Raw genomic sequence first — 57,671 nt, 5'->3', positions numbered from 1 at the left:
TGAAATTCGGGCGACTTTCGCTCTTTGTTTGAAATTCCCAGGAGTCTTGCCGCAAAGCGCCCACGAAACACAGTCATGTCGATCAATACAAACGGCGTGAATCCACTAATCCGATATTCCTACACGAACATGAAAACTTACACATTTTGCTACCGGTCTATGGCTTTTATTGCCTTATTCATTGCATCAGCCTGCGCCCGTAATCCGGTCACGGGTAAGCGTGAATTGAGCCTGATGTCAACCGAACAGGAACTGGCAATCGGAAAGGAATCGCACCCTTCGGTCGTCGCTACGATGGGTTTATATGAAGATAAAAAAATTCAGGCTTTCATGAACGAGAAAGGCAAGGCAATGGCCAACGTTTCGCACCGACCCGAGCTACCCTATCAGTTCTTTATTGTCGACTCGCCGGTCGTTAATGCCTTTGCGGTGCCGGGTGGTTACGTGTATTTCACGCGTGGCATTCTGGCGCACTTCAACAATGAAGCCGAATTTGCGGGTGTGTTAGGGCATGAAATTGGTCATATTACTGCCAAGCACGCAGCCCGTTCTCAGAAAAGTCAGTTACTGAGCACGATAGCCCTAATTGGCGGAGCCGTTTTAGCCCCTCAGGTGGTTGGGCAGAATATTGAAGCGTTGCAGCAGGGATTGGGTCTTTTATCGCTGAAATACAGCCGCGACCACGAATCAGAATCCGACAAACTTGGCGTGGAGTATTCCAGTAAAATTGGCTATGATGCCCATCAAATGGCTGATTTTTTTGGCACACTCAAACGCATCTCGGAGAACTCCGGGCAAGCAGTGCCGCAGTTTATGTCTACTCACCCTGACCCAGGCAATCGGTTCAGCCGGGTTCACGAACTGGCCAAAGACTATCAGGCGCAGCACCCCGCTTCTTATCGGGTAGAAGGCGACACCTATCTGCGGCTAATCGATGGTATTACGTACGGGGAAGATCCCAAACAGGGATTTGTGGAAAATGGCAAGTTCTACCACCCAGAGCTACGATTTCAGTTTCCGGTTCCCAGTGGCTGGCAGTCTCAGAACTCTCCCAGCCAATTTCAGATGGCCGACAAGGATGGCAAATCAGCAATGATTTTAATGCTGGCGAAAGGCAATTCGCTGGATGAAGCTTCTCAAAATCTGGTAAAAGAACTGAGTCTGAACGTATTGGAATCGACCAAAACCACCATTAACGGCAACCCGGCCTATGTGCTTATTTCACGGCAACAGACCCAACAGCAACAGGGTCAGCCGCAACAGACACAGGACCCTAAAACGGCGCTCCAGATTGGCACCTGGTTGATTCAGTATAACAATGCGGTATATGCCCTGCATGGACTGTCGAGTGCTGCCGATTTCACAAACGCCTTCGGTACATTCAAGCAGGTTGCCGGGAATTTTCAATCCCTGACCGACCCCGACAAACTCAATCGCAAACCAGAGCGCATACAAATCAAGACGGCCCCTCGGGATGGTTCCTTCCGCGAGGTGATGATCGGGTTAGGAATGCCCGCCAATCGTGTAGAAGAACTGGGCGTGTTGAATGGCCAAAAAGCCGACGACCGTATTGCACGGGGCAAACCGGTGAAAGTTATCGCTCGATAAAGTCCTATGTGATCTCCCGGCAAACGAAAAGCCAGATTTATTAGAAGCTACGTCTCAATTGCGTCGGAATACTTCAGAACAATCTATCTTTGGCAATCATCATAAAGTTTGTATTTTTATACTGGCAGGGCCTTCGCTCAGTAGCGTTGGCGTGCCACGGTTGTTAAGAACGTCATTAAACCGTGGCACGCCAACGCTACTGAGCGAAAGTCTTAACTAGTAGCTTATAGCGCTGATTTTACGTGCAAACAATAATCTCGGTCGATCCGCAACGCGCTAAACCAAACGATAAATGGTTTCGGATCATCGGCATTCCGGTGGCGGTTTTACCGTTTGTGTACTTCTACACACGTGAGTACGGCTTTGCCTGGCCACTGGTCGGGCTGACCTTTGGCTGGGGGCTGATAACGACGGGCGCATTGTGGGAGTTATTACGCTGGTGGGTATTCCAGGCACGAGCCAACTATTTTCAAATTGATAATACCGGCCGGCGTGTTCTGCTTACGTTTGCCGGTTATGCGGTGCTGACAGCCCTGTTGCAGCCCCTCGAAACCTGGGGCCTTAGCCAAATTGACCCGACAGGACTGGTTCATACCCCAACGCTCCGCGTATACGTGACGCACATCGTCATGGCCATTTTGTTTGCCTTCATTGTAGGGGGAGTCTATGAAGTAATTTATTATCTGAAACTATATCGATTAGCGTTAACGGATGCCGAAGCTCACAAGAAGGCGAAGATGCAAACCGAATTAGATGCTCTCCGCCAGCAGGTCAATCCACATTTTCTATTCAACAGCCTCAATTCACTAACTGCACTAATCAGCGAAGATCCGAAGAAGGCCGAAACCTTCAGCGAGGAATTGAGCTCGGTGTACCGGTACTTACTCCGCTGTAACGACTCTCCGCTGGTGCCGCTCGCGGCTGAACTGGACTTCCTCAACTCCTATTACCACCTACTCAAAACCCGCCACGGCGATTCGCTTATCTTAACGACGCATGTTCTGCCCGGCAACGAAGATCGCCAACTCCCACCCCTGACGCTCCAACTGCTGATTGAGAACGCCGTCAAGCATAACGTTGTGCTACCCGAGCAACCACTGACCATCTACCTGTACACCAATCAGGATAACCAATTGATTGTCAAGAACAATATACAGCGTAAGTCTACGCGGGGGCTGAGCAACGGCATAGGACTGAGCAACATAATTACCAAGTACCAGATGCTGGGCCGACCCACTCCCATCATTGAGGACGACGGAAGCGAGTTTCGCGTTACCTTACCGCTGGTGTAAGTGCCTATTTAGTGTAAACCTATTTGGCAAGTTTGTCCTGATAAGATGGACATTATCAAGTCAAGCATCACCAAGCCTGGCCTGGTTTTTCGAGCAACGCCAGGAGTTAACGACTCAGGCTACTGGTGGAACCTGTTTGGTTTGGTTTAGCAAACGAGAATTAGTCAATTGTTACTTTTCTGACGCCCCAGACAGGATCATTGAGTTCAGCAAGAATTAATTTCAATCCGTCATAACCAGAGGAACCCGTATCAATCGTGAAAATAGCAACATCCTGCTCTATACTCTCTAGTAACAGATTATGGATAAAACCTTTTTGTTTGGTCTCATCTTCTGCCGCCAGCCGATTCCACTCGTTTATAATAGTGCCAAGGTGTGTCGATAAGGTTTCTATTATCAATGGATCTTCTAGTTGAACATGAAAACTAATGTCTAATGAAGCAATGAATGTTTTGTCAATTAAGACATAGCTAAGTTGTAACCCAAGTTTCTTCGCCAAATCCTCTTTGGCTGGTTTATCCGTTGGGAGGTTGGGCAGTGCTAATTTTGACCACTTAAAACTAACCTCATATGGCTGAATATCATCAGCAGGCAGTATCAGATTAGATTCATATTTATGCTTCCAAGTAATTATTGCCTCTCCAGCATAATTCACTACAAAACGAGGACTTGCTTCTAAAGCGGCTTCATTAGTCTGTTTATCATACTTCAAATTGTCCTGAAACTCGATGAAAAGATAAAGTATATCAAATTCTTTATTCGTCAATTTGGTATATTCTTTTCTTAATTCATGGTCCATAGAAGCTAAAAAAGACGGACTAGCTTTATAACGATCCTTAAAATCGGAGAGCCATTTGTATGCGTTTTTTGCCATGTTTTTAAAAGGACTAGGCGCAAAAACTTTGTAGCGCCTAGTCCGTTAAATTTTATTGTAAAGCTACACTAATCAAGATAGCCCCCGAAGCGGCCAAGGCAGTTGCTGGAACAGTAGCCAGGATAATCAATTGATTATCAATAACATATAAAGCGCCTGCGCGGGCGCTGAGCAATGGCTATTATGTTCACTCCTAGTAGAGTAAAAGAGTATCTAAAATTTGTCACTGCTATGTGTGTTTATTCTCTCTCAATAGTATTGAAAGCCAGCCGATCAAAATCAGCTGGCTTTCTTTAGTGTAGATGATGGTTTTCTCACCTACAAATCAGTATGATCGAATGGCAGTGGTCTAACCTCCAGGACGGCAAACTAACTGACAATGGTTAAACTATTGAGCCATTTAAACCAATTTCTTCGTTAGCATTGCTTTTTTTAAATCGCCAAATGTCAACGGGATTAACTTGGGGATTTTTTCCCCTTTCAATCGCTTAAAAAGCCCTATGAAGTCTAACATTAGTCCTTCTCCCGCAAAGTAATTCGCCGGTTCAAATTCTGAAATATCGATGTCAAATCGCTTCGAAAACGCAAGAATAAAATCCAGGGTATCATCACCTCCTATCCTTAAACGTTTTTCGACTTCTGCATCGTTTTCCAAAGAGGTAAACTTAGTCCCTAGCTCCTGATTAATAAATGCTAGTAACTCTCGTTCAATGTCAGAGTTCATAAAATCTTGGATTTTTAGCTTGCAAATAATTACGAACAGGGTTGGGAATTTATCACATTTTGGTATTCTTCAGAAGTTTTCTCTAAAATTCGGTATAAATCATAAGCAAGAATTCCCCAACCTAATAAGGGTATGGTGCGACCAATAAATCTCCCTACGTTTCTGGTCATTTGTAATCTGAGACCTGCGCCTACACCAGGCCATCCCGTAAGCGTTGGTAAGCGCATGGGAGATGTGCCGGGAATAAGGTTTGATAAATATTTAGAAGCTATTGATGTTCCAGGTGTAGCACCCTGGAATTTTGCTCTTGTCGAAATAATCCTGGCACCAGTTAATAGAGAGATCGCCCCTACTGCTTCTGTAATGCCTAATTGATCCATTGTTTTGTCTGTCAATATTTCCATGAATAATTCAGACTTCGTTAAATCTTGCATGCCATTATAATTGAATCGACACGGTAGGGAATCCCAGTCGAACCAATCTTCTTCACTCATTTCAACTCTCTCGGAAATATCGACAAACGCGTAAGGGGAAATTGTCAATGGAATTATAGGGGGATCGGTTGGCCCTCCTGGATTTGTGGGAGTCGGGTTACTACAGTCCCCTGATGTCGTCCGAGTACCCATCGCATTGGGATTATTGACCGGCATGACCGCGATGGTCAGCGGGTGACCTGTTCGATACTGAGTCGGAATCTCCCACATAAAACCACAATCCAGGGGAACATTATTCCCATGCGCCCCCTGTACATCAGGACGTGACACCTGGTTGGCTTTAATGGTGGCTGCTTTGGTATATTGGCCAAAAATGTTGGCGACATAAATATCTATATAGGTATACCCGTCCCCATTGGGAGCGACGCATGAATAAAGTTCCAAACTGGATTTGTATTTACCCAATTGTCAACAAGTCCTAGGAGGATATACTTTATAGAGACGTAATTAAATGTGATTTTTAGGCTATTTGCTTAGTTGTATTTTAATAAGCTACAGGTCTCAAGTGGCGGATTCCACGATCCACTATTTCGGTACGAAATAGCGCAACTACCCAACTTGTAAGCCTAGCAGTAAAAGACCCCAAAGCTTAATAAGATCCATTTACTTAGTTACTTGATCAAGCGTAATTATTTTATACTCTGAGTCCATTTCAAACAGGGAAGCTGGTAATTGCTTTAGGTCAATATGAGTGGCGGTATAGCGAATGAAGCAATCACTTTCCTTGTCATAAAAGCGTAGAGGAGTACCCGCTATTTTTCGATATTCTTCAAAAAATAGACCAAAGCCAATCGCTATCTTATCCGCTATTAATACATCCAAATCCATCGTATCAATTACATTCGCTAGACCGGCACGCTTTACGGGGATAGCCAGTAGGCTTTCCTCTTTTTTAATTGAACGTAGTTTATAGGTTTTAAGGTGACCTTCTATCGAACGTTCTGCTTGTCGTTGTTTCTCATCCTCAAGCGTTATAAATAGAGCCATCTTATCCATGAAGGGGTGAACGGCTTTGAATAGATATTTGCCTTCTCGATTGATGAGTTGGACTTCCATTTCGGATAAACGAGTATCTTTTTCATCCTTTTTGATGAATTCGGCTCGATACAAATTCCCCTTCTTATAGATTCTAATTTCTCGTAGGAGCGGAGTACAACTTGAATTTGCCGGATTAATTATTGAATCAGACTTATAGTAAATGATGCCCTCTTCTAGTAAGGATTGTGCACTCACCCCTACTGTGAAAAAATACATGAGTGAAATGAATAGGCACTTGATCTTCATTGGATTAGCCAAAAAGTTAGGAAAACACTTCAATTCAATTGGTACTGTATTTTTAATTGACCCCTTCTCGAGTTTTTGTGTAAGAAGCCTATTTCTGCCCGGTTGCTATACCAATCGCCAATAAATGTCGTATCAATTTTCCCTTTAGGGAGAATAAACCGGGTTCTGGCTTCTGGATGACCCATATACCCAACATAAAGCTGCGTCGTGTCGGCGCAAGTACCTACTACCCTAATTTTAAACGGTAACGCTATATCGGACGAGTTTTCATAGAGCCATCTACTGATCGGTACGCTATAGCGCCTAAACTGAAAACAGGTGTCCTTGTCTGCTTTTTCTATCACGTAATTCGCTTGTAGATTTCCTTTCCTAATCTGTAATGAATAGAAAAAAATGAGCAATACAGCAGCGATTCCTAGGGCAGGGTATACGAACGTTCTCACAAGAAATAGAAAAACTTCTATTCTGCAAAGTTCATCCGAAGCGATTGCAGAATAGAAAATCGTTTAATTTTTTAGTTATAGCTCCCTAATTCTGAGGGGTTCGAGGCCCTCCGGGTATTATGTAGGGGAATTTGCCTAATACACCATTCTGGATTGTCCAGAGTTGTCCATTCTGCGCCAGTCCTAATAGAAAATTGAAACTAACATAATTCGTGCCGGCTAAATTATTTCTATAAATGTAGAGGGCGTATTCATTATTATTGGTATCCATCTGGGTGGATAACCCGTTTCCTTGAGTGCTTTCATGAGCCGCGACAAATCGTGCTGCGATATTGGCATCCGTTGCCCTAGCTATTCCAAAGGCAAAATAGAAATGTCTAAATGCATTGCTATAGCCATTATCGATGGCTTCGCCTTTAAACTGATTGTTTAAGGCAACGTTGGCTAAGTTATTGGCCGACACAATGGACGTGTATATATTAAATACTTGTCTTACCGAGAGTGTCCTCAGAATAGCCATTTCTGCATCATTGAAAGATTCTAAGCCCTGGTTTCGTAATTCTAGATTCAGTCGAGTGAGTAAAGCCTCTAAAATGGCAGGTAAATCGCTGGCATTTAGCCCCGAATATTCTTCACTGTACCCAAAGGCAGGGTTACTCGTGGCCCGGTAATCATTTCCTACATAGAGTGTATAAATTTGAGCAAATGCATCCCCATTGTAATCCCGGAAAGCGGTTACAGTTACTTCATCTAGGTCATATTGTGGGCGTGCTCCACCATTCCGAGGATCCTCTTCGGCGAAGCAATTGCTTTGATTGGCATCGAAGCCAGCGGCCACCAGCCAGTGACGAGGCTTAAAGTTGGAACCATCCTGATAAGCAGCATACCAATACCCATTGGCTTGATGGGCATAGATGGCCTCCCCATAGAAGTTTAATAAAAATTGGCCTGCACTGTAGTTACAGCCACTAGTAGGTGGGGTTGGATTCGTCGGTGGATTGGGGTTGGAAGGCGTACCGTTTCTGGGATCCTCTTCGGCAAAGCAGCTGGCTTGCCCGTAACTGATGGCTTCCAGCCAATGCCGGGGTTTGAAATTTGAGCCATCCTGATAGGCGGCAAACCAGTAGCCATTGGCTTGATGGGCATAGATGGCTTCCCCCCAACTGGTGGTGACCAGGTGCTGCCCCTGGCTAAAATTACACCCACTGGTGGGCGGGTTGGGATTGGTGGGTGGATTGGGCGTACCACCTCCAAAACAGTTCGCCGAAACGACCGAGGAGTTGATTTCATTGCCATCGTTATTGACCTCTCGCACTTTGGCATAATACGAACCGCTGCCACTCATCGAGACGGTTTGATTGATTGATGGGCCCACCAAATCATTGAGATTATTGACAATGGCATTATCCTTGAAAATGAGGATACTGACCCGGTTATTAGTACTGGTGGTGAGCTGGGCACTCACAGTCAGGGTATTTCCCCCGCAATCGACAGATAAGTTGGCATAATCCCCTGCCTGGCGAGCGGCTTGGCTCCCATCGACCTCCAGCACTAACCGCGTTTTCTCGACAAACAGGGTGGATTCATTCGCTTGAGCTGACCCGCGCAAGAGCCGAAATTCAACTCGACTACTAGCCCTGGCAAAATAGCCTTTGAGTTTGTAGGTGATTGTGGGATTGGCCGACGACAATTCGGTGCCTATGTAGTCGGTATAATCCCCTCCAGTTTGCACAAAACCATCGGGCAGGAGCAGTTTTAAACGGAAGGCATTCGCTCCCGGCAAAACAAATAACTGGGAGGATAGAATAGCCAGGTAATGGGCTGTGATTTCCACATCGACGACTTCCCCCGGTTTGACGTGTCGTTTGTTGACTGTGAGACTAAATCGGATCGGGTCAGAGTCGAAGGTCTTTTTACCGGGCCGATCGGTATTTACGGGATGTGGATTGGGTTTGTGGAGGAAGCGAACTCGGTCTGTGGAGAGTCGGTCTCGGTAAGGAGGGCGCTCTGCCCATCCGGTGTTGGGCCAGGCCACTAGGGCCATAGTCAGGAGGAATACCTGTAAAACAGGAACATAATACTTTTTGATAAAAGTATTCATAACTTGTAGGTGGTTTAATGGTGAACTATTAAACTGAAGTAAAGCCCCGCGTCTGGTCGCCAAACTGTCGTGGGGTTTTTTGTGGGCTCAAACATAGGGGTATGAGCCGTAGACTTGCAATGATTTTTATGGAATTTCGTCTGAAATCACCACCCAAGCGGATGAAATCACCCAAAAAATGTTATTAATCACATAAACCATTGTTGTTTAGATATAAATCCATTTAAAAATCTATAAAATTTACACAAAAATATTCATTATTTTATTAGTAGTATATTAATTAATCATAAAGAAGCCAATGTCTAATGTTAGAAGCGGGCAGATGGTTAGCCGGTATCGGGAAAAGTGATATCCTAGCAAGTAATTAGGAGGTCTCCAGGCAGGCCATTTCGGGGATTGTTTTACATGAATCTTATGTCATCAGGACTTTCGCTTCGAGCCGTGCCACGGTTCAGTAAACGTAATTAGTAACCGTGGCACGGCTCGAAGCGAAAGTCCTGGTCATGAGAAATAATCAAGTAAACGCCACACACCGACGAACAGATCTATTTGTAGAAAAACAAAACAAGAACAGGTCGCTAAAAAAAACAGGCCAGTAAGACTAGTTAGTCCTGAAAATTTGAAACAAGCGTAATGACAAAAAAGCCAGCTAGCAGGGCCAACTGGCTTTCGTTAGATCAATCGAAGTGTTCAAATGGAATTGAGACCGGCTATTTTCAAAAAGTAACTAAGGGAATATTTCTTCCAGACCGGCGGATTTATACGTTGGCGAACTGGCAAATTAGTTAATGCCTATTTTTCAAGGACTTAGTCAGATGTTATCTCCTTTTTCGAGTTTGCGCTGAGCGCATTTTTCCGCTTCGTCGATGGAACGATCCCTCCCCTGGAAAGAGCCGTATTCAATGTCAAGGTCAGCATGATCGCGCTGTATGATGTAAATATAGGCTTCGGCGCCAATCCATTTATAGGTTGTGTATTTAGTGCCTGCAAGCGTCATTCTTTCTTCCGATGGCTGACCAAATTGCGCCCGGTAGGTCTCATGGAGTTCCCTGTCAACCTGGTAACTGTATCGTTTATGCAAAATGACCCGGTATAAACTATCACGGACAAACTCAACCTCCACCTTGTCTAAACGAATCGTACTGAGGGTCGTGTAAGGCTCCGTAGTGATCTCAAATTTTTTTGTCGCTGTACACGGATCATCAAGTGTCTGATTGAGTGTAACTAGTTTTTTTAGCGAGTCGTAGGGTGCATCTAGTTTTAGATTTTTATAGCCTCCCTTTTTGTCCACTTTGGTATTTGGCCCTTTATCAACCGGTGTACAGGCCTGAGCAAGAGCGAGAAGGGTAATTAAACAGATACAGACCAGTTGTACGAAGGGTTTCATCGATTGAATCTAGTGTTCGGCCAATTAAACCTATAAGGTTTTTGAAACCTTATAGGTTTGTAATCATCTCGTTTTTCTTTTATTCTCCGTCAAGCGATAACCCTTGCCAGAAAGAGCAATACTAGCTAATTCAGGTTTCTGAATTCTTTCGGTGACTTACCCAATCTGGTTTTGAATACCTTCGTAAAGTGAGACGGATGGTCAAAACCAAGTTCGTAAGCAATTTCGCTGATGGATTTATTAGAACTCCATAACAAGGACTTTGCCTTGTCAATCAACGCCAGATGAATGTGTTCCTGGGTTGTTTTGCCAGTATATCTTTTGAGCAGATCCGACAAATAATTGGGTGATAAACTCAACCGGGAGGCAAAATATTTTACATCGGGTAAGCCCTGTTCGATCAGTGAGTTCTGCGAAAAATAGTCGATCAGTGCGGTTTCAAATTGCTGAACAATATCATGGCTTACTTTGGCGCGGGTGATAAATTGCCGGTCGTAAAACCGATCACAATAATTGAGCAGTAACTCGATGTTACTTAGCATGAGGCCCTGCGAATGTTTGTCGAGATTCTGCGAATATTCGCGCTTTATGTTTTGGGCACAGACGTGCAGGATGGTTTTCTCCTCGTCAGATACGTGCAGGGCTTCGTTGGCGTCGTACTGAAAAAATGAATACTGGTGTATTTTTCTCCCGAGCTCGGTTCGATACAGCAGATCGGCATGAAAGAATAAACCCCAGCCTTCGTTGTAGGGAACCCGGCGCGTGGTCGATATAGCCTGCCCCGGTGCGGTAAACATCAGGGTGCCTTCATCAAAGTCATAATACGATTTGCCATAGCGCATCACGCCTTTCAGTTGCTTCAAATACACGGCATAGAACCCCAGCCGGTAAAAGGTTTCTTCTTCACGAATGTTATCGCGGCTTATTTCTCTCAGATCAATAACTGAAACAAGCGGATGCTTCGGGTTTGGGCAACTATAGAGTTTGTGCAGATCCGAGATAGACGCGATATCAATAAATGTAGTCTGCATGATGCCAAAATAAAAGTAGATCAACTGTCAATTCAACAACCGCACAGCTACTGAACTGTACGGTTGTTTTGTTAAAGAATTGCTGGTTTGGGGGGGCATCTAACCCATTACACGGTGATGATTCGCCCATTAATAATCCCAAACAACGCCCGCTCATAGGCTTTGGCCACCTTCCACACTTCCACCGGAATGAAGCCCGGAAAATAAGGATGAATTGCCACCGATTCGGCCAATACCGTTGGGCTAACGCAATTGATTCGTATACCGCGTGGCATCTCGTGGGAGGCCGCTTTGACAAAACCTTCTATTCCACCATTTACTAGCGTGCCAATGGTACCTCCCAAAATGGGTTCCTGCGTTAATACACCGGAGATTAAGACGAATGATCCTTTATCCGCTACATGGGGCAAAGCAGTCCGAACGATATTGATCTGTCCCATTAACTTATTCCCCAGGGCAAAGGCGTAATTTTCGTCGGTCAATTGTTCCAAAGGTCCAGCAGCCACATCGCCTGCGGCATTAGCCACCGCATCAAATGTTCCGACTGCCTTGAACAGAGAGTCCAGACTTTGCTTATCCTGGATGTCGGCCTGATAGTCGCCTGACGAGCGGGAAACACGAATGACTTCATGACCACCGGCTTCCAGTGTTTTTACCAATTCCTTTCCAATGGTGCCACTTGCCCCAATAACAATCACTTTGTGCTTCATAGCCGATTGATAGGTATTTACGAATATAACTTAGAGATACATGCCACCGGATACTTCGATGCGCTGGGCATTGACCCACTTAGCCTCCTCCGAACACAAAAAGGCAACAACGCCCCCAATATCATCGGCCTGACCAATTCGGGGAAGCGCCGTAATGGATTTTATATGCTCCTGAACCTGTGGCGTTTCCCGCAATCGCCCACCATTAAAATCGGTAGCAATAGCGCCGGGGGCTACCACATTAGCCCGGATAAAGCGCGATCCTAATTCTTTAGCCATGTATTTTGTCAGGGTTTCAATGGCCGATTTCATGCTGGCATAGGCACCACTGCCCGGATAGGAAAATCGGGTCAAACCTGTGGAAATGTTCACAATCGCTCCTCCATCGTTGAGATAAGGCCGTACTTTTTGCGTCAGAAAGAATACACCTTTGAGGTGAACATTCATGAGTTCGTCAAATTGCTCTTCCGTTGTCATCGCAAATGACGGTACCGTTATTCCATGCCCGGCATTGTTTACCAAAAAATCAAAGTGGTCAGCTTGAAATTTGTTTTTCAGAATATCCTGCAATGCGGTCAGAAAAGCATCAAAGCTTTTTACTGCTCCTGTATTCAGTGGCAATGCAGCAGCCCGCTGACCCATCAGTTCGATCTCCGCTACAACCGTCAATGCCTCCTCTTTTTGCGAATGGTATGTAACGATGACATCGTTACCCTTTCTGGCAAGACTCAGTGCCATATCTTTCCCCAAACCCCGGCTTCCTCCCGTTACCAGGGCGATTTTTTTTGCGTTTGATTTCATTTTCGAAACATTGTAATGCTGTTACAAAGCTCCCGCTATCGTACCAGACGCATTTAACTATTTCTACTGATTTCTTATACTTTTCACGGTTGGTTCGCCACCTACTTATTCCTTGTGTGAGTCCCCGCTATGCGAGACGTAAATGGGCGCTTGAAATGAGGGTTTCAATCCGTTACATTTGATAGAGCAACCTGTTCAACAACGATGAATACCGGCAAAGAGATTCTATTCTTTTTCAGTGCATTGGGCGCGTTCAACGGACTTGTCCTGGGGTTATTTCTGCTATTTTTTACCAAAAAAAAGTATCTGGCTAACTACTTTCTGGGGGCATTGCTGCTCGCTTTGAGCATTAGGGTCGGAAAATCGGTTTTTCTTTATTTTGACGGAAAACTACCCAAAATTTACCTCCAAATCGGCCTTTCGGCCTGCTTTTTCATCGGCCCTTTTTTGTACTTTTTTGTGCGCTCGGCCATAAAACCGTTAATAAAATTACCAAAAAGCTGGATCTGGACACTCGTTTTGCTGGCCACCCTTACCCTGACAATTGGTATCTGGTTTCCTTATTCAGCTTATTCTGGACTTTGGAATAGCTATTTTGCCAAAGTCATCTATCTGCAATGGTTCTGCTTCCTGCTTGCCTCAGGATTTGTCATACAGGACCTGCTCGGAAAAGTTTTCATTCGGTCTTATCAAATGAAGCCTGCTGAAACCTGGATCTCCATGATCTTCACAGGCAATGCCATTATCTTCCTGTTTTATTTTTCCTCCCTGATCAACGCCCCTTTCGCTTCCTATATCAGCGGGGCCATTGCTTTTTCCCTGATCCTTTACCTGGCTGTGACTATCCTTTTTTACCGAAAAAAAACCGACGAACTCTTTCTGCTTTTACCGGCCAAACCCGTCGCTAAAAAGTTGGCGGAAAGTGACGCTGAACTATGGCTTGCCAAACTGGAAAAAGTGATGGTGGAAAAGGCTCTTTACAAAAATCCGGATCTGAAACTTCATGAGCTGTCGCGCGAAATACAGATTTCCGGACATCAGCTATCGGCACTGCTCAATGAGCACCTGGGCAAGAATTTCACCACGTATATCAACGAATTCAGGATAGAGGAAGCGTGCAGGATGATGACGATCGACCAGCGGTTTACTCTCGAAGCGATCGGTTATGAGGTAGGTTTTAATGCTAAATCGACCTTTTTTGCCGCCTTCAAAAAGCTAAAAGGGGTTACGCCCTTCAATTACCAACAAGCTACCAATCAATCCATTAGCCTCTAGACCGGGTACGGTTTTATAAATTCATACTCCTGATTTCCGTTTACCGAACCTACGCCGTCGGTTAACTGCTGATTTTTGGATCAGACAAAATCCATCCAAAATCAGCCATGAAACTAGTTGGCTTACTGTGTTTAACAGGCATCCTGCTCACTCTGACCCGTTCAGCAATTGGTCAGCAGGTTTATTCCTTGAATGTCAGGATAATCAATGCCAGTCGGGAACCCATTGCCGTGCATGCAAGGCTACTTTCCATTCCCGACTCTGCGGTACTAAAAAGCGGCTTATTTCCGGATGGCGTCGTGTCTTTTCCGGCGATACGGCAAACAAATGCTATGCTCCGTTTAAGTAGCCTGTCCTTTGCGGATACGCTCATTCGCATCCATAATGATGGTCAGCCGCAACAGAATCTGGGTATGATTGTGATGCAGGAGCATAATTTTCAATTAAATGAAGTGCGTATCAGCGGCCAGGCGCCATTAGTCAGACAGGGGAGCAACGGCAGTGTGGACGTACAGGTTACCGGCACCATCCTGGCGGGTAGTACGTCTGTAAGCCAGATTCTGGAACGATCGCCCGGAGTCACCTTCAACGAAGGGCGTATTAGTGTGGTCGGTAAGGGCGAAGCGCTACTTTTCCTGAACAGCCAGGCAATTACCTATGACCAGTTGGCAGCTATTCCAGTCAGCCAGATCGTCCGGGTAGAAATTATTGCCAACCCATCGTCCCGGTACGACGCTGAAGGCAAGGCAGTGATCCGGATCATTACCAAAGCGAATGCAGAAAAAGGCACGACCGGTTCTATTACCCAACAGTATACCTATTCAGATTTTGCCGGTGGAGAAAGCAATACGTTGTCAGACCTGAATTACAGGAAAGGCAAACTAACGATTGCTGCAAATTATACACTTCGAGCTGGCCACGATCGGGAGATACTTCACACGACCCGAACCCGGCCTGCCACAACCAACTTTCTCCACTCCGATTTAACGACCGATTGGCAGCGGAAACTTCGCAATTATTCAAGCTATGGGGTCGGAATCCAGTACAATCTCAGTGAAAATACGTACTTCTCGCTCGGTTACAAGGGTAATCTGGATAAGTTAGGGGGCAGTCAGGACAGCCGGAATACCATCACAGATGCGATTAACCAGGGTATTTACAACAGCAGGCTCGCCAAAAACGAAAAGAGGCTGAACCATTCACTGATTTTCAACTACAACCGGACGCTGGACTCCCTCGGATCAGCTTTCTTCATAGGTAGCCAGGTTGCCCGTTTCCGTACGGACGTCCGCGACCAGATCAGCGAAAACAATGCCTTAAATGACAGCACTTTCACACGACGGCTCAAAAACGACCAGTCCTACCACATTACTATTTTCAGTACCCAGATCGATTATACCAAGGCATTTGGAAGCCATAAAAAACTCGAAACCGGTTTGAAACTTACGTATGCGAAAACCGCGTCGGGAACGGATTTTCTCGTTGCTGCTTCCGGAGAATATTTTCAGCCTGACCCGAAATTATCCAGCCAGTTTGACTATACCGAGTGGTTACCGGCGGCCTATATCAATTATTCTGGCGCAATCAGTAAAAGCGTCCGCTTTGGGGCCGGGCTCAGGAACGAATGGACGCATTATAACCTCAACACAACGGCCGGAGCCGGGCAGGTGATTCAGAAAAGCTATTTTAATGTTTTCCCCAATTTTTTACTTACCAAAACCGTTTCGGACGACCTGGCCTTCCGGCTTTCCTATGTGGCCAAGATCACCCGCCCCCGATACCAGGCCCTGAACCCCTGGGTGATTTATCAGGACCCCTTCACGAGTATTCAGGGAAATCCCGGCTTGCGCCCCGAGAAGGTCCACGCGTTTGAAATCGGCATGAACTACAGGCAATTTGATCTACGAGCAGGTTACAATTATACGCTTGATCCCATAAGCGGTGCCGCTTTGCGGGGCGATGGCCCAAACAGTTACGTACTTAAAGGCATTAACCTCGAAAGAGATCATACCTTTTTCCTTTCCGGCTCGGCCACGTTGACGGTTGGCTGGTGGAATACCACCAACACCGTCACACTGAGCCAAAGTAAGTCTATTGATAATCAGTACGGTTTTGAACTGATCAAGCCACGTCCCCAGCTTTATGCGTACACCAGCAATACATTTACGATCAAAAACCTGGTCAAAATACAGCTCCTGGCCTGGTATCTGGGCGACAGGTATTACGGGCTTTATTACAACAAGAGCAGGGCTACGGTTACGCTCGGTCTGGAAAAGGATTTCTTCAAAAACGCATGGAAACTCCGGTTTACGGCCAACGATCTATTTCATCAGACCAACGTGGCAGGTACATACAGCGTAGGCGAAACGGACATCTATTTTAACAGGACTTATCCGACTTCCAATTTCACTATCAGCCTCACGTATCGCTTTGGAAAACCACTCAAAACCGGTTACCGCAGCAAATCAACTGCCGAAACGGAGCAAAACCGGGCCAGGTGATCGCCACTATTCGGCGAAGGCTCTACATAATCAAACACTGATTTTCGGCTTTTTTTATTGGTGGGGTAATTAACTCCGTAAAGTTGCTGCGATGGCTAACCGCTTTACCACCAGTTAGTGGAGTGCGTGAGGTCAGGTTAAAGAACCTAACCTCTGCGGTTTCTCCAAACCACATCCGGCATAGAGTGATGAGGTTTGGAGCATCGCATCGGCGAACCGTCGCATCGGCGAACCGTCGCATCGGCGAACCGTCGCATCGGCGAACCGTCCCCATTGTGTCGGTTTCTCAAAACCGACATCACATCGTTAACAAACGACATCACATCACCGCATCGACTGCTTTACTCACGAATTCGCATTTATAACAAGACGCTCCGTTTTTCGCCATAAGTACATTAGATATGGCTAATATGGTATTCTAAAATTGTAATCCTACAGTAGCACCCGGCCACATCCGGACGCGCGTCCCGTTATCCGTTAAGTGGTCATAAACGGACCAGCCCACCCATTCCGAGCCAATACCTTCGGCTACTTCCAGTCGAGATACCTGTACATTGAAAGTTGGAGTCAGAGTGAAGGCCATTCGGTTGCGAATGGGGAAGATGAAGCTGAACCGTGCCTGATTCAGCATATTGAGCTGGTCCCAGGTCGTGTTTTCTTCATGAATCTGATACGAAATGGCTTCAAGGCTCAACTGGACTCGCTTGCCTATTGGCTGGTTTGTACCAATGCCGTATCCGTAACCCCAGCGGTTCCGATTTGTTGTCGGCACAGTAGCGCCAAGGGCGAAAATATTGTAGAACTGACGATTACCCCCCATTTTAAAGGCCACGTTGGCGTGTAGCGCATCACTAGCCCACACCTCAAAACGGCGATAACCGTTAGGAGAAAGGCTGATCAACCCAATCTGGGGCCCATCGATATCTTGGGCAATGTTTATCAGACCAATTTGAGCGCCTTTGATCCGACCAGCAATGTTAACAATTCCGGCGATTTGGGGTCCAGTTACAGCGTTGGCAATGTTAGCGATTCCGGCAATCTGAACGCCACGAATATCCTGCCCAACCAGGTTGGCAATACCGGCAAATTGAGCCCCTTTCATCCCTTTTCCGACTACATTCGCAATACCACCAAATTGCGATCCGTGGACATTGCCACCGACAATGTTAGTGATTCCGGCGAATTGAGCACCTTCCAGTTCATTGCCTACGCTGTTGACGATTCCGGCGAATTGAACGCCATCGACATAGTCTTTTTCGATATTGAATAGACCACTCATCTCGACGCCGTCCAGTGCTGCGGCATAGCTGCCCAATGCATTTAAGGAGAAGCGGTTACTGACCTTTCCGCTCTCCAGTCCATTGGTACTTAACGGCGGAATAAAGCCAATCTGGGCAGCTCGTTTGGGATAACGATTCTGGCGGTCCTTTTGCTTATTGAGGGTATCCTGTGCATACGCCTGGCTAATGATCAAAAGACATGCGCTGAGATGCAGTAGTAACGTTTTCATACTTGTGTTTACGATTTATCAATCCGTGAAGCCGATTGTCAGCCTCCCGGATATGACCGCTTCACTCGTTTCTACCCCTACGCGCAACTCCTAAAATTTGACACATTTTTTCCAATACATTGATAATCCATTCAATTTACCTAAATACTTTATGACGCGCCTGAAAAACAATGGAGGAACAACAACCCTGTAATCAATTCACGGATTCTTATGTTGGCTGAGGAATAAACGTACTGCCCGGTCGGTATTATCGCGTTCAATAATCCATTCCCTTTAATTGTAAAAACCTGTCTATGGACTTTTATTTAATACGCCATGCCGAAAGTCAGGGCAATTTAAATCACCATTTAATTGGCGGAAGATCCAATCATTATCCGCTCTCGAAAGCAGGCGAGCAACAGGCAATCGCATTAGCTAATCGGTTGAAACGTGAGGGAATAGACTTTGATTGCTGGTATTCATCTCCTGCCGAGCGAACGAAGCAAACGGCTATCTGTCTGCGGGATACAGTGGCACCCATGACACCGATCATTTGGGAAGATCGCTTACAGGAATTAAGCCAGGGCGACTGGGAAGGGCAACTACGAAAAACAATATATACAGTTGACCAATTAGCTGCTATCAACAGTAACAACTGGCATCACAAAGCCCCTGGTGGGGAAAGCCAATTTGAAGTAGAGGAGCGAATGTATACCTTTTTAGAGTCATTATTTGGCTTGGAATCTACAGCCAAAATTGCCGTTGTTACGCATGGCATTGCCATTAAATGCCTGTTGCGCAGGCTATTAAATTCATCTCCATCCATGACTCATAAAATCAATCTAGCCAATACAAGCCTAACCGTAGTTAAATACCAGAATGGGGAATGGTTTATTGAGCGGGTTAATGATTACGCTCATCTTATGGAGGGTAAGAACGGCCCATTGTCAAACGGTTAAAATCATTCCTAAAAGGTTTGCCTTTTGACTGACGCTGAGATTTTGCCTAATCGACTCTCTGTTTTTAGATTTTCTTCTGTTGACCATTAGCAAATAGCGTGTAAGCGAATCGCCTTAAGCCGATTACTCATCCAGGCTATACATGTTGGCATTTCGTTCACCCTACTTCTGCTATTCTTCCTTCGCTCATTAGTGGCAGGCTGACAATGAACCACCCCGGCTGCTCTTCGATCACCAGTTTGCCTTCATTGAGCAATTCGTATCGAGTGACTAAGTTACTTAACCCACCACCCGCCGTTTCGACCCGGAGGCTCTTGGGCTGGAGCGTGTTGGCTACATACAGTCGTTGGTCAGCGGTTGTATAAATGCGGACATGGAGCGGCTTGCCGGGTAGAATGGCGTTGTAGCGCACGGCATTCTCGACCAATACCTGAAGCGTCAGCGGTGGAATCAGGCCCTGATCCTCCGATGTATCAACCGACAAATCCAGTATCAGGCCCGTTTGATAACGGGTTTGTAATAAGTGAAAATACGATCGAATAAACGCAATCTCATCGCGTAAAGGAACCAGTTGCTGCTCACTGGCTTGCAGCAGGTAACGGAAAACGGCCGTTAACTCGCCCAGAAACACATCGGCCTGAACGGGACTGTCGCCAATCAGTGACGATAGGGAATTAAGGCTATTGAACAGAAAATGCGGATTTACCTGATGTTGAAGTGAAATGAGCTGACTTTGCAGGGATACTTTCTCCAGGGTGCTGGTTTCCACTGTTTCGCGTTGCCACTCCTGCAAGATGTACCAGCCCTCATACAGAGCGAAGTAAATAAAGTGATAGAAAATCTGGATGCCAATATTACGGCTTAGCTCAACGGGGGTGCTATAATACTGAAACGTACCTTCAATCAGAAAACGAACCAGATGGCGTAGAAGCCAGGCAAACCCGACTAAGAGCGGTAGACTTGCCAACAGCCACAACAGGCGTTGGCGGGTATTCGTCAGGCCAGGGTAGCGTTGCTGAATCCTGAGCACTACCCAGCGGGCAAGCTGCCAGCAGATAATACCGGACGTCAGCGCAATGGTAACGCTAACCAAAAATCTATTTAGAGGCAGATTGATATAGAGTTCAAGCCGAAAAAACACACTTACGAATACATAAAGCCCTATCGGACCGAGCAAACGAAGTCGGGTGTCGTCCAGGGATTTCATAGTGTCGCTTTAGCCTCCGATTGGTTAGCCAGTAATGGCAATGTGACCACAAACAGCCCGTTAGCTTCGTGGATCGTGATATCGCGCTGCTCTAAAAGGCGATATTTGGCGGCAATATTCGCCAATCCCACCTTGTTGGAAGGTACCGCTGACTTTTTTCGCTGTAGATTATTCTGGACTACCAATAACGATTCCTTCGTGATGATCTCGATTATCAGTGGCCGTTTGGGTAAGATTATATTGTGTTTGACGGCATTCTCAACCAGCAGTTGCAGTGTCAAGGGGGGAATTCTGCGCTCTAACTGCCACTCATCGACGGCGATGTGTAGCTCAATACCCGCACCATATCGAGTTTTGAGGAGCTGAAAATAGGATTTAATAAACTGCAATTCGAGCCCCAGCGTGGTTAGCTCCTGATCATTGGCCCGGAGTAAGTAACGATACACACTGCTGATCTCATCCACGAATGTTTCTGCCTGCCGGGGATTTTCGTAGATCAGCATCGACAGCGAGTTCAGGCTATTGAACAGAAAATGCGGATTAATCTGGCTTTTTAACGTATCAAGCTGATGACGCAGTTTATTTTTTTTGAGTTGTTCGTTGTAGTTGTAAGCCTGTCGCCAGGCGCCTAAAATGTAGCTGCCTTCGTAAATGATAAAATAGATGCAATGGTAAAATATCTGAATACCAATTGAATAGGTATAATTAGGCAACGTTTGCGTGATGTAGGAAGCGTTGTTAAAAGCAATATGGGCAAGCTGTCGAATCAGCCAGGCAAAATTAACCAGCAGCGGCATGAGCAGGACCATCCAGAGTAACCGCCGGCGGGTATTGGCTAATCCTGGGTACTTTTTTTGCAATTGAATGGCTACCCAGCGAGCAATATTCCAGCAAATATATCCTGCCGTTAGACCGATCAGATCCGACCGGACCACTATACCCGTTGATAGTTCAAGATACCAGTCCAGCCGAAAAAACAGCGTGCCCCCCAGAAATAAAACTAAAGGGCCGATAATCCGTATTTTCTTGTCATTGAGAACGTTCACGGGTACTTTCAGACTATATGAAGCACAATAAGGATTGCTGTTTTTTAGCAGTATAAACGTTATCCGCCAGCAACAGGAAGCATTTCGTTACTGTAATAACAATGATGCAGTCCCAGACTTTTAGAATATCCCGCATCCATTGATGAATTTAGTTTACAGTCAGCATATTGCCAAGAAAAGACGGTAAGATTCATGATCAATAGTCGAAACGCCCCATTCCTTATATATTTCGGCTAAGAACCTTTCCTAACCCAACGAATAGCAGGGAAATAACTAGAAAAGCAAACGTTAAAAAGACACTATTCTGCATTACCTGGGCATATCCTAATTTACTTACGTCAATAAATGGGTATGGATACAAACCCGAAAACTCTCCGCGAATTAAAATATAGACGATATAACCAAGCGGGTAAAGTAACCATACAGGAACATTGGCCCAGGCTAGTTTTTTCTTGGGAACAAAAATGAACCAGTACAATGCAAAGTAAACGGGCATCACCGAATGAAGCGCTTCATCGACAACGCGCTGCAAACCTTGTGGGGCCCAGAGATGACGAAGTATTAAATTGTACACTAGCCCGACAATAACAATATAAACGGCAATGGCGGTTGAGGTTTGCGGGCTGGCAAAAAAATTACCCCGATCCGATTGGGGTCTTAGCCATAGGAAAGTAAAACACAGCGCAACCAATATATTGGTGAGGATGGTAAAAAAGCTAAAGAACTGAACGATTGTCAGGGGAATGCTCATGACCCGGTTCAGAATAATCAGGTATAACTGAAGCCCGACCGCAAGCCACCCTATTACGGCCCCGACCGCAACAAAAACCTGCCTGTTACCTGGGTATTGATCATTCATAATCGTCTATATTTAGCGTATAAATAAGTGCCGTTATCCCACGTTTATACTCTCTCGACAAGTCAGTTGTAATGCATAGGCATTCCACAGAATCCCCAAATAGCCCGATTGATCGCTCCCTCATCATAACCGGCTACTAAGGATATGGGCGGTAAATTTTAATACATATCCCCTTTTCGTAAATTCCCGATGCGACAAAACCTTTCCTGATTTTGTTTTATTTTTGCTATAGAAACTCCAATCCTTGTACATGGAAACCCCCACAACTGATCAGAAATACCCGTGGCTCCGCTTTTACCCTAAAGGCGTTCCCTACGAAATAAATCCCGATGCTTATCCGTCACTGGCAGCTCTGATTGAAGAAGGTTGTCAGCGATTCAAAGACCGGCCAGCTTACGCCTGCATGGGTAAGCAAATCACGTATGGCGAACTGGACCACCTTTCTCAGCAGTTTGCCTCTTTTTTACAGAATGACCTGGGCCTCAAAAAAGGAGACCGGCTGGCCATTCAAATGCCGAACACTCTGCAATATCCAATTGCCATGTTTGGCGCGTTACGAGCTGGCCTGGCGGTGGTCAATACGAATCCGCTATATACCCCGCGCGAGATGCAGCACCAGTTTAAAGATTCCGGCGCGAAGGCGATCGTAATTCTGGCCAATTTTGCGGCTAATCTGGAGAAAATACTCGACAAGACCGATATTCAACATGTTGTAGTCACTCAACTTGGCGATTTGCTGGGCTTTCCTAAGAAGCAGATTGTCAACGCTGTCGTTAAATACGTCAAAAAACTTGTTCCTTCGTATAGCTTACCAAACGCCATTTCGTTCAATGATGCCTTAAACCGGGGAAGCCGACATACGTTTCAACCTGTAGCGATTAAAAGCAGCGACCTGGCCTTCGTGCAGTATACCGGTGGTACGACGGGCGTCTCGAAAGGAGCCATGCTTACTCAGCGCAACATGGTCGCCAATGTAGAGGGCCAACACGTATGGATAACCCCATCAGGTATTCCGGAAGGGCAGGGCATTTTTGTCGCTGCGTTACCGCTCTATCATGTCTATGCCCTGACAACCAATGCCTTATCAGCGCTCAAGAGTGGTTGTATGAATCTGCTCATTACGAATCCGCGCGACCTGAATGCCTTTATCGACGATCTTAAAAAATATAAAGTTTCCGCTTTTACAGGCGTCAATACACTTTACAATGGCCTCCTGAACCATCCGCGCATCGGTGAGGTAGATTTTAGCAATTTAAGGGTAACATCGGCAGGCGGTATGGCGCTGCAGACGTCTGTAGCTGAGCGCTGGACCAAACTGACGGGCAACACACCCTGCGAAGGATATGGCCTTACCGAAACATCGCCCGTTCTGTCCTCTAACCCCGTTGATGGTACGGTTCGGGTTGGTACGATCGGCATTCCGTGGCCAAGCACGACGATGAGAATTATTCTCGAAGATGGCACTGAAGCGCCGGTAGGGCAACCAGGCGAGATTGTTGCCCGCGGTCCACAGGTATTTCCCGGCTATTATAACCGCCCCGACGAAACAGCCCAGGTCATGATGGGCGACTGGTTCAAAACGGGCGACATTGGCGTCATGAACGAGGATGGATTCTTCAAAATCGTCGATCGCAAAAAAGACATGATTCTGGTGTCAGGATTCAATGTTTATCCCAATGAAATTGAAGATGTGGTTGCTCAGTGCCCCGGCGTCCTTGAGGTTGCCTGCATTGGTGTTCCGGATGAAAAATCGACCGAAATCGTCAAGATTTTTGTAGTCAAAAAAGATCCGGCTTTAACCGCTGATGCTGTTAAAGCTTTCTGCCGCGAAAATCTGACGCCTTACAAAATTCCAAAACAGATTGAATTCCGGACGGAATTGCCCAAATCGAATGTAGGCAAGATTCTTCGGCGACCTTTACGGGATGAAGAACTGGCTAAACAGAAGAAATAATCACGGTCAACTTTCACGAAGCCCCTAAAACTGGACTTCGTATAAGAGTTACAGTTAACCTGCACAGAAAGAGAAAGGCCCCGACAGTATTGGCCAGGGCCTTTCTCTTTCTGTGCGTTGACGATGTTACCAATCAGGCGACCAAAACGGCCTCTTTTGGTTTAACATTCAGCAATAACACCTCTTCCTGAAATCCTTTTACCTGCTTGATAAACCGGCTCGCTTTACGGCGTGATACTTCAACCCGATCACCATTTACCAGACAGGCGCTCAGTTGCGGTCGGCCCGGCTGAAGCACATCCGGGTAAATACCCTCCAGATAGAGCAGGTTAATGATGTTCTTCTTGTGAGGGCGAACAAAAACTTTTGACGACAGACGCTCTTCCATTTTTTTGAGTGTTAACGAAACCATCAACTGGCTACCATCAGAAAAATGAAACAGGGTATAATTTCCTTCACCCTCAAGCCGAACAATTTGGTGCATCGGCATTTTTTTACGGTAACCCCAGAATGGGAGAGTGAGGTCGGGCATGTCGAATTGCAGGGCAATTTGCTCGACATAAGCGCGGGATAGTGGCTTTTGTATCAAAGCTACTCTCATAATCGATATATTTAAAGGTGTGAATAAGGATACAGTTAAACCAGTAATGCAGACTCAGCTACATAGCATAGATTAACCTCTAGCAAGTTTACAAATTTTTAAGTATCAATTCATTACGTGATTAAAAAAAAACGTTTCGAAAAAATTATCCTGTTGATTTACGTTAAAGAATATCACTTTTCCTGACTGAAAAAATCGCACTGCGAACTTATTAAGTTCATTTGTCCTTAAAACGACAACATTACCACAGATTTATTGGCATGGCAACCCTGCTTGATTTAGTCGGCAATACGCCGTTGATAGAATTGAATCGCCTGAACCCCAACCCCAATGTTCGATTGTATGGCAAACTTGAAGGCAACAACCCTGGCGGAAGCGTAAAAGATAGGGCCGCCGTTAGCATGATACAGGGTGCTTTATCGCGGGGAGATTTAAAGCCGGGCATGAAGTTAATTGAAGCAACCAGTGGCAACACAGGTATTGCTCTGGCCATGATTGCCCGACTTTACAACATAGACATTGAGCTGGTGATGCCTTCAAATTCTACCCGTGAGCGCGTCTTAACCATGGAAGCATTCGGTGCGAAGGTTATTTTAACGGAAACCATTGAAGGGGCCAGGGACTTTGCCGAAGAACAGGTACAGAAAGGTGGTTACCTGATGCTCAACCAGTTTGCAAACCCCGACAATTACTTAGCCCACTACCGCACAACGGGTCCGGAAATATGGCGTGATACCGATGGCCAGATTACGCATTTTGTCTCATCGATGGGTACTACAGGTACTATTATGGGCACCTCACGCTACCTGAAAGAGAAAAATTCGTCTATACAGATTGTTGGCTGCCAGCCAACCGACGGGTCGTCGATACCGGGTATCCGGAAATGGCCGGTTGAATATTTACCGAAGATTTTTGAGCCACAACGGGTCGATCGTGTCATTGAGGTTTCGGCTGACGACGCTACGCAGCAAACCCGAAAACTGGCTAATGTTGAGGGTGTTTTCGCGGGCATGAGCAGTGGCGGGGCCGTATGGGCTGCGTTGGAACTGGCTCAGGAACTGGAGTCAGGAGTTATTGTCTGTATCATCTGCGATCGGGGTGACCGCTATCTTTCATCAGACTTATTTGGCTAAACTTATCCGGGTTTAGTGGCCTTATAGTGCAGAGACAGTACCTTTGCAGCCATGTATAAGCGCATCATTCTGCCTTTGTTATTCCGTTTTGATGCGGAAACGATTCACCATACCGTAACGACGCTGCTTAAGTTTACCCTGGCTATTCCAGGTGTATCGGCAATTTGCCGTAAGCTATATGTGCTCGACGATCAGCGTTTACACCGCACGGTCTTCGGTCTTACCTTTCCAAATCCGGTAGGTATGGCCGCAGGATTCGATAAAAATGCCGATCTGGTCAGCGAATTGAGCGATCTGGGATTTGGTTTTGTCGAAATCGGAACCGTGACCCCCCGGCCTCAGCCCGGCAACCCGCGTCCACGCTTATTCCGGCTAAAAGCCGATGGCGGGCTCATCAATCGAATGGGATTCAACAACAAAGGGGCAGGTCCAGCTGGCGGAAGGCTCCGCCACTTTGCCCAAAATCGGGGTGGCCGAAACGTGATTATTGGTGGCAATATTGGCAAGAATAAAGATACTCCGAACGAAAGTGCCCTGAATGATTACCTGATCAGTTTTCGGGAGTTGTTCGATGCTGTCGATTATTTTGTTGTCAACGTTAGTTCACCCAATACCCCAGGTCTGCGCGACCTTCAGGAAAAAGAACCGCTAACCCACCTGCTGACAGCGCTACAAACCGAAAATCGCCAACGGCCCTCCCCTAAACCGATCCTGCTGAAAATAGCCCCGGATTTAACCAATGGGCAACTCGATGACATTATTAGCATTGTAGCCGAAACAGGTATCGCTGGCGTTATTGCCACCAATACGACCATAAGCCGCGATGGTTTGCAGACAAACGCGGCAACAGTATCGCAGATAGGTGCGGGCGGAGTTAGCGGACGACCATTACGCGAACGGTCAACTGAAGTGATTCGATACCTTCATCAGCAATCGGGTGGTGCATTTCCGATTATTGGCGTTGGGGGAATTTTTTCGGCCGAAGATGCCCAGGAGAAACTTAGTGCCGGAGCAAGCTTAGTTCAGGTATATACAAGTTTCATTTATGAAGGACCGGGCCTGGCTAAGCGTATTAATCGGGCAATTCTGAACGGAACGGTTACTTCGACTCTGCCAACTGCTTGATTCGTCAAAATTTGCCGTTTAGGACCGTTCCCGCGTTTTCCCCGAATTATGTGTTTTTCTACACGATTTTTCGTTAAAAAATGGGAAATTTACCACTGCCGCTTCAGCCCTACCCCAACGCATGGCACAACCTACGATATCATCACGACAGAATACAGTTCGTCAGCCTACTCCAGATCGCAACCGACAGAACGCGCCCCGACCAAGCCGCGACAACGGCTCGGCAGGTCGTCTGCGGGAGCCGCGACCATCTTTTGACTGGGGAGCCGCGCTGGATAGTTGGTTTAGCGACCAGCGCTCAACCCTCACGTTAGGCGTTTTACTTATGCTGCTGGCAGTTGGCCTATTCGTTGCCTTTATATCATACCTGATTACCGGCCAGGCCGATCAGAGTGTAGTTGGCTCGGCGTTTTCTCAGCCATTGGCCGAATCAGGTCCTGAAACCCGCAACTGGGTTGGTCTGGTAGGTGCTTTCGTTGCCCATGTATTTGTGTTCCGATGGTTCGGCGTTGGCGCATTGACACTGCCCATCATTATGTTTTTGGCGGGCTATAAACTTACCCTCCGCCGAGAACTATTACCACTGAGTCGGGCTACGGCGGGTTTGCTTTTTCTGTCGGTCTGGAGCAGTTTGCTACTGGGTTATATTGTTCTCGTTACCGATTCTGCTGAAACGGACAGCATCTGGTGTGGCGGCATTGGCTATGAGTTCAATGTTGCGCTCTATAGCCTGTTTGGCTGGGGGAATCTGGCATTTATTGGCTTTGTTTTGTTTCTGTTCGTCGTTTATTTCTTCGATGTCAGAAATATAAAACTCCCCAGTTTTTCCGCGCCTAACCTGGCCGGTAGCGTTCGCCCGAAATCGCCTAAACGCCCTGACGATACGCTACAATCGTATGAAGAGAGCGAAGCGGACTATGAGGAAACGGTTCCGGATTATACAGCTCCGATTGATTTTTCGCACTCAGTACCTGTTCCTGAAGACGATATTTCTTCGCCCAGTAATCCATTGAGTGATGTGAATCATCAGGAGGCATCAGTGCCTGAAATTATTGCGAAGTCGACGGGCGTTACCCTGACGATCAAAAACCGGGAATCGGTCACTGATGATCCGGTATCTGAACCCGAAGAACTTGGCGCAACGCCAGCGCCGACCTTTGAACCAGATCCATTCGAAGACGATGATCTGGTTGCTACTCATGGTCTCTATGACCCAACTCTCGACCTGCCCCAATATCAATACCCAACGAATGACCTGCTTACCGAATACCAGAACACACGCAAGGCGCAGGTTTCGGAAGATGAGCTGACAGCCAATAAAGAACGCATTGAAACCACGCTGCGTAATTTTGGTATTGAAATCGACTCCATTCAGGCATCGATCGGGCCAACGGTCACGCTTTATGAAATTGTTCCGGCCAAAGGCGTCCGAATTTCTAAAATCAAAAGCCTTGAAGACGACATAGCGCTTAACCTGTCGGCGCTGGGCATTCGGATCATTGCGCCAATGCCGGGCATGGGTACTATTGGTATTGAGGTGCCGAACAAGAATCGTGAAATGGTCTCGATGCGATCGGTTATCACGAGCGACATTTTTACGAGCAGTAAATTCGATTTACCGATCGTATTGGGCAAGACCATATCCAACGAGATTTACGTTGCTGACCTGGCTAAAATGCCGCACTTGCTGATGGCTGGGGCTACCGGTCAGGGTAAATCGGTGGGATTAAATGTGCTGCTCACCTCGCTGATTTACAAAAAGCATCCGTCGCAGCTAAAATTGGTACTTGTAGACCCCAAAAAGGTCGAACTGACGTTGTTCAATAAGCTCGAACGGCATTTTCTGGCAAAGCTCCCCGATTCGGAGGAGCCGATTATTACCGATACGAAAAAGGTCGTAAACACCCTTAATTCGCTGTGCATCGAGATGGATAATCGGTACAACCTGCTAAAAGATGGCGGTTGCCGGAATCTGAAAGAATACAATGCGAAGTTTGTAAAACGTCGGTTGAACCCCGAAAAAGGCCACCGCTTTCTTCCCTACATTGTCTTAATTGTCGATGAGCTGGCCGATTTGATGATGACTGCTGGCAAAGAAGTGGAGCAACCCATTGCCCGACTGGCGCAGTTAGCACGGGCTATCGGGATTCACCTGGTTGTGGCTACGCAACGTCCGTCGGTGAATGTTATTACCGGTCTGATCAAAGCGAACTTCCCGGCCCGTCTATCGTTTAAAGTAACATCGAAGATCGATTCACGGACAATTCTGGATACAGGCGGAGCAGAGCAGTTAGTCGGTATGGGAGATATGTTGCTTTCGTCGAACTCCGATATTATCCGCTTACAGTGTCCATTTGTGGATACCAACGAAATTGAAGATCTCTGCGATTTTGTAGGTAATCAGCGCGGCTATGATGAGGCTTATGCGTTACCGGAATTTATTGGCGATGATGGAGGTCAGAGCGACGATAAAGACGTAGATCTCGACAATCGGGACCCAATGTTTGATGAGGCCGCCCGGCTGATTGTTATTCATCAGCAGGGAAGTACGTCACTCATTCAGCGCAAACTCAAGCTTGGCTACAACCGCGCCGGGCGGCTTATCGACCAATTAGAAGCGGCCAAAATTGTGGGGTCTTTTGAGGGCAGCAAAGCCCGCGATGTACTCGTTCAGGATCTGCAAATGCTGGAAGAAATCCTGAAACGCCTGAAGGGAGACTAGACAGTCAATCAGCACGTTAACAGTTCCTAATTAAATGGATCAAATTAAACTTTTCGTGTTGTTTTCTAGTCTAATTACAATAAGATAGCTCGTACGGTCAGTTGTCTTCACAACCTGAATTTAAGAGTAACTACATAAAAATGAAAAAAGTAGCATGGATGCTGGGGCTGGCAGTAGTGATGGCACTACCCGCAGTAGCTCAGAAGGATAAGCGGGCGAAGGGCATTCTGGATGCAATGAGCAAACAGTATAAATCCCTGAAATCATACCAGGCCACCTTCACCTATGCCAGTGTCGGAGCTGGGGCAAATGAATCCTATAAGGGTGACTTAAGCGTAAAGAATTCGAAGTTCCGGTTGAAACTAGGAGGCCAGGAAGTTTTCTCCGACGGGCAAACGATGTCTACCTACATCAAAGAATCCAATGAAGTGAATGTACAGGATTATGAAGATGGCGCTGCTGGCGAACTTAATCCTACCCAGATTTACACCATCTATAAACGTGGGTTCGATTACCGTTTTTTAAAGGAGCAAAAGCAGAACGGCCGTACCCTCGAAGTCATCGAACTGACTCCAAACCGGCAGAAGAGCCCAATTTCAACCATTCAGATTTCGGTAGACAAAGCCGACAAATCAGTTCGTAACTGGCTGATCATTAATAAAGACGGCAAGCGAACTACCTACACTATTACGAAGTTTACGCCGAACGCCAATGTAGCCGATTCGGATTTCATCTTCGACAAATCAAAGTATCCGGGCGTTGAAGTCGTTGACCTCCGGTAATCAATGAGTGAGGATGTATGATGAATCTCTTCTGGAAGTCAGAATATATCATACATCCTGAACCATACGTCGCTTTACACTTTCCCTCCATACGCCAGATCACCTGCGTCACCAAGTCCGGGAACAATGTACGAATGTTCGTTCAGGTGACTATCGATAGCCCCAAGCCAGAGATGACATTGGGGTAATTGGCGCTGCACATGACGAACTCCTTCCGGGCTGGCAATTATAGCGGCAATATGCGTTTGTGCCGGAATTCCGTAGCGAAGCATAGCATGATATATTTTTTCTAGCGAACGGCCCGTAGCCAGCATTGGGTCACTTAGAATAAGAGTTTTACCGCTTATATCCGGGCTGACAATGTAATCCATTGTAATCTCGAACTCATCACTATCGCTGGCACTATACCCCCGATAAGCGCCCGCAAAAGCGTTTTCTGCCTGGTCGAAATAATTGGCTAATCCTTGATGAAAAGGCAGACCAGCCCGCAATATCGTCGCCAGAACCGGCTGTTGTCTAAGCAGTTGTGTTTCAGAAATGCCGAGTGGCGTTTTTATAGAAACATTATGGTAAGGAAGCGTCTTTGAAATTTCATAAGCCATCAATTCACCGATCCGCTCGAGATTTCGACGAAAGCGTAAACGGTCTTTCTGGATCGAAACATCACGAAGTTCGGCCACGAATTGATTAACCAGCGAGGGCTGTTGCGCAAAAACAAACATAGATAACAGGGGTCTTTCTCCGTAAATTAGCCGGATGACTGGCGTATATCCAAACCAATTGCCTAATTTGTCGCTCAGATAAAGCAAATTGTGTGGATGAACGGAGTGGAGTGAGCTATCCGGTAACTTGTATGCAGCGTTTTTTTTACGTATTTGGTTTTTTAGTAGTATCCTTTCCAGTCTGGTCCCAGAGTCCATTTGTACCTCTCAATGCGGACTATTACCATCTAATCGATCGACTGGAAATTCGGCAGGGTCAATGGGCCGAAGGTTTTCACAGCTCCGTAAAACCCTATAATCGCCAGAGTATTATTCAGCTCACCGATAGCCTGCTTACGAAACCTGGCCGACCCTTTTCTGATACAGACTACTTCAACTTTAATTACCTGCGGGATGATAGCTGGGAATGGACCCGGCCGTCGACCGATTCGCTGACCCGCGATCCTTTTACGAAGCATTTGCTGCCACCACCGGCTCCCGGTGACAGTAAAAAACCGCTGAGTGGAAAAATACCTTTTCTTCGGTCATTTTATCGCAAAAAAGCCGATTTCTATAGCCTACAGACGCCTGATTTTGACCTCCATGTGAATCCCGTTGTCTATTTTGGTATTGGGGGCGAACAGGCTCCTAATCCGGAATCGCCCACCAATGAGTCATTAAGGTATCCTTTTGTGAATACCCGCGGTCTGGAAGTGAGAGGTACAATTGGCAAAAAACTTGGTTTCTACACATTCTTCGCCGACAACCAGGCCATTTACCCTTATTATATTAATGATTATGCCCGGATATACCGTCCGGAGGTAGGCGGAGGGTTTGCCCCAGGCGAAGGATTTACCAAAATTTACCGCCAAAACGGCGCAGACTTTCTGACGGCACGTGGTTACTTTACGCTCAATATTTTAAAAATTATAAACCTCCAGTTTGGTCACGATAGAAACTTCTTCGGAAATGGATTTCGTTCTCTACTGCTTTCCGATAATAGTGCCCCTTATTTATTTCTAAAGTTAACGACGCAGCTAGGTCGTAAAATCCAGTATACAAATCTTTTCACCGAACTACAGAATACCCAGGAAAGCGTACTCCCTAATATGCTCATTCCGCAAAAGTTTGCGGCAATGCACCATATCAGCATTAATATAAGCCCAAAGATCAACGTGGGCGTGTTCGAAGCTGAAGTATTTAGTCGGGATCGCCTGGATATAAACTATCTGAACCCAATCATCTTCTATCGCTTCGTAGAATCGTATAGAGGGAGTGCCGACAATGCCATGATCGGGATCGACTTCAAAGCGAATTTCCTAACTCAGTTTCTGGTTTATAGCCAATTCCTGTTAGACGAATTCAGGCTCAGTGAGCTGATGTCTGGCAAAGGGAATTGGACGAATAAATTTGCGTTTCAGCTTGGGGCAAAATACATCGATGCCTTTAACGTACCTAATCTCGATATTCAGACCGAACTAAACTTAGCCCGACCTTATACCTATTCGCATTTCAATACAACCTTTTCGTCGGCAGGGCAGGGCAATTACGCGCACTATAGCCAGCCAATGGCTCATCCGCTCGGCGCTAACTTTGTTGAAGGGCTTGGTATAGTGCGTTACCAGCAGAAAAAATGGTCTGGAAACGGAATTTTTGGTGTCATGATGTATGGAGCCGATATACCCGGCCGTAATTATGGTGGCAATATTTTGTTAGATTACTACAGTAATGTTCGAAATGAAGGAAACTTCATTGGGCAGGGCCGAAAAACCATTGTTACCTATGCCGACCTTCGGGCTTCCTATATGATTCGGCACAATATTTTTCTGGAAGGTCGCTTATTATATCGCTTCAAAGACAGCGAATACCAGCCTGATAGCTATACCGACAAGTTAGCCAGTTTCGCGCTCCGCTGGAATCTTCCATATCGAAATTGGGTCTTTTAAAATCAGATTTTCGCCTTCAGTTTTGAGTTTTCAGTCTATAGTAGCCAACTTTGGCCTCCGTTTGCTGCTTCATCAACTGAACATTGGCAGTAGACAGTTTAAAACTACTTTTCAATGCTTGATATTATTCGCCATGAACTGACTGAAGCACAGTCAGTTTTAGATACATTTCTCAGCAATTCCGACAATCTTACAGCGATCGACCAGGCCGCCCGGCTGATGGCCGATGCGCTAAAAAAAGGCCGTAAAATTATATCCTGCGGCAACGGCGGATCTCATTGCGATGCCATGCACTTTGCGGAAGAACTTTCTGGACGCTATCGCGACGATCGGCGCTCGCTGGCCGCAATTGCCATTTCTGATGTGAGTCATATCTCCTGCGTAAGCAATGATTATGGCTATGAATTTGTGTTTTCCCGATTTATTGAAGGCCTTGGTAACGAAGGTGATGTTTTACTCGGCTTAAGCACAAGTGGTAATTCGGCCAATGTAATTAGAGCCGTAGAAGCGGCCCGGTCGAAAGGGATGCACGTAATTTTGTTAACGGGAAAAGACGGTGGCAAGCTTGCCGGAAAAGCAGATGTGGAGATTCGTGTTCCACATTTTGGTTACGCTGATCGAATTCAGGAAATCCACATAAAAGTCATTCACATCTTTATCTTGCTTATAGAAAAGCAGGTTATTGGTAAATAACTCCCCATTCGGCCAGTGGGCATGTTGCCAGGTAGGCTGCTATGTCAATTATAAATTTTCGGCAACAGGTGTTACTAATTACTGTTCTTTAATGACTAAAGTGATCCGTAAAAAATTACACCTTTTGTTTTTTTATTTAGTGGTATAGAGAAATTATAGTATTTCAGCGAAATAGCCGCTTTTTTTCAAAAATCAATCTAATCGCTCATTTTAACTATTTATATATGTGAAAATAAATATCCTTTATAGTTAATAATTAAATAAAAAGTAAATACCAACTATAGTCACTCAAAGTTAAAATACATAAATTAGTTGTATTTTAATCTAAAGAATACAAACTATGATAGATTCTCTTAATTAGAAGAAATTATCTATTCTTAAAAAAAGATAATTTTATCATATAAAAGAATCAACGTGCAGGCAAACTTGAGCAAGATGCACAATCAATAATTATTAAATAGTATATACATGGTGTTACTTTGCCATTACGCTAAGATATATTCTTATTACGCAACGTTATTGACGTTGCGTGCTCATTAATCAAGCTAATTATCAGCTGCATTAGTATCCATTTTGCAAAATTGACCAAACATTATCTTTACTTATATTCATTTACTTTTAACAAAACTTGAATTTTACAGAAATAAGAAAGAGCCATATTATAAATAATAGTCATATATAAAATTCTCATTTATCATTTCCTTGAGTATAATTGGGCAATATTGATACCTTATAAGTGGTATCCGTTTAAAAATTTCTCTAGCCGCACCAATTTTTATGACCCATTAAGCATATCCTCCTCTCTAATCCATAGTTAACTCATGGCTAAATCCAGATGTCCACGTTGTCAGCATACAGCTTTTGAGCTACAACCGGCTCCGGTCAAGAATAGTGTATACCAACTGTATTTTGTTCAATGCACTGCCTGTGGCACGGTTGTCGGAGTAACTGACGATAGCATGCATTTGGTTGTCACTCTTTTAGAAACGCTTAATATAAAACTTTAATACTGTTGAGTCTGATAGTGGTGAATTTCAACCGTTAATGGAGTCTCAGGACGAAATATACTATTAACAACTGTTCTACCTGATAATTTTACGGTCAGCCCCAACGATTCTGCTGCTACAATTAACATTTCCAGCTCAGCTACTTTAGCTCTTATCTCGTCAGCAATTTGTTGTTTATCTTTCGATTTCATGGCAACTTTAAACAGGATTGTTGATTGAAAATCAGTACGCTATATATCATATTCTCCATCATTAATCGTGCCGGGTCGTTTTTATTTCCTACCTGTTTATCAAAAAAAACTATTGTACGTGTCAACCCAGCCCAAAAAGATGCACTACTACCGTATAAATTTTATCTTTTGTGCTTTCCTTACTATTAACAACACTTTTTCGTAGTAATGAAAACGTTTAGACTGGCTTTCTTCTGCTTGCTATGCCTCCTGGCAACCCGTATTACAAATGCCCAAACAGCTTCTAAAACCGGCACTTTATCTGATATGAGCTTTCTGGAAGGGCACTGGCAGGGAACGTTCAGTGGTGGGCCCATTGATGCGGTATGGATTGCACCCGCTGGTGATAACCTGACTGGTTTCATCCGGATGATGAAAGACAACAAAGTTACGATGTACGAAATGTTGATCTTCGAACAAACCGAGCGTGGCCCAATTGCCCTGGTCAAGCACTTCAAGCCCGGCCTGATCGGGCAGGAAGAAAAAGATAAGCAGGATCGATACACGTTTATCGAAGCAAAAAAAGACTATGCTCTGTTCGAGAAAGAAGATGGATCGATTCGAATTATTTACGAAAAGCGATCAAAAGACCAGTTGGTCATACAGCGTGGCCAATCCAAAGATGGCAAATGGGCATTCAGTGACCTATTTGTTTTCAATCGAGCCCACTAGCCTAATCTTACAAAGTGTGGTCTAATTGTGCACAAACGAATACGTTTTTCCCGGCTCAAGCAGCGGATGTGGGCCTTCCATATCTTTGCCGGAAATCGTATAAGGTATATTCTCGAAAAATACTTCCACGATCCAGGGTTCAAACCGGAATTCAAAATAGTTATGTGCTTTTGAATCAATCGTGAAGACCGAATAACGGTCCGGGCATAGCTCGAACCGCAACGAAATTGCTTCGGCTGATAAGCTGGCGAAATGCACATCACCGTCGGCATTTGCCATTTCCCGATGAACATCAGTACCATTTCTGGTCGTGCATTCCACGTAACGAAGTAGTTGTTTGTTGGGATCAACTATACGAATAGTAATCCCTTTATCTGGCGTTTTCCGACTGGTAATGAGTGCAAAATCTTTGGGCGGACGAGGGCGGCTGGTTAAGATAATCTGTTTATCGCGCTGTTTCCAGGTACCTTTCCCGAAGCGGTCGAGTGCTCCATATGCAAAGAAGAATTCAAACGTAGAATCGGCGTTCAATTTGATACCTGAGCCGACTTCGCGCACTCCGGTCAGATAATACTCTCCGGTCATTGATGTCTGAGAAGATTGAGCGCTTAATCTGGTTACGGGAAAACAAATAACCAACCAAAGCGCAAGTGTACGGGAAAAGGGCATGACTAATTTTTTTTCGCCTGAAAGCTACGGGTTATCAAACCAATACAGCTGCCACTCACTCATAGCACTTATTGAACGGAAAGATACACCAACCGAATCTGGCCATAGCCTGAAACACCACCTGCCAGGCGTATAGTATTCAGTAAAGAGCTACCAGGTAGCTAGTCTATTTTAGCAAAACGAGGAACTCATGGATTGGCGAATTTGTGGCATGCATACAGACTATTTAGCCGATTTGCGGCAACTTTATCTGAACTCACGCACTCAGACGTTCACATGGCTTGATGCATCGACAGCCAAGCTCGATGACTTCGATAAGGCAACGCAGGATGAGGTAGTATTGGTGGCCATATCAGACGAAAGACCCATTGGCTTTGTTTCGTGGTGGCCACCGGATAATTTCATCCACAACCTCTACGTCGATCCGCATTTTTTTCGTCAGGGCATTGGGAGAGCCCTGCTTGCCGGATGTCTGGAGAAACTGGAACGACCGGCAACCCTCAAATGCTTACAGCAAAATACGAATGCAATATCGTTCTATCAAACGCAGGGCTGGGTCATAAAAGAAGAAGGCACCTCAGACGAAGGTGCCTATTTTCTGCTGATATTCCACGAATAGAGTTAGGAGAAAGGAAACGAACTGCACCTCTCCCCCACTTATTATTTGCCGCTGCTCAGTTTAGATGCTTTCGCTTCGTTCAGTTCTTTCAGCAATTCGGCTACGGCAGTATCCAGCTGGCTATTTTTATCGGTATAGCTTTCGCCAATTGGGCGCGATACGGTAATATCTACCGGTCGGGGAGCCAGCTCCATATTTTTGCCGGTATTGTCCGTAATCTTGGAAAATGGAAGCCGCAGATTTGAGCCATCGATGAGTTGCGCAGCCGATGTGTAGATAATCCATCCCGCCGTTGGTTCGCCAACTACCTTACCAACTTTAAGCGTCCGGTAGCCTTCTGTGAAATCTTCAGCATCGGAGAGCGAGTGCTGATTCGTTACCAGAATGGTTGGCGTTTCCAGTGCTCGCTGACCCAGCTGTGTCCGGGCCGGGGCCGACGGTAGTCCGCGTGAGGTCATGGTCATGTATCCTTTCCGGGTAAACACATCAAGCGCATACGCATTCACGAAACCGCCATTGTTATTCCGAACGTCAACGACAACGCCTTCACGAGCGTGATTATCAGCATCCAGATCGAGACTCAGCTGCGCCAGCGATTCGGCCGACATATCATACATGTGTACGTAGCCGAGCCGCCCACCACTGACCTTATCGACATACTGACGTTGCTGTTGTACCCACTGTTTGTAAAGCAGTCCTTTCTCTGTCGTTTGATTGACTGGCCGGATGGTCACCTCGCGCGGAGTTCCATCAGCCGAAGGAGCTACCATCAGCGAAATTCGCCGGTTCACCTGGTTTTCGAGAAGCTGATCAAGATTGGTCGAGGCCGTTATTTTCGTATCGTCGATAGCCACTAAGTAATCGCCAGGTTTAATCGTGCCAGACAGGGCGGCTGGACTCAGCGCAATAACCTCCGTGATTTTCAACTTACCCTTATTTTCGTATTCGTCCCGGTCGAAACGAAGCCCAATGCGGCCCGTAGTCGTTTGAACGGAACCCGCCGGTGCCGAGATACCCGAGTGCGATGCATTCAGTTCGCCTAACATCAGGCTAATCAGACGACGAAGCTCATCGGGTGTACGGGCACCAGCCGCCAATGGCTCATACTCGGCCCGAACCGCTTTCCAGTCGGCGCCGTGGAAGGTAGAATCGTAAAAACCTTTGCTCTGAATATCCCAGGCCTGCCGGAAAACCTGTACTTTTTCATCGCTGAAATCGACGTCCATTTCCGCTGTCACGTTTAGCGGTTTAGCTTCTCGTCTGTCCAGGGTTATAGACTGAATTCGGCCCTGTTCCAAATAGAAAATCTCTTTCCCATCGGGCGAAAATTGCGCACCATTTTTAGTTCCAGCAGTTGAGGTAAGTTGGCGCGCTACACTCTGCTCGCGGCCCAGTTCATCAAGCGAGTAGGTATATAAATTCTGCTGACCGGCTACGGTTGCGATCAATAACAGCGTTTTTCCGTCTTTACTGATTGTATGTGCATCTACATCTACGCCAACGGGCAACAGACTCAACCGTTGACGAATATCCTCAAAAACGATTTTTGCAGGTCCTCCCTTCTCTATTTTAGCCGTATCGCCCAGCGCTCGCGCAGTGGTATCGCGGGGATTCGTTTTGGCGGTGGCGGGTGTTGTCGGTGCAGGTTTCAGCGTCTTGGGGACTTCTTCATTGAACAAATCCCGAAACTGGTCTTCCCGGAACTTAGGCGAACGCGGAACCAGATCAATGCGGGCAATTTGCGCGGTTTCGGTTCGCTGAGTTGTTCCGAACAGGATGTATTTTCCATCGGGGCTCCAGCTAACGTTACCGCCAAAGGTATTGGCCAGGAAGCTAACCGGCTTGCTTTCGCCCCCAGCAGACGGAATCACGGCGATATTCCGAAAGGTTTTGGCACCATATGACGCAAACGCAATCCATTTCCCATCGGGCGACCAGACAACGGACCCGTTAGACCCAAACGGCGGACGGCCCAGATAGGCTTTTTTCAACAGTCGGTCTTTTTTTGCTGCTAGGTCAAGCACTCGCAGTTCCTGACCATTTCGAACAAAAGCCAGCGATTTACCATCCGGCGAGAACACAGGAGATCCATCATCCTGCGAACCGTCTGTCAGGCGGGTTTCGTCGCGCGTTGCAAAATCGTAGCGGTAGAGGTGAGCCACACCGTCGCGGGTCGATATATACACTAGGCTACGGCTGTTAGGCGTCCATACGGGCTGCGATTCGTTGGCTGCGCTATGGCTAATTCGAGTAGCATCGCCCCCGTCTTTGGCAGATGCGGCAAATACTTCTCCATGCGCAATGAAAGCAACTTTTTTCCCGTCGGGCGATAAAGCCATTTCGCGAAGCTGATTAGTTAGTTTCAGGTGCTCAATGGCGGGGCTTGCAGCAACACCCCGAAGCCGGATCGAAACAGGAGCGGCCTGTCGGCTGGCTACATCGTATTTCCAGAGTTGAAAATCACGCTCAAAGACAATAGCCCGGCCATCGTAACTAATCGATGGCCACAACACCCGACCGCTGTTGAACGTGGTCAGCATTGCGGGCTTGCCACCAATGGGTAGTGTCCATAAATTTTGTCCCTGGCTGCGGTCCGATACGTAAAAAAGTGTTTTCCCATCCTGATTCCACATCGGCCACAGCTCTTTGGCTCCGCCTTCGGTAAGTCGCTCATAAGCCGAACCTGTTTTTTTGGCATCGATACGATACAGCCAGATTTCGGATTCATCCAGGTGGCTATGCCCTTTGCGCCACCACTGGTTTGATGCGATGCCCCGCGCCGAAAAAGCCAGCGTTTTGCCATCTGGCGAAGGCATTCCGTAAAACTCATTGGCATAACGGTCGGCCGTTATTGCCATCGGTGTACCCCCTGTGATGGGCACCCGATAAATGTCGTTCATACCCGAAATATCGCGACTGGTCGATTGAAAATAGACCATCTTCCCATCGCGCGACCACGCATTAAGCACTTCAGCGCCATCATCGTAGGTAAGGCGTTTGATCGTTCCCGTTTCCAGTGCCAACAGGTAGATATCGCCGTTGCCTGAGCGCGACGAAGTAAAGGCCAGGTATTTACCATCCGGTGAATAAAGTGGTCGCGATTCGTTATCGGGATGTGATACCAGCAGTCGGGCTTCACCCCCTGCTGCGGGCACGGTCCAGATATCGCCACCGGATACAAACGCGATTTCGGCCCCATCGGGCGAAAGACTTGGCTCAGCAAAGGCGAATTTGGGTGCCGGGCCAACCGGTTGCGTCTGCCCCAATACCGGTGCAGTCAATGAAGCAGCCAGTAAAACGCGAAGAAGTAAAGTTGTTGAAGTGCACATTCAAAGAGCTTGGTTAACTTTTGAGAGGAATCGGTTCGCCGACAAAAGCAGATACAGTAATTGTATCTGCCAACAAATTAACCTAAAAATAAGACCGCTTCGGCAGGAAGGCAAGTACCCAGGTAGTATGATGCTACTTCAGATAATTATAGGCGATGATAACACCAAATGCAAAAACGATATGCCCCAGAAACAGCGTGATCAAATAATGCTTTAGTGAAATTGCTGGTGGATTTGGGTGAATAGCAAAGAATCCATACCAAAACGCAATAGCGACAAGACCGTTGCCAATCCCCAGCCAAAGGCCCGATTGTAAATCCGGGCCACCAATTCCCCAGGACCACAGTAATGCATAACACAAGGCGAACAGTATGCCAATGAAATAGTGGGCAATGATACCGACTGAAATAGCCCGTGGGCTATCTGACAATTTTCCATCGGGCGACGTTTGAAAGGTCAGCATTGTCCCCAGAATTTTCACTACCTTCAGGACCCGTTCGGTCAGGAAAGTCACCAAATACATGAAGGCCGTCATGAGTGCTGTGCCGACTACGCCTGCCAGCATAATGTCAAGTACGTTCATTGTTCAGGATCTATCGTATTATGCCTGTTCAGTTCTGTTGGTGCATTAACTTAAATTTAGCCGTATCTGCTTAATCTGTTAGGCTATGTCCTCGTATATAATCCCTGCTCAAACCCGCATTGGTCACGTTCATCTCAAGGTCTCAGATCTGGACCGCGCCCTGGCATTCTACTGCGATCTGCTTGGCTTTTCGCTCATAACCACCTATGGGAAAGAAGCGGCCTTTATTTCGGCCGGTGGTTACCATCATCACATTGGGTTGAATACGTGGTATAGCAAGGATGCTCAACCAGCCCCTGTTCGGGCAGCAGGTTTGTTTCATACCGCCATTTTATACCCTACCCGCCGTGATCTGGCGGTTGCCCTACAGCGACTTATCGAGGCAAAGTACCCGATTACCGGTGCATCAGATCATGGTGTGTCGGAAGCATTGTACCTCAATGATCCGGATCGGAATGGCGTTGAACTCTACTGGGATCGCCCAATGGATCAATGGCCTCGTAAACCCGATGGCTCCATTGAAATGTATACACATTCTCTGGATCTGGAAGACCTGCTAAGTGAGATTTAGTTTATTCTTCCACAAGCTAGCTACTGCTGAAGCAATTCGGGAGGTAACACACTAATGTTCTGAACCTGAATATTTCGGTAAAACACTTCAGCTCCTTCCGACTGTAGTTGAATCTTCCCTTTTGTAAGTGGAACTGTCTGACCATTGACCAGGTGGCGCGTATGTGTCAGTACCAAATTGACTTTTCCGTTCATCACATGCAGGCAGGTATCGCCGAAACAGTAAAGTTCCAGTACATTCCATTCACCGGAGGGTTTTTCACTATCGGGATTTTTAAGGCACGACCGGCCAACTGGTGTTTTATCCTGAAACGTTACCAGATCAGCTCGAGGTTGATAAACGTAGGCCCCCTTTTCATTTTTGCGAGCTGTAATATCGGCCAGCACGTTCATGACACCCCAGTAGTCGCCACAATCGCCCTCCTGAACCTGTAACTCGAACGATTCCATCCACAGCATCGGTGTACCATGCGGTCCAACACTGTGGTAAAGTAGCCCACTATCGCGGGGGCGGTCGAGTTTGGGGGGCCATTTCTGGGTTCCCCACTTGAACTCTAGTCGCAGATGGTAGTTTTCAAACTCGGCCAGTGTATTGATACCGCCAAAGGTTTCGCCCGATATCCGCAAAGCGGGTTTACCGTCTACAGTAACTGCTGAAAACACATGGTTTGGGTCGTTGTTCAAGCCCAAAGGTGGCGTTTTGCGATCCGGACTGTCTTTAGCATAAGGTTTATCCAGGTATGTTTCCCAACCGCTAAAGTTCTTTCCGTTAAATAATGATTGCCAGTTGCCCGGCTTCCCAGACGACTGGGCAACGGCAGAAACACAAACGAGCAGGCTGGCACAGACAGCGAGAAAGAGCTGTTTCATGTAGAGGAGTCTTTAGGAAAATAAGATTACATCCCGGCTTAAACGGGCAATATCAATCGTGATAAACGATGAATGCCATAACATTGGGCTATGGCATTCATCGGTTGACTTACAATGGCTGCAGTTTGAGGTTCTTCCAGCGGACTTTGATACCACCGCCATCGTGGATTTGGAGAGCTACTGAACCCTCACCCTTACCAATTTTTTCGTCGTGAAGATCGACCATTTCAGTACCATTGAGATAGGTCTGAACATGATCACCATCAACCCGAATGCGAAGTTTATTCCACTCCCCAGGCTTCAGAATGTTTTCTTTCTCGTCGGGGATCTGCACGAGCCAGTTCCGGCCATAGGATTCGTAAATGCCGCCCGTGTCGTGGTTGGGTGGGGCTACTTCTACTTGCCAGCCACTAATTTTGGTGCCATCAATGGTGGAGCGGAAAAACACCCCGCTGTTTCCATTAGCCTCCTGTTTGAATTCGAGCGATAGGTCAAAGTTCTTGTAGAATTTTTCGGTTGCCAGATAGCCGTACTTCTTATCAGGACCGCTCTCGCAGATGAGTTCTCCATTTTCGACATACCACTTTTCTGTACCATAAATCTTCCATCCGGAAAGATCTTTCCCGTTAAAAAGATTGATCGTTTTAGTTGGAGCCGTGAAGGCCAGAACGCTCAGCACGAAGCCAATGGCAATAAAATACTTCATTTAGAACAGGGAGTTAGAGTTAATTTTTATAGTTGCAAAATCTCATTCTGTTGCGAATGAGCCCACAAAACTACGTTATCGGCTAGCCATAATCACACAAACCGGGGCCGGAACTTTCACCGACTGACCCGTGTAAGTTAGCTTGCCCGATTTCTGATCGCGCTTAAAAATCGTGATATTGTCCGAATCCTGATGAGCCACAAAAACAAAATCCCCTTTAGGATCAATCAGGAAATTGCGGGGTGTTTTACCTTCTGTTGGCTGGTCAGCTACTTTTGTCAGCTTCCCATCGTTACCGATGGCGAAAATAGCCAACGTGTTAGCGCCCCGGTTAGACTGGTATAAAAACTTGCCCGACGGGTCAATGTGGATGTCGGCGCTGGTATTCTGGCCCGTAAAATCAGCAGGCAGCGTTTTTACATTATCCTCAATTACGGTCAAGGCACCCGTTTTCGGATTACGGGACAGTACGGCCACCGTTGACGTTAATTCCTCGACCAGGTAAGCATATTTTCCATTCGGATGAAAAGTAAAATGGCGCGGCCCTGAACCAGGTTTTACACTGACGTAAGGCGTTGAAGCGGGTTTCACCGTACTTGCTTTGGCATCTACATCGAAGATATTCAGCTTATCGGTTGTCAGGTCGGCGACGTAGACAAATCGATTGTCGGGAGCCAGCGTTGCTGAGTGAACATGCGCTTTTTCCTGGCGCTTTTCATTAGGTCCTGTACCAGCGTCCTGAACGCTATCCGCGGCTGCACTCAACGTGCCGTCGGCGTTAATCGGCAGCACGGCCAAACTACCACCCCCATAATTGGAAACAAAAGCCGTTTTTCCGGTCTGATCGATGCTGATGTGACAGGGGCCTCCGCCAAGTGACGACTGGCCGTTCAGAAATTGAAGCTTACCGGTTGCCTTGTCAATGGCGTAGGCACTAACACCGCCAAGTTTATCGGCCCCTTCGTTGACCGAGTACAGGTACTTTCCCGACGGATGAATGGCTAGAAAAGAAGGGCTTTTCGCGTTTGAAACTGACTGAAGCGGCTGCATTGTACCCGCAGCCCGATCAAATTCAAAGACATAAACGCCCTCACTGCCCCGAACAGAATACGTACCAACGTACATAATTTCCTTACCCGACTGGGCTTGGGCGGCCATACTTAACCCAAATGAAATTCCTAAAATACAGTTGCGTAATTGGTTCATATACGTAATGATGAGTCGGTGTAATAAGCACGTATTCCGCGTAAACTACCGATGTTGGTCGTATTGGTTAGCAGGAAGTGTGTCGGCTAACTGGTTCCATTCTGATTGCGTTAATGCTGGACTTTCTTCCGTCTGCATAACCTCCGTCAATTGTTCCAGTGTGCGGATACCTACCACCGCAGAAGCAACAACAGGATGATGTAATGTATAGTGAATGGCTGTAGCAACTGGGTTACGCTGTGCATTTGACATGGCCGCAATTGATTCGGCAGCCTGTTGTACCTCATGGGCAGTATAGTTCAGATACGGAACAGCCGGTTTGTTGATCAGTAAACCCTTCGCCAGACTCCCCCGAGCCAGAACACTGATCTGATGCTCGTGCAACAAGTCTAAGCATGCCTCTTCGGGCCTGCGGTCAAGTAAACTGTATTGCATCATTACGCTCACCAGGTTCGATCGGGTTATCCACTCACGGGTCACAGTCGGGCGAATGGACGAAATGCCATATTCCCGAATTTTGCCCTGATTCTTTAGCAGCTCAAACGCTTCTATCGTTTCGTCGATCGGGTCGTCAAGTGTACCGCCGTGGAGTTGGTAGAGGTCAATATAGTCTGTTTGTAAACGGCGCAGGCTTTCATCAACGGCTTGCAGGATGTACGCTTTTGTTGGATTCCAATCCCAGCCAGAACCGTTGGGTCGCCACTGATTGCCCACTTTCGTGGCTAATACGACTTGCTGCCTCACCCCGGCCAGCGCTTTACCGACCATTAATTCATTCTGACCGTGGTCATATAAATCGGCGGTATCGAATAATGTAATACCGTTGTCGAGGGCGCGGTGAATTAAGTGTGCGTTTTCAGTGTAGTTGCTCCCCAATGACATACAGCCATACGCAATTTCACTGACAACGAGATCGGAGTTTCTAATTGATCGATGGTTCATATGCCTTACTTTCCCCTAGAAAGTCCATGATTTTTTCTTATTTTAGCAGTATAATAAGGAAATAATGCAAACAGAATTCTTTTACATGAACAATAGTATTAAAACCGTTAGCTAGAATCCTTTACTTTTGCAAAATAATTGGCATTAGTAAAATGCTAGTATCATTAAAACCTAACTTTTCGTTACCCTTCAATATCCTCAATTATCTCTATGAAACGAGTTCTGATTGTTTTCGCAGCTGTGGCAATGCTGTCTTCCTGTAATAGCAAGAAGCGGCTGGCCGAAATCAAATCCTTACAAGAGGCCCGTGACAAGGCTGTTGCTTCTTTAAATGACTGCGACCAGCGTACGGCTGATCTTCGTTCGCAATTATCAGCGAAAGACACCGATCTGCAAGGTAAAGACAAACAGGTAAATGACCTTGCTGCTCAGATCGATTACCTTAAGAAGACAAATACAAACCTCCTCGACCGGATGTCTGATCTGTCGATTGTGAGCAAGTCTGGTGCTGAAAGTATTAAAAAATCACTTGAAACACTGAACGAGCAAACGAAATACACCAATAACCTTAATTCCTCGATCCAACGTAAAGATTCATTGAATCTGGCGCTGGTGATGAGCCTGAAACGCTCACTGGACGACATCAACGATCAGGACGTTCAGGTTGAAGTAAAAAAAGGGGTTGTGTATGTGTCGCTTTCCGACAAGCTTCTGTTCAAATCAGGCAGCTATGAGGTTTTACCAGCTGCTGAAGTTGTGCTGGGCAAAGTAGCCAAAGTGGTTAATGACCACAAAGAACTCGATATTCTGGTTGAAGGCCATACGGATGCAGTCCCCATTGCAACAAGTGCGATTAAAGACAACTGGGATTTAAGTGCATTGCGCGCTACGTCGGTTGTTCGGACATTGCAAGGCAAATTTAGTGTAGCTCCCGAGCGGATGACCGCTGGTGGGCGTTCAGAATTTTCACCGAAGGATGATAACACAACTTCGGTTGGTCGTCAGCAAAATCGCCGGACGGAAATTATCATTACGCCGAAAATGGATCAGTTCTTCAACCTGCTGTCAAGCGGCCAGGCTGGCGGAAGCAAATAGTTAGCTTCAGATTCTCAATTAAAAACTGCATTTATGCGCTTTGAAATTAAAGCGCATAAATGCAGTTTTTGTGTTATAGACTACTTATTGCATTTAAGGGTGAGGCCTGGTTATGCAATTGTAATCGTAAAGGAAGCATTGAATACATGGCCAGCTTCAACATGCTGGATGGCTTCCTTGGCCTCAATTGGCTTCTGTTGGCCTTCGCTATCGGCGCAACCTAACCACGGCTCAATACAAACGAACGGTGCACCTGGCTTAGCCCAGATTCCCAGATATGGAAATGCCGGATAGTCGACGGTTACGCTGTGAGCATGCTTATCGGTTCGGATGGCAACACGTCGGGACGCCAGGTTTTTGAAAACCAGCGCATCCTGATCGAAGAGGTGTTTTGTCAGCAACAGTCGGTTTCCTTCGGTCGCCACAGGCTTTGTCTCTCCATTGAAATAGCCCGCCGATGACAGCCTATGTGTTTCCAGGGATTCAGTTTGTTCAAACTCGATAAAGTAGTCTTCATAGGCTTCATCTGGCTTAAATGGTACCGCAAACGCCGGATGCGCCCCAACGGAGAAGAAGACTGTTTTTTCATCTTCGTTCACTACCCGATAAGTGACCGTAAGGGCAGGACCATTCAGTTCATAGATGATCTGAAACTCAAATTCATACGGAAAGTGTATTCGGGTCGATTCGCTGGAACGTAACGAAAAAACAGCATGGGTCGCTGTAGACTCCGTTGTTTCAAAGATTGATTGCCGGGCAAACCCGTGCCGTTCGATCGGGTACGTTTTCCCATCAACCAGGAGCTGATTATTCAGGCAGCCACCTACTACCGGAAACAAATTTGGGGCGTGCCAGCCCCAAACGCTCGGGTCGGCCTGCCAGAGGTGTTCAATACCAGTCGATTTGTGAAAGATGGACGTTAATTCGGCTCCCTTAGGACGAATGGATACGCGAAGGTGGTGGTTTTCTAGAGTCGTCATATCCTGCAAAACTAAAAAAGCCGCTCAATGTTGAGCGGCTTTTTTCGAATTTGGTGACCACCGGGACTGTGGTCTGCTTGTCTGGTTTAGAACCGGAAGTGCGAGAACGCTTTGTTGGCTTCAGCCATACGGTGCGTATCGTCCTTCTTTTTCACAGCTGCGCCTTCACCTTTTGCGGCTGCGACGATTTCGGCTGCTAACCGGTCTACCATTGTTTTTTCACCCCGCGAACGAGCGTACCGGATAAGCCATTTCATGCCTACCGCGACCTTCCGATCAGCCCGTACTTCGGTTGGCACCTGGAAGGTAGCTCCACCGACGCGACGGCTTTTTACTTCAACTGATGGCATGACGTTGTTCAATGCCTTTTTCCAAGTATCCAGACCACTTTCGTTGGTACGTTTTGCTACCACATCAAGTGCATCATAGAAGATGGAGTACGCCAGGCTCTTTTTGCCTTCGTACATCAGGTTGTTAACAAATTTGGTTACGAGGACCTCCTTATATTTAGGATCAGGTAACACGTAACGCTTGGGCGGTTTCGCCTTTCTCATGATTTCTTCAGATTTTTGATCTTACTCTGAACGTAGCCCGCTCTGGAAGAGCTTTCCAACGCCCAGTCTTTGTTTAGTTGTACAGTTATAAAGTTTTATAGTTATAAAGTGTATTGCCGAGTTATCAACTAGTTAGCTTTATGACTATTTGGCTTTATGACTATTTTTTCTTGCCTTTTGCTGGCGGTGCACCTTTGCCACCTTTAGCTGGAGCCTGACCTGGTTTTGGACGTTTGGCGCCATATTTCGAGCGGCTTTGCAGACGACCGTTTACACCAGCCGTATCCAGAGCACCCCGAACGATGTGGTAACGAACACCCGGAAGATCTTTTACCCGACCACCGCGAATCAGCACGATTGAGTGCTCCTGCAGGTTGTGGCCTTCGCCCGGAATGTAGGCGTTTACTTCCCGGCCGTTCGTCAAGCGAACCCGGGCAACTTTACGAAGAGCCGAGTTTGGCTTCTTCGGTGTCGTGGTGTACACACGCGTGCACACGCCCCGACGTTGTGGGCAGGCGTCAAGAGCCGGCGATTTCGACTTGAATTCAAGCTTCTCGCGGCCTTTACGCACTAATTGTTGTATAGTAGGCATTCTTTAAATTGTTTACAAAAAACAGTCTTCCCGAAATTTGAGGTGCAAAGATACGGAAAACTGTTTGAATGCCAAAGCATAAGGCTATGACAAAATATAAAAGTCGCTGGATAAAAGAGGTTTATCAGGTAGAACCAGATTCTTCTCTCCTCCAGCGACTTTCAAGTAGAGTAAAACGCTATTTTGTCGATTACGCCTGCCCAACGGGTCCACCAAAGCCACCCGTCGGAAATTTGAAGCTATCAGTAGGGTTATTGATATCACCATAGGCCTCTTCAAACCGGCTGATGTTTTCACGGAGGGCTTCCAGCAATCGTTTGGCGTGTTCGGGAGTCAGAATGATACGGGCTTTCACCTTAGCCTTGGGTACACCCGGCATCAGACGAATAAAATCAAGAATAAACTCACTGTTCGAGTGAGCGATCATGGCTAAGTTAGCATATACACCCTCGGCGATTTCTTCGCTTAGTTCGACATCAATAGAGCCGTCGGGGTTTTGTTGTGGCGGAGTCATATAAAGCGCTATTTTTGACAAAAATACAGTAAAATGTACCTCTCCCTCTTCAGGACATGACTATTCTTACAGTGGCTTGAATAAAAACGTTTCAATCTTACCCTGTTTATCCTGACTGATGTAAAAATCGAGGGCCGACTGGGTAAACGTTGCCTTATAACGGGCAATCCCGTCTTTTACGCCCTGCGACTCCAGGGAATCCCATTTTCCTAACTGGCTTTTAAACTGACCCATTATCTCCTTCATCTTCTCGAGAGAAATCTGTTGTTTAAATGCCGTACCCATCAAGCTATACAAGGAATCTGGCTGATTGCTGTTAATAAACTGCTGCGACAATTTAGCCAGCGAGTCTAACGTATTCATTTGCAACGCAGAAGCCGTAGGTGCTTTATCTGCCGTTTGTGCTGAAACTGCCTGTGTCGATAAAGCAAAGACAAAAAGTAAAATAACCTGTTTCATCGGGTAAGAATTAGTGTGGGGTAAAAATAGGCCAAACAAAAAGGCAACTGGCGGAAATTAGGATTACCTACCTTCCCTTCTTTTAAATGGAGCATCGGCCGGATGAATGGTTGGAATACTGTTTTCACACTATATCACCCCATTTGCCCTATATTTTTCCATACCCACTGATACTGTAATATTCGGCAATAACGTATATTTACAGAATAATACTATATATATTGCCCTATTGGCAAATGAATATACAACCTGATTTAATTCCTGGTATTTATAATTACTGTGACGCCTGGTGTGAGCGTTGTTTGTTTACCAACCGGTGCCGAAGTTTTCAAATTCAACACGAAACAGGATTAACCAGTCGCCCAAACGCTGGCGACGATCTGGTTCAGCAGTTGACTGAAGCACTCAACCTGACCAGAAAATACGTTGAGAATCTAACCCGCGTCCAGAACCTTACTGATACGGATGGGCCAACGAACGAACAAGCGCTGGCTCTGGAAGAAAAGGCAGTCCGACGAATCGACAACCAGGGCCAGGTGGTGTCAAAACTTGCCAGCAACTATTTACGAACGACTGGCCTCTGGCTTGATGAGGAGAAAGGATTGTTAGAACAAGCTGGTCAGCAACAAATCAGAGACGTAGAATTGGGAATACGAACCCAGGAAGAAGCGATGCCCGTGCTGCACGCGCTGAAAGATGCCTGGGAAATGATTCGGTGGTATCGAACATTAATTCCGGTTAAGACGCAATCTGCGCTCCGGGCACTGGCCGAGCCCACCAACGATCCACAACTTACCAACTACCACCTGGGAAAGGCAAAGTTAGTGTTGGTTAGTATCGATCGTTCGTTACTGGCCTGGCAGACAATTATTCAGTTTTTTCCAGAAAAAACCGACGATTTACTTGATCTGATGGCTCTATTGAGTCGTCTGCGCCGGGAATTAGAGACGTTACTCCCCGACGCCAGGGCTTTTCAACGACCAGGGCTGGATTAACAAGCGGGCTTACAGTAGTTGACACCAACTCGTGTAAACCCGAACCATACCTTACTTTTTAACGATTGCAATCTCTACCCGCCGGTTCTTCTGCCGCCCTTCGTCGGTGTCGTTTGTGGCAACGGGTTTGGTTTCGCCAAAACCTTTACTGGCCACTCGATCGGGTTCGATTCCCTTGCTGATAAAGTATTCGCGAACGGCATCGGCGCGATCCTGAGACAGTTTAGCGTTTATTTCGTTAGAACCCGTATTATCGGTATGCCCCCGAACTTCGATCACTAATTTAGGCGCTTCATTCAGCGTAGTCACCAGACGGTCAAGTTCCGGACCTGATTCGGGGCGAAGTTCGGCTTTGCCAGTATCAAAGAAAATATTGTTTAGTCTTACTGACTCACCTACCTCGATCGGAACCAGCTTTAATTCCTGGCCTTTTATCTCCTGAAATCCCTTCGTCTGGGTCAAATCTACATTGTCGCCTTCGGCAATAAAGTCTTTGGCAATGGCTCTCATGCTGTATTTCTGACCATAAGGCAACACGATTTTATATTCGCCGGTAACGGGGTCAGAAGTCGCTTCGCCCGCTTCGGCACCATCGGGCAATGTTTGGTAGACAATTCGGGCTTCAATGGGTTTACCCGTTTTTTGATTGATCACCTTACCACTGATGAGCGCTACTGGATCTGGACGGGTAATATCGGATTTACCGGCTATATCATCTCCTCCGCCCAGTTTACCCGGCTGGTTAGTGGGTTGATCATCCGCTAATTTTACGCGGACGATATCACCTTTACCAAGTGTATTTTTGAAGGTCGTCAGGTAGGCGTAGTCACCCGAGGCCGCTAAGGTGTAATAAGCATCGTAGCCATCGGTATTGACTTTTGGGCCAAGATTAACGGGCTTCGACCAGTGTTTCCAGGTTTTATCAACGCGTTTACAGACGTAAATATCATTACTCCCCAGCCCTCCTTCGCGATTGCTCGAAAAATAAAGCGTTGCTCCATCTGGGGCCAGAAACGGGGTTGTTTCGGTGAACTTGGTATTCACTTCTGAACCCAGATCCATTGGTTTTGTCCAGGAGCCATCTTTCTGCCGAAAACTAACGTAGAGATCGTCTTCTTTGCTGTTTTTTTTCTCACTGAACGCCATCAGTAACACCTTTCCATCAGCCGACATGAACCCACAGTCGAATTGGCCTTTGCTCATGTTCACGTAGTTCGGGATGTCTATTTTTTGCGGAGGAGTCCAACCACTGGCCGTACGTTTACTAATCGAAAAGCCACGCGTTTCGTAGGTACCGTTCACATATTGCCCTTTGATGAGCATTGTATTGCCGTCGGGCGTAATGCTGTAGGCACAGTTATATTCGTCTTTATTGAGCGGAAAACCCATGCGCCGGGCCGGTCCCCATTTCTTACTGGTAGCATCGAAGTCAGAATACCAGATATCCTGACTTCCTTTAACGCCATGCGTATTATTCGGGTGGCTGATCCGGGCAAAATAAAGCGTCTTGCCATCAGGCGAAATCATCGGATTGATCTCGTTATACTCTGAATTGACCTGATTACCAATATTTTCAACTTTGGTATCCGACGCAGTGGTAGATTTTGTAGAATCTCGTCCCCGCACAGGTTCACCGGCTTGACCACTGACTGTCAGGGAAAGCAGCAAAAAAATCAGACTAGCGGCAACAGTACCGTTGGCATTCATACTATAAAGCAAAGGATAGTGGGATAATCTGTAGTGAAAACGACGAATGAGACGAGTTTTGTATACACTGAATCTCTGACCGTATCTATTGTAGGCAAAGTTGACTGCCACTACTTCCACGATACAAATTGAGGTGTCTTTTATTCTACCCCACCACCCGTAGTTTCGCAAAGCTCAGCAACAGCACTTTCTCACCGGCGGTCTCAAACTGGATGGTCGCTTTACGTTCGGTACCATTAACATCTACATTTTTCACCGTTCCAAACCCAAATTTAGCATGCTCAACACGTTGGCCAGCCGCAAGATCTGCCGTGCTGGTAGGCGCAAAATCGGGCGAAGGCGTGTGCGAGGCAGCTGATTGAGGAGTTTGTGACCGGGCGGTTTTCTGCGCCAGCGACCGCACAAAACTCATCGAACCAGTCGATGTGCTTTCGCTCTTATCCCGCTCCGGACGATCGAAGTCCAGCCGGCTGGGGGCCGAACGTTGCTTTGACACTTTCAGATACTGTTGGTCCATTTCCAGCAGAAACCGGCTCGGTTCACACATCTTCAGCCGCCCGTAATGATAGCGGGTTTCGGCATAAGACATGGTCAGTCGTTTTTCGGCACGCGTAACGGCCACGTAAAACAGACGCCGTTCCTCCTCCAGATCATTGCGGCTTTCGAGCATCATCTGACTCGGGAACAGATCCTCTTCCAGACCAACAATGTGGACATTTTTGAATTCGAGTCCCTTAGCCGCGTGAATGGTCATCAGGGTTACCTTGTCATTGTCGCCGTCGTCTTCTTTTTCGTCGGCCGTTGTCAACAGCGAGACCGATTGCAGAAATGCGCTGAGGGTTTTGTCTTCGTTATCTGGATTATCGACAAATTCCTTAATGGCATTCAGCAATTCCTGAACGTTTTCGTAACGAGCCAGCCCTTCAACGGTCTTATCGTCATATAACTCCTTCAGCAAACCCGACGTTTTGGCAATGTGTGAAGCAACTTCAAAGGCATCTTTCTGGTCGAGAAGTAGTTTGAAGCTCTTAATCAGGGTAGCAAAGCTTTCGATAGCGAAAGTCGACCGTCCGGCAATGTGCTTACCAATGTCGGCTACAATTTCCCAGATCGAATCCTCTTTTTCGGCGGCTATGACACTGATTTTGGCAACGGTAGTATCGCCAATGCCGCGCTTGGGCAGGTTTATAATCCGTTTGAAGGCTTCTTCGTCCTGCTGATTGACCGTAAACCGAAGATAGCCAATCAGATCCTTGATTTCCTTGCGTTGGTAGAAAGACAGGCCGCCAATAATTCGATACTTGATGCTCACCTTCCGAAGCGCTTCTTCAAACGCCCGCGACTGCGCGTTAGTCCGATAGAGAATCGCAAAATCGTTGTTTGTGAGCGATCCGTTCATCTTGGCCTCAAAAATTGACGAAGCCACCAGCCGCCCTTCTTCATTGTCCGACGATGCTTTGATAATCTCGATCAATGAACCCTCTTCATTATCGGTGAAAACGTGCTTCTCAAGTTGGTTCTTATTGCGGGAAATGATGGAGTTTGCCGCCTGCACAATGGTTTTGGTGGAACGATAGTTCTGCTCAAGCTTGACAATTTTGACGTTTTCTTTACCGTAATCGCGCTGAAAGTTGAGGATATTTTCGATGTTAGCGCCCCGGAACGCATAAATACTCTGGGCATCGTCACCGACAATACAGATATTCTGGTGAACAGCCGCCAGTTTGCGTGTGATCAGGTATTGCGAAACGTTGGTATCCTGAAACTCATCGACCATAACATGCTGAAACTTATGCTGGTATTTGTTCAGAATGTCTAAATGGTCACGGAACAGCACATTGGTATTGAACAACAGATCGTCGAAATCCATGGCGTTGGCCGCAAAGCAACGAATTGCATACTGTTTGTAAATGCGACCAATGTGAGGCATTCGGGCACCCTCATCGTCTGCCTGAATCACGGCATTGTTAATGTAATCGTCGGGACCAATGAGCCGGTTTTTAGCGCCCGAAATCCGCCCGAAGACGCTATTGACGCGGTAAACCTTGTCGTCGAGCGCCATTTCCTTAATAATACTACGCAACAGCGACTTAGAGTCGTCGGTGTCATAGATGGAAAAATTGCTGGTATAGCCGATGGCTTTTGCTTCGATCCTCAGAATTTTGGCGAATACGGAGTGGAATGTACCCATCCAGATATTACGCGCTTCTGTGCCAACAACCTTTTCGATCCGATGACGCATCTCACCGGCTGCTTTATTGGTAAACGTCAGTGACAGAATCCGGAAAGGATCTACACCATTTTCAATCAGGTGGGCAATACGATACGTCAGAACGCGTGTTTTGCCCGAACCGGCACCAGCTATAATCATCAGCGGTCCATCGCCGTGCATCACGGCTTCCCGCTGGGGGTCATTCAATCCAGAAATGTAATCAACCATACAAAGACGTTGGACATCAGGCGCTGGATGCTGGATTTGACGAAAGTCCAGTGTATGATGTCCAGCATCCGGCGTCTTTATATAACAACCAAAACTACGAAAAAATTTGGTTACGACCGGATTGAAACGTACATGATCCAAACAAGTCTATCAGCGGCTTGCAAACAGGTTTCGATACGTTTTCTGTAATTTCCAACCCCTGAAAGTACCGGAGAAAAATCTGATCAATAGCCCCAAACGGCCAATGTGTATACCAGCTCCGTTTTGTCCTTTCGGCCTCTGGAAGCTATGGCATGAATACGCTGATGTATCTCCGCGAGCTTATCTTTGCATCCACGCCTAAAGACCTTTCCGTTTGTATACACTGAATGACAGATGGATTCGCATCGCTGGTATCACTTTATTGATGATACTGTCCATCGTCAGCAACGGTTTCCTGCAACAATCCCTCACGGGGCTTATATTGGTAAGATTACCGCTCTTTAAATTTGAGAATTTCATTAATGGCAACGCCAATTTTTCAGGCAACAAACTTACAGGCTACCTGCCAACAGTATAGTAAACAGTTTAGAGTTTCAGTTTAATAAGAGATTTTAATTTTTCGCACAGCAGAACTATACCTCTTCCATTCCCCTTAATGATACGAATATTGTTTTTTCAAATAAACAGCAATTAGTAGAGCCGAAAATCGGAAAAAGAAGTCTAAAATTCGAAACTATTAAATTAGATTTATCTCTAGGGATTAACAATTTCAATTAAACCAAAAAATACAGTTTAGATTATGAGCTAAATGCAGCTAATTGGTATTATTTCAGTCCGGCAGCCAGAATCAATGCATATGCATATATAACCGATAGATTATAAAAAACATAAAAAAGCCATTCTAAAAGGTGATTTAATTATCTTTTAGAATGGCTTTGTTTGAAGCATCTAGGTACTTCGGCTCCTTAAAATGCAACCTCACTTATAACAATATCTGTTCTGAAGTATTTAGTGCCATTTTTAGCTTCATAGATCCCAGTTTGTAATCTTTCTGATTTAGTCAGTTGCAAAATTCAGTATACAGAAGGCAATAGGAATAAAACCAAACAGGTTTTCACGATGGGTGGCAATTAGTCAGATTCATCATTTATCAGCAGTCGGATTCCAATCTTTTTTTAGAGGTTTGTCTACTACTAATGGCGCATCATCAGCGTATGTTGTCATTTCCTGCGTTAATAATTTTATCATCTTTTCAATCAAACCTTTTTTGCTCGATTGGCCAGACAAGTCATTTAATTCATGTGGATCATTCTCCAGATCAAACAACTGGGTATGATTGATTAAAGGGTATCGGATTAATTTCCAATTTTCATTTCGGATGGATCTCATACAGTTTTTATATCCGGTATACATCAACTGTCGAACTTTCTGACTCTTTCCGGTGATGATTGGCATCAGTGGCTTACCTTCCACTTTATCCGGTAATGGAGCATTACCAATTCCGGCTATCGTAGGAAAGACATCCATTAGATAAACCAATGCATCTGATTTGCCTTTTGGAATCCCTGGGCCAAAAAACACCAATGGAACATGCATCCCTCCAAATTCATACAAATTCTGCTTTCCAAATAAACCATGATCACCCATCGATAGACCATTATCTCCACTAAAGATGATTATGGTATTCTCCCACTGATTCGATTCTTTTAGGGCATCAAAGATTCGGCCTATATGGTAATCAAGCCCCGTAATACACGCATAATATTCAGCCAATTGTTTTTTGGTGTCCTGTGCTGTTCTGGGCCAAGGTGCAAGTGTTTCATCCCGAACTTTCATGTCGCCATTATCAAATGGATGTAACGGCATAAATGAAGGAGAAAGTTTAATGGTATCTGCCTGATACATTTCGTGGAACTTGGTTTCAGCAATTCTTGGATCGTGAGGAACCGGCGGAGCCAGATAGATATAAAATGGACTGCTCTCTTTATTATTCGAACGTGTTTTAAGGAATTCAATGGTTTTATCAGCTAAATTTTTACTGCTCTCAGCCCTTTGCTGTCCCCTTGCTTCATCAATTATGTTTGTTTGAAAGGCTTTTACACCTGCTGTAAATTCATTCCCCCCCTTACCGTAATGCCAAGTTTGATAGCCCGTATGCTCCATAACTTTCGGTAGAAAGGTATTGGAGTCACTGGCATTATCCGCAGCAGCTTTTTGTCCTGGTATCCTTAACCAGGAACGGCCTGTCAACATCATGGTTCTGCTAGGAAGACAAACAGCTCCAATCATTGAGCCCATGGTGTATGCTCTAGAAAAATGAAATCCTTTTTCTACCAGCTTATCTAAATTAGGTGTATGTACATCCTTATTACCCAATAAATGCAGAGCATCAGCTTTAAAATCGTCAGCATGAATGTGTAAAATATTAAGTTTTGTTTTATGGTTAGTTGATGGTCCCTTCCCCTTTTCGGGTATCATCGAAACGGTGTTCCGCGCCCATAATGACAGTGAATAAAAAAGCAATAATGCGTAAAGTGCTACGGTTTTCATGTTTGCTTGGGTTCAATATTTTTCGGCTTTGTCAAATACTGGAGCTATTATCCAGGGTCCTGCGTTTAACAAAGAGGTATAAAGTTAATGACCCACACATAATTAACCGGTAATAAACGCTTATACACGAATAATAGTTAAAAATGTAAAGCGCCCGTGTAAAATTTTATGAATCGAAAATTATTTATTATTTTTAGCCATATCATCAAATAATGAAGAAATAAAAATATCAATTTTGGAACGTTTATGTTTAGAATGCGGCCACCTGGTGAGGGGGAGATCGGATAAAAAATTTTGCAATGATGGTTGTCGGAATAACTTCAACAATCGTGTAAAGAGTGAGGATACTATTGTGCTTAAGACGATTAACCATATACTGAAGAAGAATCGCCCTATATTAGCCTATTTAAACCCTCAAGGTAATAGGAAAATTAAAGTAAGCAGGAAAAATCTCGAAACTGCTGGATTTAATTTTGATTACCATACTTTCATCTTCAGTACACAAAGTGGAAAGTTATTTATATTTTGCTACAGGGCTTTCTTATAAAACAGCCTCCACTTGCATAAACTGAATTAGTGAAGAAAATTCATCGGCAAAATTGTCCAGTTGAGCTGCCATATTCTTCGGCTTCAATCGATGCAGTAGATTCATTGTCAA

At 46.1% G+C, this 57,671-nt stretch carries 49 protein-coding genes; 18 read left to right on the top strand and 31 right to left on the bottom strand.

What is annotated here, in order from left to right:
• The first annotated feature begins 129 nt into the window (after positions 1-129).
• Positions 130-1,608 carry a M48 family metalloprotease gene (locus tag GJR95_RS26105; protein WP_162388656.1) on the top strand — a complete coding sequence of 493 codons (1,479 nt, stop codon included), beginning with the start codon at positions 130-132 and terminating at the stop codon, positions 1,606-1,608.
• Positions 1,609-1,850: 242 nt separating this feature from the next.
• Positions 1,851-2,900 carry a sensor histidine kinase gene (locus GJR95_RS42295; RefSeq protein ID WP_232540871.1) on the top strand — a complete coding sequence of 350 codons (1,050 nt, stop codon included), beginning with the start codon at positions 1,851-1,853 and terminating at the stop codon, positions 2,898-2,900.
• Positions 2,901-3,060: 160 nt separating this feature from the next.
• Here the strand turns inward: GJR95_RS42295 and GJR95_RS26095 are convergent, their stop codons facing one another.
• The 9 genes from GJR95_RS26095 to GJR95_RS26055 all read right to left on the bottom strand — a co-directional run bounded on the left by GJR95_RS26095 (position 3,061) and on the right by GJR95_RS26055 (position 12,749).
• Positions 3,061-3,774: a hypothetical protein gene (locus GJR95_RS26095; protein WP_162388655.1), complete on the bottom strand. Its 714-nt coding sequence runs from the start codon at positions 3,772-3,774 to the stop codon at positions 3,061-3,063.
• A 400-nt stretch (positions 3,775-4,174) separates the two neighbouring features.
• Positions 4,175-4,498, bottom strand: a complete 324-nt coding sequence (locus GJR95_RS26090; RefSeq protein ID WP_162388654.1) for a DUF1493 family protein — start codon at positions 4,496-4,498, stop codon at positions 4,175-4,177.
• A 29-nt stretch (positions 4,499-4,527) separates the two neighbouring features.
• Complete coding sequence (locus GJR95_RS26085; protein WP_162388653.1) at positions 4,528-5,376, bottom strand: STM2901 family protein; 849 nt, start codon at positions 5,374-5,376, stop codon at positions 4,528-4,530.
• Between the two features lie 219 nt (positions 5,377-5,595).
• Complete coding sequence (locus GJR95_RS26080) at positions 5,596-6,246, bottom strand: hypothetical protein (RefSeq protein WP_162388652.1); 651 nt, start codon at positions 6,244-6,246, stop codon at positions 5,596-5,598.
• Between the two features lie 558 nt (positions 6,247-6,804).
• Positions 6,805-8,820, bottom strand: a complete 2,016-nt coding sequence (locus GJR95_RS26075; RefSeq protein WP_162388651.1) for a DUF6973 domain-containing protein — start codon at positions 8,818-8,820, stop codon at positions 6,805-6,807.
• Between the two features lie 811 nt (positions 8,821-9,631).
• Complete coding sequence (locus tag GJR95_RS26070; RefSeq protein ID WP_162388650.1) at positions 9,632-10,207, bottom strand: hypothetical protein; 576 nt, start codon at positions 10,205-10,207, stop codon at positions 9,632-9,634.
• A gap of 125 nt (positions 10,208-10,332) precedes the next feature.
• Positions 10,333-11,238, bottom strand: a complete 906-nt coding sequence (locus GJR95_RS26065) for a helix-turn-helix domain-containing protein (protein WP_162388649.1) — start codon at positions 11,236-11,238, stop codon at positions 10,333-10,335.
• A gap of 107 nt (positions 11,239-11,345) precedes the next feature.
• Positions 11,346-11,948, bottom strand: coding sequence for a short chain dehydrogenase (locus tag GJR95_RS26060; RefSeq protein ID WP_162388648.1), 603 nt, complete (start codon positions 11,946-11,948; stop codon positions 11,346-11,348).
• A gap of 30 nt (positions 11,949-11,978) precedes the next feature.
• The gene (locus GJR95_RS26055) at positions 11,979-12,749 is read right to left on the bottom strand and encodes an SDR family NAD(P)-dependent oxidoreductase (protein ID WP_162388647.1); all 771 of its coding nucleotides are present in this window, start codon (positions 12,747-12,749) and stop codon (positions 11,979-11,981) included.
• Positions 12,750-12,953: 204 nt separating this feature from the next.
• On the opposite strand from GJR95_RS26055, the gene GJR95_RS26050 reads away from it, so the two are divergent.
• From GJR95_RS26050 to GJR95_RS42290, 3 genes are all read left to right on the top strand, one after another.
• Complete coding sequence (locus GJR95_RS26050) at positions 12,954-14,024, top strand: helix-turn-helix domain-containing protein (protein WP_162388646.1); 1,071 nt, start codon at positions 12,954-12,956, stop codon at positions 14,022-14,024.
• Positions 14,025-14,131: 107 nt separating this feature from the next.
• Positions 14,132-16,525: an outer membrane beta-barrel family protein gene (locus GJR95_RS26045; RefSeq protein WP_162388645.1), complete on the top strand. Its 2,394-nt coding sequence runs from the start codon at positions 14,132-14,134 to the stop codon at positions 16,523-16,525.
• A 195-nt stretch (positions 16,526-16,720) separates the two neighbouring features.
• Positions 16,721-16,915 (top strand): hypothetical protein, encoded by a 195-nt coding sequence (locus GJR95_RS42290; protein ID WP_162388644.1) that lies wholly within the window; start codon positions 16,721-16,723, stop codon positions 16,913-16,915.
• Between the two features lie 28 nt (positions 16,916-16,943).
• On the opposite strand, the gene GJR95_RS26035 is transcribed toward GJR95_RS42290, so the two are convergent.
• Positions 16,944-18,035 carry a hypothetical protein gene (locus GJR95_RS26035; RefSeq protein WP_162388643.1) on the bottom strand — a complete coding sequence of 364 codons (1,092 nt, stop codon included), beginning with the start codon at positions 18,033-18,035 and terminating at the stop codon, positions 16,944-16,946.
• Between the two features lie 293 nt (positions 18,036-18,328).
• On the opposite strand from GJR95_RS26035, the gene GJR95_RS26030 reads away from it, so the two are divergent.
• Entirely contained in the window at positions 18,329-18,973 is a 645-nt protein-coding gene (locus GJR95_RS26030; RefSeq protein WP_162388642.1) for a histidine phosphatase family protein, read from the top strand.
• A gap of 157 nt (positions 18,974-19,130) precedes the next feature.
• Here the strand turns inward: GJR95_RS26030 and GJR95_RS26025 are convergent, their stop codons facing one another.
• The 3 genes from GJR95_RS26025 to GJR95_RS26015 form a co-directional block, all read right to left on the bottom strand.
• Positions 19,131-20,180 carry a sensor histidine kinase gene (locus GJR95_RS26025; protein ID WP_162388641.1) on the bottom strand — a complete coding sequence of 350 codons (1,050 nt, stop codon included), beginning with the start codon at positions 20,178-20,180 and terminating at the stop codon, positions 19,131-19,133.
• Positions 20,177-21,226 (bottom strand): sensor histidine kinase, encoded by a 1,050-nt coding sequence (locus GJR95_RS26020; protein ID WP_162388640.1) that lies wholly within the window; start codon positions 21,224-21,226, stop codon positions 20,177-20,179. The genes GJR95_RS26025 and GJR95_RS26020 overlap by 4 nt, the downstream gene beginning before the upstream one ends.
• Before the next feature lie 220 nt (positions 21,227-21,446).
• A complete protein-coding gene (locus GJR95_RS26015) occupies positions 21,447-22,085 on the bottom strand; it encodes a Pr6Pr family membrane protein (RefSeq protein WP_162388639.1) in 639 nt (212 codons plus the stop codon).
• Positions 22,086-22,335: 250 nt separating this feature from the next.
• Here GJR95_RS26015 and GJR95_RS26010 point away from each other — a divergent pair, with 250 nt between their 5' ends.
• A complete protein-coding gene (locus tag GJR95_RS26010) occupies positions 22,336-24,039 on the top strand; it encodes an AMP-binding protein (protein WP_162388638.1) in 1,704 nt (567 codons plus the stop codon).
• 133 nt (positions 24,040-24,172) lie between these two features.
• Here GJR95_RS26010 and GJR95_RS26005 read toward each other — a convergent pair whose 3' ends face one another.
• The gene (locus GJR95_RS26005; RefSeq protein ID WP_162388637.1) at positions 24,173-24,640 is read right to left on the bottom strand and encodes a LytR/AlgR family response regulator transcription factor; all 468 of its coding nucleotides are present in this window, start codon (positions 24,638-24,640) and stop codon (positions 24,173-24,175) included.
• A 260-nt stretch (positions 24,641-24,900) separates the two neighbouring features.
• On the opposite strand from GJR95_RS26005, the gene cysM reads away from it, so the two are divergent.
• The 4 genes from cysM (at position 24,901) to GJR95_RS25985 (ending at position 30,402) form a co-directional block, all read left to right on the top strand.
• On the top strand, positions 24,901-25,773 hold the full coding sequence (gene cysM, locus GJR95_RS26000; RefSeq protein WP_162388636.1) for a cysteine synthase CysM: 873 nt from the start codon (positions 24,901-24,903) through the stop codon (positions 25,771-25,773).
• Between the two features lie 51 nt (positions 25,774-25,824).
• Entirely contained in the window at positions 25,825-26,898 is a 1,074-nt protein-coding gene (locus GJR95_RS25995; protein WP_162388635.1) for a quinone-dependent dihydroorotate dehydrogenase, read from the top strand.
• Positions 26,899-27,019: 121 nt separating this feature from the next.
• Positions 27,020-29,620: an FtsK/SpoIIIE family DNA translocase gene (locus GJR95_RS25990; protein WP_162388634.1), complete on the top strand. Its 2,601-nt coding sequence runs from the start codon at positions 27,020-27,022 to the stop codon at positions 29,618-29,620.
• A 140-nt stretch (positions 29,621-29,760) separates the two neighbouring features.
• On the top strand, positions 29,761-30,402 hold the full coding sequence (locus tag GJR95_RS25985) for a LolA family protein (RefSeq protein WP_162388633.1): 642 nt from the start codon (positions 29,761-29,763) through the stop codon (positions 30,400-30,402).
• 74 nt (positions 30,403-30,476) lie between these two features.
• Here the strand turns inward: GJR95_RS25985 and upp are convergent, their stop codons facing one another.
• A complete protein-coding gene (upp, locus tag GJR95_RS25980) occupies positions 30,477-31,124 on the bottom strand; it encodes a uracil phosphoribosyltransferase (RefSeq protein ID WP_162388632.1) in 648 nt (215 codons plus the stop codon).
• 131 nt (positions 31,125-31,255) lie between these two features.
• Here upp and GJR95_RS25975 point away from each other — a divergent pair, with 131 nt between their 5' ends.
• Together GJR95_RS25975 and lpcA are read left to right on the top strand one after the other, a co-directional pair.
• Positions 31,256-33,049 carry a hypothetical protein gene (locus tag GJR95_RS25975; RefSeq protein WP_162388631.1) on the top strand — a complete coding sequence of 598 codons (1,794 nt, stop codon included), beginning with the start codon at positions 31,256-31,258 and terminating at the stop codon, positions 33,047-33,049.
• 114 nt (positions 33,050-33,163) lie between these two features.
• The gene (lpcA, locus tag GJR95_RS25970; protein ID WP_162388630.1) at positions 33,164-33,742 is read left to right on the top strand and encodes a D-sedoheptulose 7-phosphate isomerase; all 579 of its coding nucleotides are present in this window, start codon (positions 33,164-33,166) and stop codon (positions 33,740-33,742) included.
• Positions 33,743-34,745: 1,003 nt separating this feature from the next.
• Here the strand turns inward: lpcA and GJR95_RS25965 are convergent.
• On the bottom strand, positions 34,746-34,940 hold the full coding sequence (locus tag GJR95_RS25965; RefSeq protein ID WP_162388629.1) for a hypothetical protein: 195 nt from the start codon (positions 34,938-34,940) through the stop codon (positions 34,746-34,748).
• Between the two features lie 207 nt (positions 34,941-35,147).
• Here GJR95_RS25965 and GJR95_RS25960 point away from each other — a divergent pair, with 207 nt between their 5' ends.
• Positions 35,148-35,651: a DUF6265 family protein gene (locus GJR95_RS25960; RefSeq protein WP_162388628.1), complete on the top strand. Its 504-nt coding sequence runs from the start codon at positions 35,148-35,150 to the stop codon at positions 35,649-35,651.
• A gap of 21 nt (positions 35,652-35,672) precedes the next feature.
• Here GJR95_RS25960 and GJR95_RS25955 read toward each other — a convergent pair whose 3' ends face one another.
• Complete coding sequence (locus tag GJR95_RS25955; RefSeq protein WP_162388627.1) at positions 35,673-36,236, bottom strand: hypothetical protein; 564 nt, start codon at positions 36,234-36,236, stop codon at positions 35,673-35,675.
• A gap of 274 nt (positions 36,237-36,510) precedes the next feature.
• On the opposite strand from GJR95_RS25955, the gene GJR95_RS25950 reads away from it, so the two are divergent.
• Positions 36,511-36,939, top strand: coding sequence for a GNAT family N-acetyltransferase (locus GJR95_RS25950; protein WP_162388626.1), 429 nt, complete (start codon positions 36,511-36,513; stop codon positions 36,937-36,939).
• A 41-nt stretch (positions 36,940-36,980) separates the two neighbouring features.
• Here GJR95_RS25950 and GJR95_RS25945 read toward each other — a convergent pair whose 3' ends face one another.
• Both GJR95_RS25945 and GJR95_RS25940 read right to left on the bottom strand, forming a co-directional pair.
• A complete protein-coding gene (locus GJR95_RS25945; RefSeq protein ID WP_162388625.1) occupies positions 36,981-40,268 on the bottom strand; it encodes a S41 family peptidase in 3,288 nt (1,095 codons plus the stop codon).
• Between the two features lie 133 nt (positions 40,269-40,401).
• On the bottom strand, positions 40,402-40,851 hold the full coding sequence (locus tag GJR95_RS25940; protein ID WP_162388624.1) for a hypothetical protein: 450 nt from the start codon (positions 40,849-40,851) through the stop codon (positions 40,402-40,404).
• Between the two features lie 85 nt (positions 40,852-40,936).
• Between GJR95_RS25940 and GJR95_RS25935 the strand changes: the two genes are divergently transcribed.
• Positions 40,937-41,422, top strand: coding sequence for a VOC family protein (locus tag GJR95_RS25935; protein WP_162388623.1), 486 nt, complete (start codon positions 40,937-40,939; stop codon positions 41,420-41,422).
• Positions 41,423-41,442: 20 nt separating this feature from the next.
• Here the strand turns inward: GJR95_RS25935 and GJR95_RS25930 are convergent, their stop codons facing one another.
• The 4 genes from GJR95_RS25930 to GJR95_RS25915 all read right to left on the bottom strand — a co-directional run bounded on the left by GJR95_RS25930 (position 41,443) and on the right by GJR95_RS25915 (position 45,145).
• Positions 41,443-42,291, bottom strand: a complete 849-nt coding sequence (locus GJR95_RS25930) for a 3-keto-disaccharide hydrolase (protein ID WP_162388622.1) — start codon at positions 42,289-42,291, stop codon at positions 41,443-41,445.
• A 109-nt stretch (positions 42,292-42,400) separates the two neighbouring features.
• Complete coding sequence (locus tag GJR95_RS25925) at positions 42,401-42,997, bottom strand: 3-keto-disaccharide hydrolase (RefSeq protein ID WP_162388621.1); 597 nt, start codon at positions 42,995-42,997, stop codon at positions 42,401-42,403.
• A 75-nt stretch (positions 42,998-43,072) separates the two neighbouring features.
• Positions 43,073-44,203, bottom strand: coding sequence for a lactonase family protein (locus tag GJR95_RS25920; protein WP_174260228.1), 1,131 nt, complete (start codon positions 44,201-44,203; stop codon positions 43,073-43,075).
• Positions 44,204-44,248: 45 nt separating this feature from the next.
• Positions 44,249-45,145, bottom strand: a complete 897-nt coding sequence (locus GJR95_RS25915; protein WP_162388620.1) for an aldo/keto reductase — start codon at positions 45,143-45,145, stop codon at positions 44,249-44,251.
• A gap of 210 nt (positions 45,146-45,355) precedes the next feature.
• Here GJR95_RS25915 and GJR95_RS25910 point away from each other — a divergent pair, with 210 nt between their 5' ends.
• Entirely contained in the window at positions 45,356-46,240 is an 885-nt protein-coding gene (locus GJR95_RS25910; protein ID WP_162388619.1) for an OmpA/MotB family protein, read from the top strand.
• A 110-nt stretch (positions 46,241-46,350) separates the two neighbouring features.
• Here the strand turns inward: GJR95_RS25910 and GJR95_RS25905 are convergent, their stop codons facing one another.
• The 5 genes from GJR95_RS25905 to GJR95_RS25885 all read right to left on the bottom strand — a co-directional run bounded on the left by GJR95_RS25905 (position 46,351) and on the right by GJR95_RS25885 (position 49,339).
• Positions 46,351-47,220 (bottom strand): aldose 1-epimerase family protein, encoded by an 870-nt coding sequence (locus GJR95_RS25905; RefSeq protein ID WP_162388618.1) that lies wholly within the window; start codon positions 47,218-47,220, stop codon positions 46,351-46,353.
• Between the two features lie 86 nt (positions 47,221-47,306).
• Positions 47,307-47,774: a 30S ribosomal protein S7 gene (rpsG, locus tag GJR95_RS25900; protein WP_162388617.1), complete on the bottom strand. Its 468-nt coding sequence runs from the start codon at positions 47,772-47,774 to the stop codon at positions 47,307-47,309.
• A gap of 160 nt (positions 47,775-47,934) precedes the next feature.
• Complete coding sequence (gene rpsL, locus GJR95_RS25895) at positions 47,935-48,366, bottom strand: 30S ribosomal protein S12 (protein WP_162388616.1); 432 nt, start codon at positions 48,364-48,366, stop codon at positions 47,935-47,937.
• A 190-nt stretch (positions 48,367-48,556) separates the two neighbouring features.
• On the bottom strand, positions 48,557-48,880 hold the full coding sequence (locus GJR95_RS25890) for a DUF3467 domain-containing protein (RefSeq protein ID WP_162388615.1): 324 nt from the start codon (positions 48,878-48,880) through the stop codon (positions 48,557-48,559).
• A 66-nt stretch (positions 48,881-48,946) separates the two neighbouring features.
• Positions 48,947-49,339 carry a DUF3887 domain-containing protein gene (locus GJR95_RS25885; RefSeq protein ID WP_162388614.1) on the bottom strand — a complete coding sequence of 131 codons (393 nt, stop codon included), beginning with the start codon at positions 49,337-49,339 and terminating at the stop codon, positions 48,947-48,949.
• Positions 49,340-49,575: 236 nt separating this feature from the next.
• Between GJR95_RS25885 and GJR95_RS25880 the strand changes: the two genes are divergently transcribed.
• On the top strand, positions 49,576-50,334 hold the full coding sequence (locus GJR95_RS25880; protein ID WP_162388613.1) for a hypothetical protein: 759 nt from the start codon (positions 49,576-49,578) through the stop codon (positions 50,332-50,334).
• A 51-nt stretch (positions 50,335-50,385) separates the two neighbouring features.
• Here the strand turns inward: GJR95_RS25880 and GJR95_RS25875 are convergent, their stop codons facing one another.
• The 3 genes from GJR95_RS25875 to GJR95_RS25865 all read right to left on the bottom strand — a co-directional run bounded on the left by GJR95_RS25875 (position 50,386) and on the right by GJR95_RS25865 (position 57,013).
• Entirely contained in the window at positions 50,386-52,041 is a 1,656-nt protein-coding gene (locus GJR95_RS25875; RefSeq protein ID WP_162388612.1) for an OmpA family protein, read from the bottom strand.
• 145 nt (positions 52,042-52,186) lie between these two features.
• Complete coding sequence (locus tag GJR95_RS25870) at positions 52,187-54,481, bottom strand: ATP-dependent helicase (protein ID WP_162388611.1); 2,295 nt, start codon at positions 54,479-54,481, stop codon at positions 52,187-52,189.
• Positions 54,482-55,606: 1,125 nt separating this feature from the next.
• Positions 55,607-57,013 carry a sulfatase-like hydrolase/transferase gene (locus tag GJR95_RS25865; RefSeq protein WP_162388610.1) on the bottom strand — a complete coding sequence of 469 codons (1,407 nt, stop codon included), beginning with the start codon at positions 57,011-57,013 and terminating at the stop codon, positions 55,607-55,609.
• Positions 57,014-57,671: the final 658 nt, after the last annotated feature.

It is taken from the genome of Spirosoma endbachense, from assembly GCF_010233585.1.
Taxonomy (GTDB): domain Bacteria; phylum Bacteroidota; class Bacteroidia; order Cytophagales; family Spirosomataceae; genus Spirosoma; species Spirosoma endbachense.
Note: the sequence above shows the minus strand (reverse complement) of the source record. Positions and strands in the feature narration are given on the sequence as shown.

Coding starts and splice junctions, on each gene's coding strand:
- GJR95_RS26105 (WP_162388656.1), top strand. CDS start 130: ATGAAAACTTACACATTTTGCTACCGGTCTATGGCTTTTATTGCCTTA.
- GJR95_RS26095 (WP_162388655.1), bottom strand. CDS start 3,774: ATGGCAAAAAACGCATACAAATGGCTCTCCGATTTTAAGGATCGTTAT.
- GJR95_RS26090 (WP_162388654.1), bottom strand. CDS start 4,498: ATGAACTCTGACATTGAACGAGAGTTACTAGCATTTATTAATCAGGAG.
- GJR95_RS26080 (WP_162388652.1), bottom strand. CDS start 6,246: ATGTATTTTTTCACAGTAGGGGTGAGTGCACAATCCTTACTAGAAGAG.
- GJR95_RS26075 (WP_162388651.1), bottom strand. CDS start 8,820: ATGAATACTTTTATCAAAAAGTATTATGTTCCTGTTTTACAGGTATTC.
- GJR95_RS26070 (WP_162388650.1), bottom strand. CDS start 10,207: ATGAAACCCTTCGTACAACTGGTCTGTATCTGTTTAATTACCCTTCTC.
- GJR95_RS26065 (WP_162388649.1), bottom strand. CDS start 11,238: ATGCAGACTACATTTATTGATATCGCGTCTATCTCGGATCTGCACAAA.
- GJR95_RS26060 (WP_162388648.1), bottom strand. CDS start 11,948: ATGAAGCACAAAGTGATTGTTATTGGGGCAAGTGGCACCATTGGAAAG.
- GJR95_RS26055 (WP_162388647.1), bottom strand. CDS start 12,749: ATGAAATCAAACGCAAAAAAAATCGCCCTGGTAACGGGAGGAAGCCGG.
- GJR95_RS26050 (WP_162388646.1), top strand. CDS start 12,954: ATGAATACCGGCAAAGAGATTCTATTCTTTTTCAGTGCATTGGGCGCG.
- GJR95_RS26045 (WP_162388645.1), top strand. CDS start 14,132: ATGAAACTAGTTGGCTTACTGTGTTTAACAGGCATCCTGCTCACTCTG.
- GJR95_RS26035 (WP_162388643.1), bottom strand. CDS start 18,035: ATGAAAACGTTACTACTGCATCTCAGCGCATGTCTTTTGATCATTAGC.
- GJR95_RS26030 (WP_162388642.1), top strand. CDS start 18,329: ATGGACTTTTATTTAATACGCCATGCCGAAAGTCAGGGCAATTTAAAT.
- GJR95_RS26025 (WP_162388641.1), bottom strand. CDS start 20,180: ATGAAATCCCTGGACGACACCCGACTTCGTTTGCTCGGTCCGATAGGG.
- GJR95_RS26015 (WP_162388639.1), bottom strand. CDS start 22,085: ATGAATGATCAATACCCAGGTAACAGGCAGGTTTTTGTTGCGGTCGGG.
- GJR95_RS26010 (WP_162388638.1), top strand. CDS start 22,336: ATGGAAACCCCCACAACTGATCAGAAATACCCGTGGCTCCGCTTTTAC.
- GJR95_RS26005 (WP_162388637.1), bottom strand. CDS start 24,640: ATGAGAGTAGCTTTGATACAAAAGCCACTATCCCGCGCTTATGTCGAG.
- cysM (WP_162388636.1), top strand. CDS start 24,901: ATGGCAACCCTGCTTGATTTAGTCGGCAATACGCCGTTGATAGAATTG.
- GJR95_RS25995 (WP_162388635.1), top strand. CDS start 25,825: ATGTATAAGCGCATCATTCTGCCTTTGTTATTCCGTTTTGATGCGGAA.
- GJR95_RS25990 (WP_162388634.1), top strand. CDS start 27,020: ATGGCACAACCTACGATATCATCACGACAGAATACAGTTCGTCAGCCT.
- GJR95_RS25985 (WP_162388633.1), top strand. CDS start 29,761: ATGAAAAAAGTAGCATGGATGCTGGGGCTGGCAGTAGTGATGGCACTA.
- upp (WP_162388632.1), bottom strand. CDS start 31,124: ATGTTTGTTTTTGCGCAACAGCCCTCGCTGGTTAATCAATTCGTGGCC.
- GJR95_RS25975 (WP_162388631.1), top strand. CDS start 31,256: ATGCAGCGTTTTTTTTACGTATTTGGTTTTTTAGTAGTATCCTTTCCA.
- lpcA (WP_162388630.1), top strand. CDS start 33,164: ATGCTTGATATTATTCGCCATGAACTGACTGAAGCACAGTCAGTTTTA.
- GJR95_RS25965 (WP_162388629.1), bottom strand. CDS start 34,940: ATGAAATCGAAAGATAAACAACAAATTGCTGACGAGATAAGAGCTAAA.
- GJR95_RS25960 (WP_162388628.1), top strand. CDS start 35,148: ATGAAAACGTTTAGACTGGCTTTCTTCTGCTTGCTATGCCTCCTGGCA.
- GJR95_RS25955 (WP_162388627.1), bottom strand. CDS start 36,236: ATGACCGGAGAGTATTATCTGACCGGAGTGCGCGAAGTCGGCTCAGGT.
- GJR95_RS25950 (WP_162388626.1), top strand. CDS start 36,511: ATGGATTGGCGAATTTGTGGCATGCATACAGACTATTTAGCCGATTTG.
- GJR95_RS25945 (WP_162388625.1), bottom strand. CDS start 40,268: ATGTGCACTTCAACAACTTTACTTCTTCGCGTTTTACTGGCTGCTTCA.
- GJR95_RS25940 (WP_162388624.1), bottom strand. CDS start 40,851: ATGAACGTACTTGACATTATGCTGGCAGGCGTAGTCGGCACAGCACTC.
- GJR95_RS25935 (WP_162388623.1), top strand. CDS start 40,937: ATGTCCTCGTATATAATCCCTGCTCAAACCCGCATTGGTCACGTTCAT.
- GJR95_RS25930 (WP_162388622.1), bottom strand. CDS start 42,291: ATGAAACAGCTCTTTCTCGCTGTCTGTGCCAGCCTGCTCGTTTGTGTT.
- GJR95_RS25925 (WP_162388621.1), bottom strand. CDS start 42,997: ATGAAGTATTTTATTGCCATTGGCTTCGTGCTGAGCGTTCTGGCCTTC.
- GJR95_RS25920 (WP_174260228.1), bottom strand. CDS start 44,203: ATGAACCAATTACGCAACTGTATTTTAGGAATTTCATTTGGGTTAAGT.
- GJR95_RS25915 (WP_162388620.1), bottom strand. CDS start 45,145: ATGAACCATCGATCAATTAGAAACTCCGATCTCGTTGTCAGTGAAATT.
- GJR95_RS25910 (WP_162388619.1), top strand. CDS start 45,356: ATGAAACGAGTTCTGATTGTTTTCGCAGCTGTGGCAATGCTGTCTTCC.
- GJR95_RS25905 (WP_162388618.1), bottom strand. CDS start 47,220: ATGACGACTCTAGAAAACCACCACCTTCGCGTATCCATTCGTCCTAAG.
- rpsG (WP_162388617.1), bottom strand. CDS start 47,774: ATGAGAAAGGCGAAACCGCCCAAGCGTTACGTGTTACCTGATCCTAAA.
- rpsL (WP_162388616.1), bottom strand. CDS start 48,366: ATGCCTACTATACAACAATTAGTGCGTAAAGGCCGCGAGAAGCTTGAA.
- GJR95_RS25890 (WP_162388615.1), bottom strand. CDS start 48,880: ATGACTCCGCCACAACAAAACCCCGACGGCTCTATTGATGTCGAACTA.
- GJR95_RS25885 (WP_162388614.1), bottom strand. CDS start 49,339: ATGAAACAGGTTATTTTACTTTTTGTCTTTGCTTTATCGACACAGGCA.
- GJR95_RS25880 (WP_162388613.1), top strand. CDS start 49,576: ATGAATATACAACCTGATTTAATTCCTGGTATTTATAATTACTGTGAC.
- GJR95_RS25875 (WP_162388612.1), bottom strand. CDS start 52,041: ATGAATGCCAACGGTACTGTTGCCGCTAGTCTGATTTTTTTGCTGCTT.
- GJR95_RS25870 (WP_162388611.1), bottom strand. CDS start 54,481: ATGGTTGATTACATTTCTGGATTGAATGACCCCCAGCGGGAAGCCGTG.
- GJR95_RS25865 (WP_162388610.1), bottom strand. CDS start 57,013: ATGAAAACCGTAGCACTTTACGCATTATTGCTTTTTTATTCACTGTCA.